At 66.7% G+C, this 55,992-nt stretch carries 54 protein-coding genes (1 of these 54 only partly in view); 36 read left to right on the top strand and 18 right to left on the bottom strand.

What is annotated here, in order from left to right:
- Positions 1 to 594, bottom strand: the 5' portion of a protein-coding gene (locus ACLD0W_RS00270) for a Bug family tripartite tricarboxylate transporter substrate binding protein (protein ID WP_410305519.1). The gene continues 372 nt to the left of window position 1, outside the view; only the first 594 of its 966 coding nucleotides appear in the window; its start codon is at positions 592 to 594; its stop codon lies beyond the left edge, outside the window.
- 335 nt (positions 595 to 929) lie between these two features.
- Here ACLD0W_RS00270 and ACLD0W_RS00265 point away from each other — a divergent pair, with 335 nt between their 5' ends.
- The 13 genes from ACLD0W_RS00265 to ACLD0W_RS00205 all read left to right on the top strand — a co-directional run bounded on the left by ACLD0W_RS00265 (position 930) and on the right by ACLD0W_RS00205 (position 14,131).
- A complete protein-coding gene (locus ACLD0W_RS00265; RefSeq protein ID WP_410305518.1) occupies positions 930 to 1,559 on the top strand; it encodes a flavin reductase family protein in 630 nt (209 codons plus the stop codon).
- Positions 1,556 to 2,404 (top strand): IclR family transcriptional regulator, encoded by an 849-nt coding sequence (locus ACLD0W_RS00260; protein ID WP_410305517.1) that lies wholly within the window; start codon positions 1,556 to 1,558, stop codon positions 2,402 to 2,404. The genes ACLD0W_RS00265 and ACLD0W_RS00260 overlap by 4 nt, the downstream gene beginning before the upstream one ends.
- 17 nt (positions 2,405 to 2,421) lie before the next feature.
- Positions 2,422 to 3,105 (top strand): fumarylacetoacetate hydrolase family protein, encoded by a 684-nt coding sequence (locus ACLD0W_RS00255; protein WP_410305516.1) that lies wholly within the window; start codon positions 2,422 to 2,424, stop codon positions 3,103 to 3,105.
- Positions 3,105 to 3,851 (top strand): fumarylacetoacetate hydrolase family protein, encoded by a 747-nt coding sequence (locus ACLD0W_RS00250; RefSeq protein ID WP_410305515.1) that lies wholly within the window; start codon positions 3,105 to 3,107, stop codon positions 3,849 to 3,851. The genes ACLD0W_RS00255 and ACLD0W_RS00250 overlap by 1 nt, the downstream gene beginning before the upstream one ends.
- Entirely contained in the window at positions 3,851 to 4,654 is an 804-nt protein-coding gene (gene hpaH, locus ACLD0W_RS00245) for a 2-oxo-hept-4-ene-1,7-dioate hydratase (RefSeq protein ID WP_410305514.1), read from the top strand. Before ACLD0W_RS00250 ends, hpaH begins: the two co-directional genes overlap by 1 nt.
- A gap of 11 nt (positions 4,655 to 4,665) precedes the next feature.
- Positions 4,666 to 5,463 carry a 4-hydroxy-2-oxoheptanedioate aldolase gene (gene hpaI, locus ACLD0W_RS00240; protein ID WP_410305513.1) on the top strand — a complete coding sequence of 266 codons (798 nt, stop codon included), beginning with the start codon at positions 4,666 to 4,668 and terminating at the stop codon, positions 5,461 to 5,463.
- A gap of 44 nt (positions 5,464 to 5,507) precedes the next feature.
- Complete coding sequence (locus ACLD0W_RS00235) at positions 5,508 to 5,954, top strand: tripartite tricarboxylate transporter TctB family protein (RefSeq protein WP_410305512.1); 447 nt, start codon at positions 5,508 to 5,510, stop codon at positions 5,952 to 5,954.
- Between the two features lie 4 nt (positions 5,955 to 5,958).
- The gene (locus tag ACLD0W_RS00230) at positions 5,959 to 7,470 is read left to right on the top strand and encodes a tripartite tricarboxylate transporter permease (protein WP_410305511.1); all 1,512 of its coding nucleotides are present in this window, start codon (positions 5,959 to 5,961) and stop codon (positions 7,468 to 7,470) included.
- Between the two features lie 6 nt (positions 7,471 to 7,476).
- Positions 7,477 to 8,907 (top strand): aldehyde dehydrogenase family protein, encoded by a 1,431-nt coding sequence (locus tag ACLD0W_RS00225; protein ID WP_410305510.1) that lies wholly within the window; start codon positions 7,477 to 7,479, stop codon positions 8,905 to 8,907.
- A 150-nt stretch (positions 8,908 to 9,057) separates the two neighbouring features.
- Entirely contained in the window at positions 9,058 to 9,684 is a 627-nt protein-coding gene (locus ACLD0W_RS00220) for a DUF2238 domain-containing protein (RefSeq protein WP_410305509.1), read from the top strand.
- A gap of 80 nt (positions 9,685 to 9,764) precedes the next feature.
- The gene (locus tag ACLD0W_RS00215; RefSeq protein WP_410305508.1) at positions 9,765 to 10,091 is read left to right on the top strand and encodes a thioredoxin family protein; all 327 of its coding nucleotides are present in this window, start codon (positions 9,765 to 9,767) and stop codon (positions 10,089 to 10,091) included.
- Positions 10,092 to 10,145: 54 nt separating this feature from the next.
- Positions 10,146 to 11,825 (top strand): VRR-NUC domain-containing protein, encoded by a 1,680-nt coding sequence (locus tag ACLD0W_RS00210; RefSeq protein ID WP_410305507.1) that lies wholly within the window; start codon positions 10,146 to 10,148, stop codon positions 11,823 to 11,825.
- 5 nt (positions 11,826 to 11,830) lie between these two features.
- Positions 11,831 to 14,131, top strand: a complete 2,301-nt coding sequence (locus tag ACLD0W_RS00205; protein ID WP_410305506.1) for a helicase C-terminal domain-containing protein — start codon at positions 11,831 to 11,833, stop codon at positions 14,129 to 14,131.
- A gap of 6 nt (positions 14,132 to 14,137) precedes the next feature.
- Here ACLD0W_RS00205 and ACLD0W_RS00200 read toward each other — a convergent pair whose 3' ends face one another.
- Together ACLD0W_RS00200 and ACLD0W_RS00195 are read right to left on the bottom strand one after the other, a co-directional pair.
- Positions 14,138 to 14,827 carry a haloacid dehalogenase type II gene (locus ACLD0W_RS00200; protein ID WP_410305505.1) on the bottom strand — a complete coding sequence of 230 codons (690 nt, stop codon included), beginning with the start codon at positions 14,825 to 14,827 and terminating at the stop codon, positions 14,138 to 14,140.
- The gene (locus tag ACLD0W_RS00195; RefSeq protein ID WP_410305504.1) at positions 14,817 to 15,656 is read right to left on the bottom strand and encodes a crotonase/enoyl-CoA hydratase family protein; all 840 of its coding nucleotides are present in this window, start codon (positions 15,654 to 15,656) and stop codon (positions 14,817 to 14,819) included. Before ACLD0W_RS00195 ends, ACLD0W_RS00200 begins: the two co-directional genes overlap by 11 nt.
- A 62-nt stretch (positions 15,657 to 15,718) precedes the next feature.
- Here ACLD0W_RS00195 and ACLD0W_RS00190 point away from each other — a divergent pair, with 62 nt between their 5' ends.
- Positions 15,719 to 16,558, top strand: a complete 840-nt coding sequence (locus ACLD0W_RS00190; protein WP_410305503.1) for a PaaX family transcriptional regulator — start codon at positions 15,719 to 15,721, stop codon at positions 16,556 to 16,558.
- Between the two features lie 31 nt (positions 16,559 to 16,589).
- Here the strand turns inward: ACLD0W_RS00190 and ACLD0W_RS00185 are convergent, their stop codons facing one another.
- On the bottom strand, positions 16,590 to 17,075 hold the full coding sequence (locus ACLD0W_RS00185) for a pirin family protein (RefSeq protein WP_410305502.1): 486 nt from the start codon (positions 17,073 to 17,075) through the stop codon (positions 16,590 to 16,592).
- A gap of 147 nt (positions 17,076 to 17,222) precedes the next feature.
- On the opposite strand from ACLD0W_RS00185, the gene ACLD0W_RS00180 reads away from it, so the two are divergent.
- Positions 17,223 to 17,720, top strand: a complete 498-nt coding sequence (locus ACLD0W_RS00180) for a DUF3237 domain-containing protein (RefSeq protein ID WP_410305501.1) — start codon at positions 17,223 to 17,225, stop codon at positions 17,718 to 17,720.
- A gap of 7 nt (positions 17,721 to 17,727) precedes the next feature.
- On the opposite strand, the gene ACLD0W_RS00175 is transcribed toward ACLD0W_RS00180, so the two are convergent.
- Genes ACLD0W_RS00175 through ACLD0W_RS00155 form a run of 5 tightly spaced genes read right to left on the bottom strand, consistent with a single transcriptional unit; the run spans position 17,728 to position 22,610 of the window.
- A complete protein-coding gene (locus tag ACLD0W_RS00175) occupies positions 17,728 to 19,014 on the bottom strand; it encodes an MFS transporter (protein ID WP_410305500.1) in 1,287 nt (428 codons plus the stop codon).
- On the bottom strand, positions 19,015 to 20,148 hold the full coding sequence (locus ACLD0W_RS00170; protein WP_410305499.1) for a thiolase family protein: 1,134 nt from the start codon (positions 20,146 to 20,148) through the stop codon (positions 19,015 to 19,017).
- 16 nt (positions 20,149 to 20,164) lie between these two features.
- The gene (locus ACLD0W_RS00165; protein ID WP_410305498.1) at positions 20,165 to 21,562 is read right to left on the bottom strand and encodes an MATE family efflux transporter; all 1,398 of its coding nucleotides are present in this window, start codon (positions 21,560 to 21,562) and stop codon (positions 20,165 to 20,167) included.
- Positions 21,563 to 21,572: 10 nt separating this feature from the next.
- Entirely contained in the window at positions 21,573 to 22,004 is a 432-nt protein-coding gene (locus tag ACLD0W_RS00160; RefSeq protein WP_410305497.1) for a PaaI family thioesterase, read from the bottom strand.
- Positions 22,005 to 22,025: 21 nt separating this feature from the next.
- A complete protein-coding gene (locus ACLD0W_RS00155; protein ID WP_410305496.1) occupies positions 22,026 to 22,610 on the bottom strand; it encodes a TetR/AcrR family transcriptional regulator in 585 nt (194 codons plus the stop codon).
- Between the two features lie 236 nt (positions 22,611 to 22,846).
- On the opposite strand from ACLD0W_RS00155, the gene ACLD0W_RS00150 reads away from it, so the two are divergent.
- Positions 22,847 to 23,230, top strand: coding sequence for a DoxX family protein (locus ACLD0W_RS00150; protein ID WP_204427263.1), 384 nt, complete (start codon positions 22,847 to 22,849; stop codon positions 23,228 to 23,230).
- Between the two features lie 70 nt (positions 23,231 to 23,300).
- Here the strand turns inward: ACLD0W_RS00150 and ACLD0W_RS00145 are convergent, their stop codons facing one another.
- A complete protein-coding gene (locus ACLD0W_RS00145) occupies positions 23,301 to 23,702 on the bottom strand; it encodes an NINE protein (protein ID WP_410305495.1) in 402 nt (133 codons plus the stop codon).
- Positions 23,703 to 23,765: 63 nt separating this feature from the next.
- Complete coding sequence (gene purT / locus ACLD0W_RS00140; RefSeq protein ID WP_410305494.1) at positions 23,766 to 24,947, bottom strand: formate-dependent phosphoribosylglycinamide formyltransferase; 1,182 nt, start codon at positions 24,945 to 24,947, stop codon at positions 23,766 to 23,768.
- A 270-nt stretch (positions 24,948 to 25,217) separates the two neighbouring features.
- Between purT and tadA the strand changes: the two genes are divergently transcribed.
- Positions 25,218 to 25,670: a tRNA adenosine(34) deaminase TadA gene (tadA, locus tag ACLD0W_RS00135; RefSeq protein ID WP_410305493.1), complete on the top strand. Its 453-nt coding sequence runs from the start codon at positions 25,218 to 25,220 to the stop codon at positions 25,668 to 25,670.
- A gap of 52 nt (positions 25,671 to 25,722) precedes the next feature.
- On the opposite strand, the gene mltF is transcribed toward tadA, so the two are convergent.
- Positions 25,723 to 27,159, bottom strand: coding sequence for a membrane-bound lytic murein transglycosylase MltF (gene mltF / locus ACLD0W_RS00130; RefSeq protein ID WP_410305492.1), 1,437 nt, complete (start codon positions 27,157 to 27,159; stop codon positions 25,723 to 25,725).
- Positions 27,160 to 27,426: 267 nt separating this feature from the next.
- On the opposite strand from mltF, the gene purL reads away from it, so the two are divergent.
- The 3 genes from purL to ACLD0W_RS00115 are packed head-to-tail and all read left to right on the top strand — an operon-like array spanning position 27,427 to position 32,393.
- A complete protein-coding gene (purL, locus tag ACLD0W_RS00125; RefSeq protein WP_410305491.1) occupies positions 27,427 to 31,329 on the top strand; it encodes a phosphoribosylformylglycinamidine synthase in 3,903 nt (1,300 codons plus the stop codon).
- Positions 31,329 to 32,036, top strand: a complete 708-nt coding sequence (locus ACLD0W_RS00120; protein WP_410305490.1) for a PaaI family thioesterase — start codon at positions 31,329 to 31,331, stop codon at positions 32,034 to 32,036. The genes purL and ACLD0W_RS00120 overlap by 1 nt, the downstream gene beginning before the upstream one ends.
- Before the next feature lie 33 nt (positions 32,037 to 32,069).
- Positions 32,070 to 32,393 carry an NGG1p interacting factor NIF3 gene (locus ACLD0W_RS00115; RefSeq protein WP_410305489.1) on the top strand — a complete coding sequence of 108 codons (324 nt, stop codon included), beginning with the start codon at positions 32,070 to 32,072 and terminating at the stop codon, positions 32,391 to 32,393.
- A 67-nt stretch (positions 32,394 to 32,460) separates the two neighbouring features.
- Here ACLD0W_RS00115 and ACLD0W_RS00110 read toward each other — a convergent pair whose 3' ends face one another.
- Positions 32,461 to 36,678, bottom strand: a complete 4,218-nt coding sequence (locus tag ACLD0W_RS00110; RefSeq protein ID WP_410305488.1) for an InlB B-repeat-containing protein — start codon at positions 36,676 to 36,678, stop codon at positions 32,461 to 32,463.
- 193 nt (positions 36,679 to 36,871) lie between these two features.
- The gene (locus ACLD0W_RS00105) at positions 36,872 to 37,438 is read right to left on the bottom strand and encodes an NUDIX hydrolase (protein WP_410305487.1); all 567 of its coding nucleotides are present in this window, start codon (positions 37,436 to 37,438) and stop codon (positions 36,872 to 36,874) included.
- A gap of 172 nt (positions 37,439 to 37,610) precedes the next feature.
- Between ACLD0W_RS00105 and ACLD0W_RS00100 the strand changes: the two genes are divergently transcribed.
- From ACLD0W_RS00100 to rssA, 4 genes are read left to right on the top strand one after another with little or no spacing between them, the layout of a single operon-like run.
- On the top strand, positions 37,611 to 38,192 hold the full coding sequence (locus tag ACLD0W_RS00100; RefSeq protein ID WP_410305486.1) for a CoA pyrophosphatase: 582 nt from the start codon (positions 37,611 to 37,613) through the stop codon (positions 38,190 to 38,192).
- Complete coding sequence (locus ACLD0W_RS00095; protein WP_410305485.1) at positions 38,189 to 38,725, top strand: gamma carbonic anhydrase family protein; 537 nt, start codon at positions 38,189 to 38,191, stop codon at positions 38,723 to 38,725. Before ACLD0W_RS00100 ends, ACLD0W_RS00095 begins: the two co-directional genes overlap by 4 nt.
- Positions 38,706 to 38,927, top strand: coding sequence for a DUF1289 domain-containing protein (locus ACLD0W_RS00090; RefSeq protein ID WP_410305484.1), 222 nt, complete (start codon positions 38,706 to 38,708; stop codon positions 38,925 to 38,927). Before ACLD0W_RS00095 ends, ACLD0W_RS00090 begins: the two co-directional genes overlap by 20 nt.
- On the top strand, positions 38,924 to 39,934 hold the full coding sequence (gene rssA, locus ACLD0W_RS00085) for a patatin-like phospholipase RssA (RefSeq protein ID WP_410305483.1): 1,011 nt from the start codon (positions 38,924 to 38,926) through the stop codon (positions 39,932 to 39,934). Before ACLD0W_RS00090 ends, rssA begins: the two co-directional genes overlap by 4 nt.
- Here the strand turns inward: rssA and ACLD0W_RS00080 are convergent.
- The 3 genes from ACLD0W_RS00080 to ACLD0W_RS00070 form a co-directional block, all read right to left on the bottom strand.
- Complete coding sequence (locus ACLD0W_RS00080) at positions 39,931 to 41,190, bottom strand: HlyC/CorC family transporter (protein WP_410305482.1); 1,260 nt, start codon at positions 41,188 to 41,190, stop codon at positions 39,931 to 39,933. The two genes, rssA and ACLD0W_RS00080, sit on opposite strands and share 4 nt — an antisense overlap.
- A gap of 75 nt (positions 41,191 to 41,265) precedes the next feature.
- The gene (locus ACLD0W_RS00075) at positions 41,266 to 42,048 is read right to left on the bottom strand and encodes a response regulator transcription factor (RefSeq protein WP_410305481.1); all 783 of its coding nucleotides are present in this window, start codon (positions 42,046 to 42,048) and stop codon (positions 41,266 to 41,268) included.
- Between the two features lie 49 nt (positions 42,049 to 42,097).
- Entirely contained in the window at positions 42,098 to 42,898 is an 801-nt protein-coding gene (locus ACLD0W_RS00070) for an inner membrane protein YpjD (RefSeq protein ID WP_410305480.1), read from the bottom strand.
- Positions 42,899 to 43,063: 165 nt separating this feature from the next.
- Between ACLD0W_RS00070 and ffh the strand changes: the two genes are divergently transcribed.
- The 5 genes from ffh (at position 43,064) to rplS (ending at position 46,623) form a co-directional block, all read left to right on the top strand.
- Positions 43,064 to 44,524 carry a signal recognition particle protein gene (ffh, locus tag ACLD0W_RS00065; RefSeq protein ID WP_410305479.1) on the top strand — a complete coding sequence of 487 codons (1,461 nt, stop codon included), beginning with the start codon at positions 43,064 to 43,066 and terminating at the stop codon, positions 44,522 to 44,524.
- A gap of 146 nt (positions 44,525 to 44,670) precedes the next feature.
- Positions 44,671 to 44,931 carry a 30S ribosomal protein S16 gene (gene rpsP, locus ACLD0W_RS00060; protein WP_161383670.1) on the top strand — a complete coding sequence of 87 codons (261 nt, stop codon included), beginning with the start codon at positions 44,671 to 44,673 and terminating at the stop codon, positions 44,929 to 44,931.
- A 2-nt stretch (positions 44,932 to 44,933) separates the two neighbouring features.
- On the top strand, positions 44,934 to 45,464 hold the full coding sequence (rimM, locus tag ACLD0W_RS00055) for a ribosome maturation factor RimM (protein ID WP_410305478.1): 531 nt from the start codon (positions 44,934 to 44,936) through the stop codon (positions 45,462 to 45,464).
- 2 nt (positions 45,465 to 45,466) lie between these two features.
- Positions 45,467 to 46,234, top strand: a complete 768-nt coding sequence (trmD, locus tag ACLD0W_RS00050; protein WP_410305477.1) for a tRNA (guanosine(37)-N1)-methyltransferase TrmD — start codon at positions 45,467 to 45,469, stop codon at positions 46,232 to 46,234.
- Between the two features lie 32 nt (positions 46,235 to 46,266).
- Positions 46,267 to 46,623: a 50S ribosomal protein L19 gene (gene rplS / locus ACLD0W_RS00045; RefSeq protein WP_204427281.1), complete on the top strand. Its 357-nt coding sequence runs from the start codon at positions 46,267 to 46,269 to the stop codon at positions 46,621 to 46,623.
- Between the two features lie 173 nt (positions 46,624 to 46,796).
- Here the strand turns inward: rplS and ACLD0W_RS00040 are convergent, their stop codons facing one another.
- Positions 46,797 to 47,048, bottom strand: a complete 252-nt coding sequence (locus tag ACLD0W_RS00040; protein ID WP_138771088.1) for a GlsB/YeaQ/YmgE family stress response membrane protein — start codon at positions 47,046 to 47,048, stop codon at positions 46,797 to 46,799.
- 169 nt (positions 47,049 to 47,217) lie between these two features.
- On the opposite strand from ACLD0W_RS00040, the gene xerD reads away from it, so the two are divergent.
- The 7 genes from xerD (at position 47,218) to ACLD0W_RS00005 (ending at position 55,768) form a co-directional block, all read left to right on the top strand.
- Positions 47,218 to 48,111 carry a site-specific tyrosine recombinase XerD gene (xerD, locus tag ACLD0W_RS00035; RefSeq protein WP_410306791.1) on the top strand — a complete coding sequence of 298 codons (894 nt, stop codon included), beginning with the start codon at positions 47,218 to 47,220 and terminating at the stop codon, positions 48,109 to 48,111.
- Positions 48,112 to 48,178: 67 nt separating this feature from the next.
- Complete coding sequence (locus tag ACLD0W_RS00030; RefSeq protein WP_410305476.1) at positions 48,179 to 48,916, top strand: DsbC family protein; 738 nt, start codon at positions 48,179 to 48,181, stop codon at positions 48,914 to 48,916.
- Between the two features lie 130 nt (positions 48,917 to 49,046).
- Positions 49,047 to 50,237, top strand: coding sequence for an alanine transaminase (alaC, locus tag ACLD0W_RS00025; protein ID WP_410305475.1), 1,191 nt, complete (start codon positions 49,047 to 49,049; stop codon positions 50,235 to 50,237).
- Positions 50,238 to 50,252: 15 nt separating this feature from the next.
- On the top strand, positions 50,253 to 51,554 hold the full coding sequence (locus tag ACLD0W_RS00020; protein ID WP_410305474.1) for a homoserine dehydrogenase: 1,302 nt from the start codon (positions 50,253 to 50,255) through the stop codon (positions 51,552 to 51,554).
- Between the two features lie 21 nt (positions 51,555 to 51,575).
- Positions 51,576 to 52,670, top strand: coding sequence for a threonine synthase (gene thrC, locus ACLD0W_RS00015; protein WP_410305473.1), 1,095 nt, complete (start codon positions 51,576 to 51,578; stop codon positions 52,668 to 52,670).
- Positions 52,671 to 52,940: 270 nt separating this feature from the next.
- On the top strand, positions 52,941 to 54,089 hold the full coding sequence (locus ACLD0W_RS00010; protein WP_410305472.1) for a hypothetical protein: 1,149 nt from the start codon (positions 52,941 to 52,943) through the stop codon (positions 54,087 to 54,089).
- A 110-nt stretch (positions 54,090 to 54,199) separates the two neighbouring features.
- Entirely contained in the window at positions 54,200 to 55,768 is a 1,569-nt protein-coding gene (locus ACLD0W_RS00005; protein WP_410305471.1) for a BCCT family transporter, read from the top strand.
- Positions 55,769 to 55,992: the final 224 nt, after the last annotated feature.

Below are 55,992 nucleotides of genomic sequence, written 5' to 3'. Positions count from 1 at the left end.
CACGCGGCCGCCCAGCAGGTCGGTGGTGGCCGGGGCATTGCCCTTGTAGTGCACGGTCAGCCACTCGGTCTTCAGCAGGCGCTGCATCATTTCGCTGATCAGGTGGTTCTGGGTGCCGGCGCCGGGGGAAGCCATGGCCAGCTCACCCGGATGTTCCTGGGCGTACTTGAACAGTTGCTCGGCGCTGTCCATGCCCAGTTCCGGGTTGGCCTGCAGCACCAGCGGTACGAACGAGATTGAGCCGATCGGCGCGAAATCGTCCTTCCAGTAGTAGTTGTCCTTGCGGAACAGCATCGGGCTGAACAGCACCGGGCCGTTGGGGGCCACGAACAGGGTGTAGCCGTCCGGGTCGGACTTGACCACATAGGAGGCGGCGATCATGCCGCCGGCGCCGGGCCGGTTTTCCACCACGAACGGCTGGCCAAATTCCTTTTCCAGGCCGTCGGCCACGATGCGCGCGGCCAGATCCACGTTGCCGCCGGGCGGGTAGGGCACCACCAGGTGAACGGGCTTGGAGGGCCAGTCCGCGGCCTGGGCGCCCACGCCCAGACAAAGCAGCATCAACAGCGTGGTCAAACGTTGGAATAAACGCATGGTTTTTATTCTCCTTCCTGTGCTCGGCGTCCAAAGGCGGCGCCGGCTTCAAGTGGTTGTGCGGGTGAACAGGTACTTTCCTGAATCCGGCGCCGGGGCGGCAACCGTTAAATCCCGGGAAGGTCCACATAATGGACGCTGGCGTTCATCACCCGATGGCTGTGCTACGCAGGATACTCGGAAATGCGCGTATACCGGGTTATCGGGAAGACCGGTTATGATTGAAACGTCCACATGGTGGACACTATGGTCCGCGCCGTGTTGATTCCCCACAGGCACCCTCTTAGCTTTCCTGCTACCCCATCGAGCGGCCGGTCGACTGCCAGGAGAATAATATGCAAATCGACACCGATTCCCTGTCGCCGCAGGAATGCTATCGCCTGATCAGCGGCATCGTGGTTCCCAGGCCGATCGCCTGGATCACCACCCAGTCCCCGGAAGGCGTGGTCAATCTGGCGCCTTTCAGTTGCTTTACCTTCGTGTCCAACAGCCCGCTGATGGTGGGCATCAACATCGGCCGCAAGGCCGGTCGCGAAAAGGACACCGCCCGTAATATCCGTGCCCTGGACCAGTTCGTGGTCAACATCGCCGACTGGAGCATGGTCGAGGACGTGCACGCCAGCGCGGTGGAATACGACGCCCATGAAAGCGAGGTGGAAAACCTCGGTCTGACGGCGCTGCCTTCGGTGACGGTGACGCCGCCCCGTCTGGAAAAAGCGCCCATCAGCCTGGAATGCAAGCTGCACAGCGTTACCGGCTACGGCAACACCGGCGCCGAGTTCTTCGTCGGCCAGGTCACCCGCATCCACGTCAGCGACCGGCTCTATGAGGACGGCCGCATCGACACCCGTGCCCTGCAGCCGGTGTGCCGCATCGCCGGCGCCAACTACGCCACCCTGGGCGAGATCCGTCAGCTCAAGCCGGTGGCGCAGACCCCCAAAAGCATTATCGAGCCAGGATCATGAAACGCGACGACGGGCTGCCGCCGGACACCGGGTTGGTGGAGCCGCCCCGCGGCGAAGCCGGCGAGGGCGGTAAGACCCTGGGCGCGCGCAGCATCCGCCGGGCGGTGGCGATCCTGCGCATCCTCGCCACCGGCCAGGAGCACGGTGTGCGGATCACCGACATCGTCCACCAGACCGGCCTCAACCGGCCCACGGTGCACCGCATTCTGCGTGTGCTGATCGAGGAAGAGGCGGTGGAGCAGGACCCCAACACCCGCCGCTACATGGTGGGGCCGGAAGTGTCCCTGCTGGGCCTGTCGCGGGCCGCCCGGGTACCGGTGAAGTCGGTGGCCGAGCCCTACCTGCGGCACATCGCCGAGCAGTGTGGCGACAGCGTGTTCCTGACCATTCGCAGCGGCTTCGACTCCATCTGTGTGGACCGCAAGACCGGCAATTACCCGGTCAAGGTGCTGTCCATCGAGGTGGGCGCGCGCCGGCCGCTGGGTGTCAGCGTGTCCGGTCTGGTGCTGCTGGCCTTCGCCGAGCCGGACGACAGCGAAGAGGTGCTGCAGGGCAACGAGCAACGCCTGGTCAGCCACGGCCTGAAGCTGGACGAAGTGCGCCGCCGCATTACCGAAACCCGATCCCTGGGCTACGCCTACAGCGAAGTGGGCGTGGTGCCCGGCACCCGCGCCCTGGCGCTGCCGGTGTTCGACGCCGACCAGCAGCTGGTGGCGTCGGTGGCGGTGTCGGCCATGGCCGACCGCCTGAGCCCGGAGCGCCTGGCGATTCTGGTCCCGTTGATTCGCCGCCAGACCGAACTGATTGCCCAGCGGCTCAGTGAAATCCACACCCGCCGCCGTTAACGACTTCAGGAGAAACCATGACATCCGTGACCCTGCGCCCCGGAGGGCGCCTGCTGAGCGGCGCCGTTTACGGCTGCCTGCTTAACGTCCAGGACGAACTGGACCGGCTCGGTGACGCCATCAATGAGGCGCCCTACAACGGCGCGCCCACCGGCCCGGTGATGTACGTGAAAACCCCGAACACCCAGGTGGCCGACGGCACCCCGGTGGTGTTGCCCGCCGACGTGGACCAGGTGCGCGTCGGTGCCACCCTGGGCGTGGTGATCAAGGACACCCTGACCCGCGCCAGCGCCGACCAGGCCCGCGCCGCCATCGCCGGCTATACGCTGGTCAACGACCTCACCGTGCCCCACGACAGCCTGTTCCGGCAGCCGCTCAAGCAGAAATGCCGGGACGGCTTCTGCCCGATCGGCCCGTGCCTGGTGGACGCCGCCGACCTTGCGGACCCGGACGGCCTTACCGTGCGCGCCCTGGTCAACGGCGAATGCCGTCAGCAATGGAGCCTGGCCGAACTGGTACGCCCGGTGGCCACGTTGCTCGCCGACATCTCTGATTTCACCAGCCTCTATCCCGGCGACCTGATCCTGGTGGGCATGTCCCCGGACGCGCCGCTGGCCGGCGCCGGTGACACCGTGGCGGTGGAAATCGACGGCATTGGCCGTCTGCAAAACACGCTGGTGGCCGAAGGGGAGAGCGCCTGATGAAACAAGCCCGTATCGCATTCGAAGGCCGCGTTCAGCAGGCCTGGGAAGACAACGGCAAGGTGCGGCTGGCGGACGGCCGCCGCCTGGACGAAAGCGAAGTGACCTGGCTGCCGCCGGTGACCCCGGGCACGATTCTGGCGCTGGGCCTGAACTACGCCGACCACGCCGCCGAGATCGCCTCCAAGCCGCCGGAAGAACCCATGGTGTTCCTCAAGGGCGCCAATACGCTGGTGGGCCACCGCGCCTTCACGCCGCGCCCCACCGATGCCACCAATATGCACTACGAGTGCGAATTGGCCATCGTCATCGGCAAGCCGGCGCGCAACGTGGCCAAGGCGGATGCCTACGACTACATCGCCGGCTACACCGTGGCCAACGACTACGCCGTGCGCAATTATCTGGAAGGGTTCTACCGGCCCAACTTCCGCATCAAGAGCCGCGACAACTGCACCCCCATCGGCCCCTGGCTGGTGGACGCGGCGGACATCGCCGACCCGATGAACCTGCGGCTGACCACCCGCGTCAACGGCGAAACCACCCAGGAAGGTTCCACCAAGGACATGATCTTCGACGTGCCCTTCCTGATCGAATATTTCAGCGCCTTCATGACCCTGCAGCCCGGCGATGTGATTCTCACCGGCACCCCCAAGGGCACCGTCAATGTGATGCCCGGCGACGAGGTGGTCACCGAAATCGAAGGCGTGGGCGCGCTGCACAACACCATTATCGAGAGGAAGGCCTGATGCTGGATGATGCCGCCATTCGTGACGCGGCGGAGCGGCTCGACCGCGCCGAACGCGAACGTACCCAGATTGACCATCTGACCCTGCAATACCCGGACATCGGCTTCCCCGAGGCCTACGCCATCCAGCGCCAGTGGGTGGACATGAAGGTGGCCCGCGGTCGCCGGGTGATGGGCCACAAGATCGGCCTCACCTCCCGGGCCATGCAGATGTCCGCGCGCATTGATGAGCCGGACTACGGCGTGCTGCTCGACGACATGTTCTTCGAGGACAACGCCGAAATCGAAGTGGACCGCTTTATCGTGCCGCGTCTGGAAGTGGAACTGGCGTTCGTGCTGAAACAGGACCTCAGCGGTCCTGACTGCACCGTGCTGGACGTGATGCGCGCCACCGAATACGTGATCCCGGCGCTGGAGATCATCGACGCCCGGGTGCGTCAGGTGGACCCGGCCAGCGGCGCGCCGCGCAAGGTGTTCGACACCATCTCCGACAACGCCGCCAACGCCGGCGTGGTGCTGGGCGGGCGCACCATCCGCCCGTTCGACATCGACCTGCGCTGGAGCGCGGCGGTGTGCAGCCGCAACGGCCTGGTGGAAGAAACCGGCGTGGCCGCCGGCGTGCTCGGCCACCCGGCCAAGGGTATCGCCTGGCTGGCCAACAAGCTGGCCCCCCACGGTGTCACCCTGAAAGCCGGTGAAATCGTGCTGGCCGGTTCCTTCACCCGTCCGGTGGCGGCGTCCGCCGGCGATACCTTCCACGTGGACTACGGCCCGCTCGGCGCGCTGGGTCTGCGCTTCGTCTGACAGGAGGCGTCATGGATCTTCCGGTCAATTCCTTCAAACAGGCGCTGCTCGAAGGCCGTGCTCAGATCGGTCTGTGGTGCGCCCTGGCCGATGCCTACGGCACCGAGATCGGCGCCGCCGCCGGTTTCGACTGGCTGCTGATCGACGGTGAACACGGCCCCAACGATGTGCGCTCGATTCTGGCGCAATTGCAGGCGGTGGCGCCGTATCCGACCCACCCGGTGGTGCGCCCGGTGAACGGCGACGCGGATACCCTTAAGCCGCTGCTGGACGCCGGTGTGCAGACCTTCCTGGTGCCGATGGTGGAAAGCGCCGAGCAGGCCCGCGCCATCGTCGAGGCCACCCGCTACCCGCCCCATGGGCGCCGGGGCGTGGGCGCCGGCCTGGCGCGGGCCTCGCGCTGGGGCCGGGTGGCGGACTACGTGCACCGCTGCCACGAACAACTGTGCGTGCTGCTGCAGGTGGAAAGCCGCGCCGGCCTGGACAACCTGGATGAAATCGCCGCCGTGGACGGCGTCGACGGCGTGTTCATCGGCGCCGCCGACCTGGGCGCCGACCTGGGTTATCTGGGCCAGCCCGGTCACCCGGAGGTGAACGCGGCGGTGCTGGATGCGTTCCGGCGCATTCAGGCGGCGGGCAAGCCCGCCGGCGCGCTCACCGTCAACGAGGACCTGGCCCGGGAGCATCTCGCCGCCGGTTGCCGGTTTCTCGCCGTGGGCGCGGATGCCGCCCTGCTGGCGCGGGCCACGGACGCCCTGTCGCGCCGTTTCAAGGACCATTTGTCGCCGTCCCAGGCCGGCGGTTACTGACTCTATTCTCACAACGCGCGTTGCGCCTCGGAGGAGAATAATAAATGGCACGTTCCATTAACTGGTTGCAGGTGTGCGCGGCGCTGCTGCTCGGCCTGCTTGGTCTCTATGTGATTGTCCAGGGCAGCGGCTACGACATGGGTTCGTTGCGGCGCATGGGCCCCGGTTTCTTCCCGGTGATGATCGGCTCGGTGCTGATGCTGTTCGCCGTGCTGCTGGTGCTGGAAGTGTGGCATTCGGAAAGAAGCGAAGAGCAATTCTGGATTCCGCGCCCCATTCTCACCATCTGCGCCGGCTTCGTGGCGTTCGCCGCCTTGCTGGAGCGGGCCGGGCTGGTGCCCGCCACGGTGGCGCTGGTGCTGTTGGTGTCGCTGGCGGAAAAGCCGGTGCGGCCGGTGGCGGCGGTGGCCACCGCGGTGGGGCTGAGCGTGCTCGGCGTCCTGGTGTTCATTTACGGCTTCGGCATTCCGGTGGCCCCGTTCGAGTGGTGATTTGATGGATATCCTTCACAATCTGGCGCTCGGCGCCGAGGTCGCGTTTTCCTGGCAGGGCCTGCTGTTCTGTTTCGTCGGCGTGCTGGTCGGCACCTTCGTGGGCGTGCTGCCCGGTATCGGTCCGCTGGCGGCGATTTCCCTGGCGCTGCCGATGACCTATTACCTGTCTCCGCCGATCGCGCTGATCATGCTGGCCGGTATTTTCTACGGGGCCCAGTACGGCGGCTCCATCGCCGCCATTCTGCTTAACCTGCCCGGCACGGCATCGGCGGCGGTCACTTGTATCGACGGCAACCAGATGACCAAGCAGGGCCGCGCCGGCGTGGCCCTGTTCACCGCCGCCATCTCTTCGTTCTGCGGTGGCATCGTGGCGATTTTCATGGTGCTGGGGTTTACGCCCATGATCGCGTCCTTCGCCACGGATTTCGGCGCGGTGGACTATTTCTCGATCATGCTGCTGGGCCTGGTGGCGGCGTCCACCCTGTCCGTGGGCTCGCCGCTCAAGGGCATGACCATGGTGATGCTGGGCATCGCCCTGGGGCTGGTGGGCACCGACGACACCTCCGGCACCGAGCGCTTCACCTTCGGCGTGCTGGCGCTGTCCGACGGCATCAGTCTGGTGGCCCTGGCCATGGGGCTGTTCGGGGTGGGCGAGATCCTCGCCAACCTGGGCCAGGAAAAGCGCTCCCCGCTCAAGGCCAGTGGCCTGACCTTCAAATCCATGCTGCCCAAACGGCACGAATGGAACGGCCTGTGGAAGACCATCCTGCGTGGTTCCGGCATTGGCGCCTTCGTCGGCGCGCTGCCCGGCTCCGGCCCGGCGATTGCCGCCTTCATGGCCTATGCGGCGGAGAAGAAACTGGCCAGGAATCCGGAGAATTTCGGTAAGGGTGAGCTGCGCGGCGTGGCCTCCCCGGAATCCGCCAACAACGCGGCGGTGCAGGCGGCGTTCATTCCCACCCTGAGTCTGGGCATTCCCGGCGACGCGGTGATGGCGGTGCTGCTCGGCGCCATGATCCTGCACGGCATCAGCCCCGGGCCGGAACTGGTAACCAGCAATCCGGAGATGTTCTGGGGTCTGGTGGTGAGCTTCGGCGTCGGCAACATCATGCTGCTGGTGCTGAACCTGCCGCTGATCCGGGTGTGGGTGCGCATGTTGTCGATTCCCTACCATGTGCTGTACCCGGCCATGCTGTTCTTTATCTGCATCGGCGTGTTCTCGGTGCGCTCCAGCGTGTTCGATATCTACACCGCGCTGTTCTTCGGGGTGATCGGCTACTTCCTGATCCGCTTGAAATTCCCGGCGGCGCCGTTGCTGCTCGGCTTTATTCTCGGGCCGATGATGGAAGTGCATTTCCGCCGTGGTTTGCTGTTGGCCCGGGGTGACTACATGGCCTTCGTTAACAGCGTGCCCAGCACCATTTTCCTGATTCTTACCGCGCTGTTCCTGGTGCTGCCGCTGTGGGCCGCGTTCCGCAAGCGCACCGCGCGCACGGCCAACCTGGGAGATTGATCGACCATGCGTAACAATTTTATCGCCGGCGCCTGGACCCGGGGCGCCGGCGCCCGGCCCGACATCAATCCGTCCGATACCACGGACGTGATCGATGAGTACGCCCAGGCCGACGCCGAGCAGACCCGCCAGGCCATCGCCGCCGCCCGGGCCGCCTTTCCGGCCTGGCGCCGGGGCGGCATTCAGGCCCGCGCCGAGGCGCTGGATTTCATCGGTCTGGAACTGGCCGCCCGCAAGGAAGAACTGGGCCGGTTGCTGTCCCGGGAAGAGGGCAAAACCCTCCCGGAAGGCATTGCCGAGGTGAACCGGGCGGCGCAGATCTTCCGCTTCTTCGCCGGTGAAGTGCTGCGCCCCGGCGGCGAGACCCTGCCGTCGGTGCGCCCCGGCATGGACGTGCACATCACCCGCGAACCGGTGGGCGTGGTGGGCATTATCACGCCCTGGAATTTCCCCATCGCGATCCCCGCCTGGAAGATCGCGCCGGCCCTGGCGTACGGCAACTGCGTGGTGTTCAAGCCCGCCGACCTGGTGCCCGGCTCGGCCTGGGCGCTGGCCGAGATCATCAGCCGCAGCGGCCTGCCGGAAGGCGTGTTCAACCTGACCATGGGGCGCGGCAGCGTGGTCGGCCAGACCCTGCTGGAAAGCCCGGACGTCAACGCCATCACCTTCACCGGCTCCGGCACCACCGGTGCCCGGGTAATGGCCACCGCCGGTGCCCGCTTCGCCAAGCTGCAGCTGGAAATGGGCGGCAAGAACCCGCTGGTGGTGCTCGACGACGCGGACCTGGACCGGGCCGTGGAAGTGGCGGTGCAGGGGGCCTATTTCTCCACCGGCCAGCGCTGCACCGCCTCGTCCCGGTTTATTGTCGAGAAGGGCATCCACGACCGCTTCGTGGAGGGCGTTAAGCAGCGGCTGGCCGGTTTGACCGTGGATCACGCGCTGGGTGAAGGCACCGACATCGGCCCGGTGGTGGACCAGAGCCAGCTCGACCAGGACCTGGGTTACGTGGACATCGGCCGCGAGGAGGGCGCACGCCTGGTGTGCGGCGGTGAGCGTCTGCAGCGCGGCAGCGACGGTTTCTACATGGCGCCGGCCCTGTTCGCCGACACCGACCCGACCATGCGCATCGCCCGGGAAGAGATCTTCGGCCCGGTGGCCTGCGTGCTGGCGGCGGACGATTACGAGCACGCCCTGGCCCTGGCCAATGACACCGAGTTCGGCCTGTCCGCCGGCATCTGCACCACGTCCCTGAAACACGCCAGTCATTTCCGCCACCACGCGGAGGCCGGCATGGTGATGGTCAACACCCCCACCGCCGGCGTCGATTACCATGTGCCGTTCGGTGGCCGTAAGGGCTCCAGCTACGGCTCCCGGGAACAGGGTCGCTACGCCGCCGAGTTCTTCACCACGGTGAAAACCGCCTACGTGGCGCCTTAGTGCATCGCGGCTGAAGCCGCTCCTACGGTTGAAGATCCGCTAGGAGCGACTTCAGTCGCGACGCTTTTGGGCCGCGCGATGCTTCGGCGTCCTCCCCTCCAGTGGTAAGCTCCGGACACCAAAAACGTTGAACCGGGTGCCGGCAAAAACATGGACGAACGCAAAACCTTCGCGGTGTGCTCCGCGATTCTGCTGGTGGTGATGGCGGCGCTGGCGGTGGCGCCGGTGGAACGGGAAACCTGGCTGATGGAAAACGCCGTGGTGGCCCTGTTCCTGGCCGCCCTGTGGGGCACGCGCCGCTGGTTCCGATTCTCCGCCGGCAGCTATGCGCTGATCACCCTGTTCCTGGTGCTCCACGAAATCGGCGCCCACTACACCTACTCACAGGTGCCCTATGACGCCTGGGCCCGGCACCTGGCCGGCGTCAGCATCGACGAAGTGTTGGGCTGGCAGCGCAATCAGTACGACCGCGTGCTGCATTGTCTGTACGGGGTGCTGCTGGTGCTGCCGCTGCGGGAGCTGTGCCGGAACGGTATCGGGATGCGCGGCGCCTGGGCCGGCTTCTTCGCGTTCTCCCTGATTCTGGCCAGCTCGATGATCTATGAACTGATCGAATGGGGCGCGGCGGTGGCCTTCGGCGACGGCAGCGACGCCTTTCTGGGCACCCAGGGGGACCCCTGGGACGCCCAGAAGGACATGGCCCTGGCGCTGCTCGGCGGCCTGATCGCCCTGGCGCTGGCCGCGCCCCTGCGTGCCCTGCGGGCGCGCCGCCACTGACCGGTCATCACCCACTTGAAGGGCGCCGGCCCGGTCGGTGTATGCTTGCCGACCCGAGCCCCCAATGCGGAGCAACGCCCATGGCCTACCAATCCCATTACCAGCCGGAAACCCTGGACCGCGCCGCCGTGGACGCGCACCCCGGCGCCCGGGTGCTGGAGTTCGGCACCAATTGGTGCGGCCATTGCCACGCCGCCCAGCCATTGATCCAGGCGGCCCTGGCCGAGCACCCGGACCTGGAACACATCAAGGTGGAAGACGGCAAGGGCCGGCCCCTGGGGCGTTCGTATCGGGTCAGGCTGTGGCCGACGCTGATCTTTCTGCGCGACGGTGAGGAGGTGGCGCGGCTGGTAAGGCCCCGGGACGACGCCGAAATCCGTGAGGCCCTGGCGCGCCTCACCGCCTGATCGCGCGGTGCCTGACACTCGCATCCCGGCGACGGGCTCCCTTATACTAGCCAAATGGACAGTATTGCCGCCCCCGCCACCCTGGATGATCCGCTCTACTACCTGCGCAACTTCGAGGCTGTGCTGGACTGGGTGGTGGCCTGCCATGGGGACCTGCTGAACGCCGACGAAAATGCCTTCCTGAACGGCTTCGAGGCGCTGCCGGTGGCGCCCCGGGCGCTGCTGACGCGCATGGTGATGCGCAGCGGCGAGCTGTTCCGCGCCGACAAACTCCGTTATCCGGAGATCGGTCCGGCCACGCCGGCGCTGACGGCGCTGGAAGCGGCCGGCTGGGTTCGCCGGGACGGCGATCTGACCCTGGAAGAACTGTTCCGCCTCTACACCAAAGCGGAGCTGGGGCGCGCTCTGGCTCCCCGCCTGGCCGCCGCTGGCCTCGACCCTCGCGGGCGCAAGGCGGACTGGCTGGCGGCCCTGGCGGAACCGGCGCCGGCGCCCCGCCCGCTGCCGGCCTGGGACCCGGACGGCCACCTGCCGGCGGCCTGGCGGCTCACCGTGATGCCGGTGTGCGAGCGCCTGCGGCTGATGTTCTTCGGCAACCTGTACCAGGACTGGCGCGAATTCGTGCTCACCGAGCTGGGCACCTTCCGCTACGAGCGCGTGCGCCTGGACGCCACCACGCGGCCCTACCGTCACCGCGCCGACCTGGACGCCTGGCTGGCGGTGCACGCCTGCCGCGAGCGGTTCGAGGCCGGCGAACCGGTGGCGGCGGTGGTCACCGATCTGCCCGCCGGCGACACCGGCAACCCCTGGGTGGAGGAGCGCCGCCACAAGCTGCGCTACCAGCTGGCCCGGCAGTGGGAACGGGAGGATCAGCTGGAACGGGCCGAAGCCCTGTATGCGCAATGCCAGCACCCGGACGCCCGCGCCCGGCGGCTGCGGGTGCTGGAGCGGCGCGGCGAATACCAGGCCGCTCTGGCCCTGGCCGGCGAGGCCGCCGCCCGCCCGGAAAGCGAAGCGGAGCGCCAGTCCCTGGGCCGGTTGCTGCCCCGCCTGCACCGCAAGCTGGGGCTGCCCCGGCCGGCCCGGGCGGCGCCGCTGGCCACCCGGGAGTGGTCGCTGACCTTGCCGCTATTGAATCTGATGCGCGCCGGTCGCGTGGAGGGAGCGGTGGCCGAGCATTTCCATGACGACCGGGCGCCGGTGTTCTACGTGGAGAACACCCTGCTCACCGGCCTGTTCGGCCTGTTGTGCTGGGAGGCCCTGTTCGCGCCCCTGCCCGGGGCTTTCTTCCACCCGTTCCAGAGCGGCCCGGCGGACCTGCACCGGCCGGACTTCGTGGCCCGGCGCCGGGACCTGTTCGCCGCCGCCTTCGCCGATCTGGAAAGCGGCCGCCACCGGCGGCGTATTCTCGATACCTTCCAGCGCAAGCAGGGCGTGCAATCGCCGCTGGTGCAGTGGGGCACGCTGTCCGAGCCGCTGCTGGAGCTGGCCCTGGACTGCATTCCCGCCGCTCATCTGGCCCGCCATGGCGAACGCCTGCTGCGTGACATCAAGGCCAACCGTGCCGGCCTGCCGGACCTGATTCAGTTTTTTCCGGAGCGCGGCGACTATCGGATGATCGAGGTGAAGGGCCCCGGTGACCGGCTGCAGGACAACCAGCGCCGCTGGCTGAGCTACTTCGCCGAGCAGGGCATGCCGGCGGTGGTCTGCAAGGTGGCCTGGGAGGCGGGGTGAGTACCGTGAGCGAAGCAACCACCTACACCGTGGCGGTGCGCGCCCTATGCGAGTTCACCGCCAAGGCCGGTGATCTGGACCTGCGTTTCACGCCGTCGCCCACCGCCCAGGAGGGCATCGCCGGCCACGCCACCGTCACCGGCCGGCGCGGCCAGGGCTATCAAAGCGAAGTGGCGCTGAGCGGCGAGCACCGCCATCTCAAGGTGCGCGGCCGCGCCGATGGCTACGATCCGGCGCGCCGGCGATTGGAAGAGATCAAAACCTTTCGTGGCGATCTGGCGCGGCAGCCCGCCAATCATCGCGCCCTGCACTGGGCGCAGCTGAAAATTTACGGCGCCCTGCTGTGCCGGGAAAAAGGGCTTGAGGAGATCGAGCTGGCGCTGGTTTATTTCGACGTGGTCAAGCAGAAGGAAACGCCCCTGCGCGAGACCCACGCCGCCGCCGATCTGCAGGCGTTTTTTCAGGATCAGTGCGAACGGTTTCTGCAATGGGCGGACCGGGAACTGGCCCATCGCCGGGACCGGGATGCCTGGCTGGCCACGCTGTCGTTTCCCCATGCGGACTTTCGTCCGGGCCAGCGGGTGCTGGCGGAGTCGGTGTATCAGACCGCCTGCACCGGCCGCGCGCTGCTGGCCCAGGCGCCCACCGGCATCGGCAAGACCCTGGGCACCCTGTTTCCGCTGCTCAAGGCGGCCCCCGGCCAGGGCCTGGATAAGCTGTTCTTTCTCAGTGCCAAGACCCCGGGCCGGCGCCTGGCCCTGGACGCGGTGCGCACCCTCACCGCCGGCCCGGCGGACCCGGGCCCGGATGACCCGCCCCTGCGTACCCTGGAACTGATCGCCCGGGAAAAAAGCTGCGAGCATCCGGACCGGGCCTGCCACGGTGAATCCTGTCCGCTGGCGGCGGGCTTCTATGACCGGCTGCCGGCGGCCCGCGCCGCCGCCGCCGGCGAGGCCATGCTGGACCGGGCGCGGCTGCGCGAGCTGGCCCTGGACCATCAGGTTTGCCCCTACTATCTGAGCCAGGAAATGGCCCGCTGGAGCGACCTGGTGGTGGGCGACTACAACTATTTCTTCGACCTGTCGGCGCTGCTGCACGGCCTGGCCACCGAAAACCAATGGCGGGTGGCGGTGCTGGCGGACGAAGCCCATAACCTGGTGGACCGGGCCCGGGGCATGTACTCCGCCGAGCTGGATCAGATCGCTTTCCGCCGTGTGAAGCGCGCGGTGCCCAAGGCGCTCAAGGGCGCCTTCGACCGGCTCAACCGCCAGTGGAACGCCCTCAACCAGGACATCGACGCCGCCTGGCCGGAGCAGGATTACCGGGTCCACGACGACCCGCCCCAGGCGTTTTTGTTGGCCCTGCAGCAGATGCTGGCCGCCATCAACGACCACATGGCCGAGCACCCGGAACCCCTGGACGGCGACCTCACCCGCTTCTACTTTGATGCGCTGCATTTCAACCGGGTGGCGGAGCTTTACGACGGCGACGCCTTCCTGTTCGACAGCGAGCGGCTGACCCCGGCCCGGGGCCGGCCCGGCTCCCGGCTGTGCCTGCGCAACGTGGTGCCGGCGGCGCTGCTGGCGCCGCGCTTTGAAAGCGCGGCGGCGGCGGTGCTGTTCTCCGCCACGCTCAGCCCGGCCCGTTATTACGGGGACCTGCTCGGTCTGCCGGACAGCACCGCCTGGGTGGATGTGCCGTCGCCGTTCCGCGCCGAGCAGCTGCAGGTGCGCATCGCCCGGCGCATCTCCACACGCTACCGGGACCGGCAGGCGTCCCTGGCGCCCATCGCCACCCTGATCGGCGAGCAGTACCGGCAACGGCCCGGCAACTACCTGGCGTTTTTCAGCAGCTACGACTATCTGGACCGGACGCTGGAGGTGTTTCGCCGGCAGTGGCCGGACATTCCGGTGTGGGCCCAGGAACGGCGCATGGACGAAACCGCCCGCCAGGCGTTTCTGGACCGCTTCCACGAGGGTGGCGAAGGGGTCGGGTTCGCGGTGCTGGGCGGCGCGTTCTCCGAGGGCATCGATCTGCCCGGCCGGCGACTGATCGGCGCCTTCGTGGCGACCCTGGGGCTGCCCCAGGTGAACCCGGTGAACGAACAGTTCAAGGAACGGCTGGCGGCCCTGTTCGGCGACGGCTACGACTACACCTATTTGTACCCCGGCCTGCGCAAGGTGGTGCAGGCCGCCGGCCGGGTGATCCGCACCGGCGACGACCAGGGTGTGGTGCATCTGATCGACGACCGCTTCGGCCGCCGTCAGGTGCGCGCCCTGCTGCCCATGTGGTGGCGGGTGGAGTAGCGCGGATTAACAGCCGAGCTGTTCCGCCAAGTCCAGCATATCCTCGGCCAGCAAATCGTGGTCCTCGGAAAATTGCTTGGCGGGCCCGGTGGGTCCGTATTCCAGCGGGCGTTTGATGTAGGCGGTGCGCAGGCCGGCGTCCCGGGCGGCTTCCAGATCATCCTGGTGGGTGGCCACCATCAGAACCTCTTGCGGCTCGACCTGGAACGTTTCGGCCACGCCCAGGTACATGCGAGGGTCCGGTTTGAAGGTGCCGAAGGTCTCGGCGGAGAGAATCCGGCTCCAGGGCAGGTCGCCGTGGGCGGCCAGATCTTCCAGCAGCGACAGGTTGCCGTTGGACAGGGTGCAGGTGGTAAAGCGCTGTTTCAGCCGGTGCAACGCCGGCGAACTGTCCGGCCAGGGATCCAGGCGATGCCAGGCCAGGTTCAAATGCCGTTTCTGATCGTTGTCGAGATCATCGATGCCGAACCGTTGCAGTATCTGTTCGAGAATCGAGAAGTGGATGTCGTCGATCAGCGCCCAGGGCGCCTCTCCGGAGACGATGCGGGCCATGGCCGGCTTGTAGCCCTCGCGCCAGGCGAGCGCGAACTGATCGGCGGGCACTGGAAGATTCAGTGCCCGCGCTTCCCGTTCGATGGTGCCGAACCAATCGACCACCGTGCCGAACACATCGAAGGACATCACTTTAATGTTCATCGTCTCGTTCCATGGTTGACCCGGTACTATCGTACCCCTGGTCCAGGTCGCTGTCCTCGAACTTGCCGTGGCGACCGGCGCCTTTGGCGAAACGGTCGGCACCGGCCAGCGCTTCTTCAAATACGATGGGAAAACCGCCGGCGCCCTCGCGCCGCAGCGCCTCGTCCAGCGGGTAGTCCCACTGGGCGTGGACGGAGGCCCGGTCCGCGTTCATGCATTGTTGCGGGAAGCCGGCGATGCGGCGGGCCAGGGCACGGGCGTCGTGCAGCGCATCGCCCTCGGACAGGCGATTGGCCAGGCCGATCCGCAGGGCCTCGTCGGCGTCCACCGGGCGACCGGTAAGAATCATATCCAGAGCGTGGCTCTGACCAATCAAACGTGGCAGCCGGACCGTGCCGCCGTCGATCAGCGGCACCCCCCAGCGCCGACAGAACACCCCGAACACCGCGCTGCGGTCCACCACTCTCAGGTCGCACAGCAGCGCCAGTTCCAGCCCGCCGGCCACCGCGTAGCCGGACACGGCGGCGATCACCGGCTTGCTCAGCCGCAGTCGGGTGGGGCCCATGGGGCCCGGCCCCGTGCCTTCCGCTTCGACCCGGTTGCGTCGCTGCGGATCACCCAGGGCGGTCAGGTCGGCGCCGGCGCAAAAATGCGCGCCGGCACCGGTGAGCACCGCCACGCGGACGCTGTCGTCCGCGTCGAACGCCAGGAAGGCGGCGCGTAGCGCTTCGGCGGTGGGGGCATCGACGGCATTGCGTTTTCCCGGGCGGTTGATGATGATCGTGCGGATTGCACCGTCGGTTTCGGTAACCACAGAAGACGTTGGCACGGGCGTGCTCCAGGCTCTCGTTGTCGTTATGCGTCGGTCCAAAGTAGGGTGCATTTCATAATATGTCCAACAATGACAAGAACAGTAATAGCGACCTCGAGGACGGTCCGCTCGGCGGCGCGCTCAGCGCCACCGAACTGGTGCTGGATCTGCTGGCCACCCATGACCACCGCCAGCTTTCGGTGGCGGCGCTCTGTTACGCCGGCCAGTTGTTCGGCATGCGCGCGCAGAACGTGCGCGTGGCCTTGAACCGACTGCAGCGAAAAGGGCGTGTCACCAATCCGGAACGCGGCCTGTATCGTCTCGACACCGCCACCCGCGGTCTGTTCGGCGAGGTGGAAAACTGGCTGCGCCGGGAGCAGCGCGTGCGGGACTGGAACGGTGGCTGGGTGGCGGTGCTCGACACCGCCGTGCCGCGCCGCGACAAAACCGCCTGGCGCCACCATGAACGGGCCCTGGCGCTGCGCGGCTTTCGATTGCTCGGCGACACCGGCCTGCGGCTGCGTCCGGACAACCTGAGCGGCGGCGTGGACGGCCTGCGCAAGGACCTGGCGCGCCTGGGACTGGCCGAGGAGGCACGGGTGTTCGCGGTCGGCGAGCTGTCCAGCGCGGACGAAAAGCGGGCCCGGCGCCTCTGGGACTGCCCCGCGCTCAAGCAGCAATACCGGCAGATGACCCGGCAGCTGGCCGCCAGCCACAAAACCCTGTCGCGCCGCCCGGAAACGGACGCCGCCACCGAAAGTCTGCAGCTCGGCCGCGCCGCCATCCGCCTGATTCTGCTCGACCCGTTATTGCCCGATACTCTGATCGACAACCGCCCCCGCCATCGGCTGATTGAACGCATGGGCGCCTACCAGCGGGAGGCCAAGGTGATCTGGATGCGGTTGCTGGATCAGGTTTGAGCGGGCCGGTCCTTTATCGGAAGTGATTCAATTATCGGAAGTGATTCAGAGCATCCGTGGACGGCAGCGGAATGAACTCCTGGTCGTCCGCGTCCGGCAGCTTCATGCGGCCCGCTTGCCAGTCTTCCGCCGCCTGCCGCAGGCGGTCCTTGGACGAGGACACGAAATTCCAGAACAGGAACCGTTCGCCCAGCGGTTCGCCGCCCAGCACCATCACCGTGGCGGGCACCACCGCGCGTACCGACGACGCCTTGGGACTGAGCACGGCCATGCCGCCGGTGGTCACCGGTTGGCCGCCCACTTCCACCGTGCCGTCGGCCACGTAGAGGGCGCGCTCGCGGAAGTCGGCGGGAATCTCGGCGGTGGCGCCTTTGTTCATTTGCAGGTGGGCATAGAACAAGGGTGAGTGGGTGCGCACGCCCGCCGTCAGGCCGTAGGCACTGCCGGCGATCAGCTGGCCGGCGACGCCGGCGTCCCGCCAGGCCGGCAGATCGTCGCCGCCCCGGTCGGCGATCACACTGGTTTGCTGGACGGGCTCACCGAACGGCTGATCGAGTATTTCCAGCAGCAGCAGCCGGACTTCACCGCCGTGGCCGGCTGAAGCGTTCGCCCGGCGTCGTGCTATTGTCCAGGGTTCTTCGCCCGGACTGAACAGGAGTGCTCCATGCCCGCTTTGCTCGACGCCGCGCCGGCGGCCCTTGGCCGTATCGACACCCGTCCGTTGTTCGCCATCAAAATGACCGTGGCGCCGCCCCAGGAGCTGGGCGAGACGCCGTTCGGGCGCCGTCGGGTGGCGGTGGTCACCGGCGGGGAATTTGAAAGCGAACGGCCGGCACTGAACGGCCGGGTGCTGAGCGGCGGCAGCGACTGGCTGACCTTCCGCGACAACGGCGTGGTCACCCTGGATGTGCGGCTGGTGCTGGAAACCGTCGACGGCCTGACCATCGGTATGCATTACAACGGTTACCGGCACGGGCCGGAGGCGGTGATGACGCGGCTGGCCGCCGGCGAGGCGGTGGACCCCGCCGAGTATTACTTCCGCGCCGCGGTGCGCTTTGAAACCGCCGCGCCGACCCTGGACGGGCTGAATCACACGGTGGCGGTGGCCACCGGCCACCGCTATCCGGACGGCCCGCTGTACAGCGTATTCGAGGTGCTGTGAGCCGCGCTCAGGCGGTGGCCGGCCCGGCCGGCTTGCGGATCAGGAACACCGCCACGGCGGCCAGCAGGCAGGCGGCGCCGGCGGCCACGAACGCCGGCGTGTAGGTGAGCAGCAGGGTGCGCGACAGGCCGGCGCCGTAGGCGGCCAGGGCGCCGCCGAGCTGATGGCCGGCGAAGATCCAGCCGAACAGCATGCCCGCCCGCTGCGGCCCGAAGGCGCGCCCGGCCAGCTTCACCGTGGGCGGCACCGTGGCGATCCAGTCCAGCCCGTAGAACAGGGCGAACAGCGACAGGCCGTACAGGCTGAAATCCGAGAACGGCAGCCAGAACAGGCTGAGCCCGCGCAGGCCGTAGTACCAGCACAGCAGCTTGCGGTTGTCGAAACGATCGGAAAGCCAGCCGGACAGAATGGTGCCGACCAGATCGAAGGCGCCCATCAGCGCCAGCACCGAGGCGGCGGGCAGCGGCGACAGGCCGAAGTCGCCACAGAAGGCGATAAAGTGGGTCTGGATCAGTCCGTTGGTGCTCAGCCCGCAGATAAAGAAGGTGCCGAACAGCACCCAGAACACCCGGTTGCGCAGGGCGCCGCGCAGCAGCCGCAGCGGTTCCAGAAACGACATGGGGGCGGTGGCCGGCGGCGCGCTGACCGGGCTGCCGTCGTCCACGGCGCCGAACGGCCGCAGTTGCAGCTGGTGCGGATGATCGCGCACCAGCAGCGCCACCAGCACCGCCACGCCGGCGCAGCACAGCGCCACCGGCATCAGCGCCCAGCGCCAGCCGGCCTGCTCGATCAGCCAGGTGGCCAGCGGCAGGAACAGTAACTGCCCGGTGGCGACACTGGCGGTGAGCATGCCGATCACCAGGCCGCGGTGCCGTTCGAACCAGCGGTTGGCCACCACCGCGCCCAGCACCAGAGCGATCAGCCCGGAGCCCAGCCCCAGTACCACGCCCCACAGCAGCACCAGATGCCAGAGCCGGGTCATTTGCGTGGACAGCGCCAGGCCGGCGGCCACCAGCAGCAGCGCGCTGGTCATGATGCGGCGCAGGCCGAAGCGCTCGATCAGCATGGCGGAAAACGGTGCCATCAGGCCGAACAGCACGAAGCGCAGGGCCAGTGCCGAGGAAATCTGTTCCGTATTCCAGCCGAATTCGTCGCCCAGCGGGCGTAAAAAAGCCCCCGGCATGCCCAGCGCCGCCGATGCGGAGAGCATGGTGAGAAAGGTGACGCCGGCGATCACCCAGGCGTAGTGAACGCCCCGGTGTCGCAAGCGGGCAGCCAGGGGGGAAGAGAACATTTACAGGGCTTCCAGAAGAGTGGCCACGCCTTGCCCGCCGCCGATGCACTGGGTGGCCAGGGCGTAGCGGCCGTGGTGGCGTTGCAGCAGGGCGGCGGCCTTGCCGGTGATGCGCGCGCCGGTGGCGCCCAGCGGGTGGCCGATGGCCATGCCGCCGCCATCCAGGTTGACGGTGGCCGGGTTCAGGCGCAGCTCGCCGATGCAGGCCAGCGCCTGGGAGGCAAAGGCTTCGTTGATTTCCACCACGTCCAGGTGGTCGGCGCTGAGGCCGGCGCGGGCCAGGGCTTTTTGCGTGGCCGGGATCGGGCCCAGGCCCATCACCGCCGGATCACAGCCGGCGCTGGCCATGGCGAGGATGCGCGCGCTGGGCGCCAGCCGGTAACGGGCGGCGAATGCCTCGCTGGTGACCAGCACCGCCGAGGCGCCGTCGGTGAGCGGTGAGGAGGTGCCGGCGGTGACCACCCCGCTTTCGTCGAAGGCCGGCGGCAGCTTGGCCAGGGCCTCCAGGGAGGTGGTGGGGCGGATGCAGCCGTCCTCGGTGATGCGGTTTCCATCGCCGCTGTCGATGGCCACGATTTCGTCGCTCAACCGGCCCTGTTCCCGGGCGGCGGCGGCTTTGTGGTGGGATTCCAGGGCCATTTGCTCCTGGTCGGCGCGGGGGATCGAATAGCGTTTCGCCACGTTCTCGGCGGTGAGGCCCATGGAAATGTAGGCGTCGGTATGCTCCCGCAGCCAGGGGTTGGGAGAAAAGTTGAAACCGCCCTGGGGCACCATGGTCATGGATTCCACGCCCACGCACAGATAGGCGTCGCCCAGGCCGGCCTCGATCTGCGCGGCGGCGATGTGGATGGCGGACATGGACGAGCCGCAGAAGCGATTCACGGTCATGCCGCCGACCTGCTCGGGCAGGCCGCTGAGCAGGCCGACGATGCGCGCCAGGTTGTTGCCCTGGGCGGCCTCCGGATAGGCGCAGCCGAGGATCACATCCTCCAGCAGCGCCGGGTCCAGGTCGGTGCGTGCCAGCAGACCGCGCACCACCTGGCTGGCCAGGTCGTCCGGGCGCACGCCGGCGAGCAAACCCTTGTTGGCGAAATGGAACGGAGAGCGGGCGTAAGCAGCAATCACGGCTTTCATGGTGTGTCTCCCGGTTTCAAGGGACCAGTTTCAGTAAGGGGCCGCCGGGCAACTGGCGCAGCCAGGGCAGGCCATTGACCAGGGCGATGCCGACCAGCGCCGCCACCATCACCGCGCACAGCGCGGCCAGGTCACCGGGGCGCAGCCACGCCATCAAGGTGCCGCCGGCGATCAGAATACCCAAACGCACGGCGCTGCCCAGCAGCGGCCAGGTCATGCGTCCGGCGCCCTGGCTGGCGAAGTACAGGGCCAGGCCCACGCCCAGGAAGCCGTAGGCCGGGGCCACGGTGCGCAGATAGAGGGCGCCGGTGGCGATCGCTTCGGCGTCGTCGGTGAACAGCCGCAGCCAGGGCTCGGGGAAGACGGCGGCGGTCAGCCCCACCGCCTCGGTGGCGATAAAGGCCACCGCCGCGCCGGTCCAGGCGATGCGCCGGGCGCGGTGGGCCTGGCCGGCGCCCAGGTTCATGCCGACCATGGCCACCAGGGCGGTGCCGAAGCCGAACACGATGGGGATCTGCAGGTACTCGATGCGGATGCCCAGCCCGAAGCCGGCCAGCGCCTCCATGCTGGTGCGCGCCACGAAGAAGGTGGCGGCCATCACGCACAGGTTGGAGAGCACCGTGTTCAGCGACGACCACAGGCCGACGCCGAGAATGGCGGCGAACAGATCACGGCGCAGGGCGAGACCCCGCCGCAGACGCACGCCGCCGTGGCCGCGCACCAGCACGACCAGCAGAATCAGGGTGGCGACCAGGTAGTAAATGGCCAGGGCCAGGCCGGCGCCGACGATGCCCAGCGCCGGCAACGGCCCGACACCGAAGATCAGCGCCGGCGACAGCACCAGCAGCCCGGGCACGCCACCGGTGAGTACCCAGGCCGGGGCGCGCATATTGCCGGCGCCGCGCAGCACCGCCGACAGGCCGTTCATCAGCCACAGAAAGGTGACACCGCAGAACAGCGCGGTGGAATAGGCCACCGCCGCGTCCAGGGCGGCGCCTTCGCCACCGAGCAGGGCGTACAGCGGCCGCGCGAACAGAATCACCAGTGCCGAGCAGAGCAGGCCGAGGACGGTGGCGATCACCGTCGCGTGCAGCGCCAGGGCGTCGGCGCGCTCGGTGTCGCCGGCGCCCAGGGCGCGGGCGATGGCCGAGGAGATGCCGCCGCCGATGCCACCGGCGGACATCATCATCATCAACATCACCAGCGGGAACACCAGCGCGGCGCCGGCCAGGGCGTCCACGCCCAGCAGGCCCACGTAGTAGCTTTCCAGAAAGTTGGCGGTGGCCTGGGCCAGCATCACCACCAGGTTGGGGGCGGCCAGGGCCAGCAGCGTCGGCAGCACCGGGCCGTGCAGAATGCGCTGGGTGCGTGCCGGCGCGCGGGCGCTGGCCGGGGCGGTGGCGACCTGGCTCATGGCGTGGGCCTCAGAGAAGGATCAGGGTGGAGGTGGCGCTGGCGTAGAGCGTGCCGGCGGCGTCGGTGAGCCGGGCTTCGGCGAACGCCAGCCGCCGGCCCTTGGTGACCACCTTGCCTTCGGCGCGCACCGGGCCGGTGTCCTTGGTCATGGCCCGGTGGTAGGCCACTTTCAGTTCGGCGGTGCTGTAGCCCTGGCCGGCGTCGAGGGTGGAATGCACCGCGCAGCCGCAGGCGGAATCCAGCAGCGTGGCGGCGTAGCCGCCGTGCACGGTGCCGATCGGGTTATAGACCTTTTCCGTGGGCTGGCCTTCGAACACCACCCGGCCTTCTTCCAGCTCCACCAGGGCGAATTCCATGGTGTGGCCGATGCCCCGGTGGGTGTCGTTCTGGAGGGCGTGTTGCAGAACCTGCAGGCCGGTCATGTCGGAGAGCGTGGTCATGAAGTATTCCTTGAAGTCGGTTCAGGGTTTGGGCGCGGTGGTGCCGGGCAGTTCGGCGTGCACCGCGTCGAGGATTTCCCGGGACAGGGCGTCGTCGTCCACCGCCCGGGCCAGAATCAGGCCGCCCACCATGGCGGCGGTGGCGGCCACCGCCTTGCGACGGCGCAGGGCCGCCCGGCGGCCGGGCAGGGCGCCGTCGATCAGATCGATAAAGCGGCGCACGCTGCGGGTGAAAGCGCCACGCACCGGCGGGCTCTGGCGGGTTGCCTCGCCGGCCAGGGCGGCCAGCACGCAGCCATCGCCCGCGTGGTCCCGGTGGCGCCGGGACAGGTAGCGACCGGCGAGGGCGTCCATGGACGGCCCTTCGTCGCCGGCGAGCAGCTTGCGCCAGCGCTTCCCGGTAATGCCGATGGCGTGTTCGCAGGCCTCCGCCATCAGCTGTTCCTTGGAGTCGAAGTGGCCGTAGAAACCGCCATGGGTGAGGCCGGCGCTGTTCATCAGTTCCGCCACGCCGATGCCGTCGAAGCCCCGTTCGCGGAACAGACGGGCGGCCTGTTCGACGATGCGTTCGCGGTTGGCGGCGGCCTGTTCCTTGCTAACGCGCATGATGGGCTCCTGGTTAGATGATGATCGTCATTTATCTATTGATGATGATCATCATCTAAAAAGAGGGCATGGGCAAGGGGCGATTCGGACATGCACCGGGGTGGGAAGCGACGGGCGAGGGCCAGGGAATCATGCATAAAAAGGCGCAAGCGCCGGCCCGTGTCTTTCCTTTTTTACAGGAAAGCCGTTCAATAGAGCGCGATCAGCCTTCGGTTGGGAACCTTAAAGGAGAGACCATGCAAAACGCGGACGTGGGCAAACTGGTATTGCGCCTTGCCCTGGGGATCATGATTCTGCTGCACGGCATTTTTAAGTTGCAGCATGGCGTCGGCGGCATCGCCGGCATGTTGCAGGGGGTGGGCCTGCCCGGTTTTCTCGCCTATGGCGTGTTTATCGGGGAAGTGATCGCGCCGATCATGGTGATCATCGGCTACCAGACCCGCATCGGCGCGGCGATCATCGTCGGCAATATGCTGGTGGCCATTGCCCTGGCGCACATGGGGCAGGTGTTCGCCCTGGGCGGCAACGGCGGCTGGGCCATCGAGCTGCAGGGCATGTACCTGTTTACCGCGGTGGCGCTGTGCTTCCTGGGCGCCGGCCGGTATGCGATGAAGAACTAGCTACAAGCTACAAGCTACAAGCGAGCGGGCTCCTGCTTGGAGCTTGCAGCTTGCAGCTTGTAGCCGATTTTCAAAGCGATCCCTGCATCATGTTCTTGGTGCTGACCTGCCCGTTCAGGGTCCAGAAATCATACAGAATCCCCAGGCCGAACAGACCGGCGGTGAACAGGTAGAGGATGCCGGTGATCCACTTGCCCAGGTAAAAGCGGTGCAGGCCGAAGATGCCCAGGAAGGTGAGCAGGATCCAGGCGATGTTGTAGTCGGTGGGGCCGGAGCGGTAACGCAGGTCCGCGTCCCGGTCCATGCCCGGGATCAGGAACAGGTCGATGATCCAGCCGATAAAGAACAGCCCCAGGGTGAAGAACCAGATGGTGCCGGTAATCTGGCGACCGTAGTAGAAACGGTGCGCGCCCATGAAGCCGAAGATCCAGAGGCAATAGCCGATCACCTTGCTGTGGGTGTCCCGATACATGAATAACCTCTCCTTGCGTTAAACCGTGGGGCCTTGAGTTAAACCGTGGGCCGGGCGTGGGGCTCAGAGCTCCACGTTGATGGCCGCGATCACTTTGTTCGCTTTGACGCGCGCTTGTTCCACGCTGTCGGCCCGGGCCAGGCCCACGCCCAGCCGGCGGCTGCCGCTCACTTCCGGTTTGCCGAACAGGCGCAGGTCGGTGTCCGGCTGCGCCAGGGCGTTCTCCAGGCCGCCGTAGCGCATGTCCCTGGAGTCGCCCTTGACCAGCAACACCGACGACGCGCTGGGACCGCGCTGCTCAATCAGCGGCACCGGCAGGCCCAGGATCGCCCGGGCGTGCAGCGCGAACTCGGACAGGTCCTGTGACATCAGCGTCACCAGGCCGGTGTCGTGGGGGCGCGGCGACACTTCGCTGAACCACACCTGGTCGCCCTTGATGAACAGCTCCACGCCGAACAGGCCACGCCCGCCCAGGGCGTCGGTAATCGCCCGTGCCTGGCGCTCGGCTTCCACCAGGGCGGCGTCGTTCATCGGCTGCGGCTGCCAGGACTCCCGGTAGTCGCCGTCTTCCTGGCGGTGGCCGATGGGCGCGCAGAAGCTGGTGCCGCCCACGTGGCGCACCGTCAGCAGGGTGATTTCGTACTCGAATTCCACGAACCCTTCCACGATCACCCGGCCCTGGCCGGCGCGGCCACCGGACTGGGCGTAGTCCCAGGCGGCGTCGATGTCGTGCTCTGTTTTCACCAGGCTCTGGCCCTTGCCGGAGGAGGACATCACCGGCTTGATCACGCACGGCAGGCCCACTTCCTTCACCGCCGCCAGGTACTCCTCCTTGTCGCCGGCGAAGCGATAGGGCGAGGTGGGCAGGCCCAGCTCCTCGGCGGCCAGCCGGCGGATGCCTTCCCGGTTCATGGTCAGGCGGGCGGCGCGGGCGGTGGGCACCACGTTGAAGCCTTCCTCTTCGAGCTTGATCAGCTCGTCGGTGGCGATGGCTTCGATCTCGGGCACGATGTAATGGGGTTTTTCCTGCTCCACCACGGCGCGCACCGCCTCGGCGTCGAGCATGTTGATCACGTGGTGGCGGTGGGCCACCTGCATGGCCGGGGCATTCTCGTAACGGTCCACGGCGATCACCTCGCAGCCCAGTCGGGTCAGCTCGATGGTGACTTCCTTGCCCAGTTCCCCGGAGCCCAGCAGCAATACACGGGTGGCGCCGGCGGCGTAGGGGGTGCCCAGAGTCGTCATGGTGGCGGCTCCTCAATGTCGCGAAGGGTCGCCGCGGGTGCGCGGCGGGTGAGCGACGATTGTAGCGGAAAGCGGCAGGCACGCCACAAGCTGCAAGCCGCAAGCTGGGGGGCGAAGGCGGTGTGCCGGTCGATGGCCAGTTGAAAGTTCAAAGTTAAAAGTTGAAAGGTCCGGGCTGCCGGGCTTTCCCGCGGCCTTCGGCCGGCGTCGGCTTGCAGCTTGCAGCTTGCAGCCGTCTACTATGCCGCACGCAGAACAAGGTGGCGGGTTATGCAAGACGACGAGTATTGGATGGATCGGGCGCTGGCGCTGGCGGAACGGGCCGGGGCCGAGGGCGAGGTGCCGGTGGGGGCGCTGGTGGTGCGCGATGGCGAGGTGCTGGGGGAGGGCTGGAACCGGCCCATCGGCGCCCACGACCCCACCGGCCACGCCGAGGTCAACGCGCTGCGCGACGCCGCCGCCCGCCAGGGCAACTACCGGCTGCCCGGCGCCACCCTGTACGTGACCATCGAGCCTTGCACCATGTGCTTCGGTGCCCTGATGCACGCCCGCATCGCGCGGCTGGTGTACGGCGCCCGGGAGCCCCGCGCCGGCGTCTGCGAGAGCCAGCTGGGCCTGCCGGAGCGGACCTTCTACAACCATCGGGTGGAAGTGGTGAGCGGCGTGGCGGCGGAACGGGCCGCCGAACTGTTGCGGACGTTCTTTCGGCGGCGTCGCGGCTGAGGGCGTCGCGGTCGTTCGACCGCGATCCCCGGCGGATCGCCCGTCCGGAGGGTTATTCGCTGGCCGCCACCAGGGTCTGACCGTGGCGCTCGGAATTGTCCGCGCGCACAAGCAGGTCGTAGTAGTGGCGGATATGGCGCACATAGACCGCCGCCTGGCCGCCGGGGGCGGCGCCGTAACGCAACTGGTTCACATAGGCCGGGTGATCGAGCAGGGTCAGGCGGGTTTTCACGTCCGCCCAGCGGTCCGGGTCGCCGCCCTGGCGCTGGGTCAGCACACGGGCGTCTTCCAGGTGCCCCATGCCCATGTTGTAGGCGGCCAGGGCCATCCAGGTGCGGTCCGGTTCCTGGATGCGGTCCGGCACCCGGTCGTGCAGCTGGCGCAGGTAACCGGCGCCGGCGCGGATGCTCTGGGCCGGATCGGTGCGGTCGCTGACGCCCATTTCCCGGGCGGTGCGGGTGGTCAGCATCATCAGGCCCTCGACCCCGGTGGGGGAGATGGCCTGGGCGTCCCACAGGGATTCCTGGTAGGCCATGGCGGCCAGCAGGCGCCAGTCGAAACCGGCGCTGTCGGCGGCCTGCCGGAAGTCCGCGGTGTAGTTGGGCAGGCGATCGTCCAGATGGCGGATAAAGCTGCGCGCGGAATACAGATCCATCTGTTCCATCTGCCCGTAGAAGCGCTGGGCCAGACGCTCGGCGGTGCCGTCGGCCTTTACCTGGGTCAGGTAGCGCTGGGCGGCCAGGTAGAGGGTGCGGTCGCCGCCGTCGTTGAACGCCCAGGCCAGGCCCTGGTCCCGGTTCAGGGTGAAGCCGGAGGCCAGGTCCGGAAACAGGGCCCGGTGCATGGCATAGGCGTTGGAGTTGACCAGGCCGTAGTCCGCCTCGCCCTGTTCCAGCAGCGTCAGCACCTGCTCGGCGGAGCCTTTTTCCACCACCTTGAAGTCCAGATCCGGGTGTTCGGCGCGGGCCAGGGCCAGCATCTCACCGTGGCGGCTGCCGGCGCGCAGCACCACGGTCTTGCCGGCCAGATCGGTGAGCGCGGTGGGGCGCGGGCTGCCCAGCCGGTACATCACCAGGGTGTCGACGATTTGATAGGGGGTGCTGTAGCGCAGGCCCTGGCTGCCGTCCTCGCCGGCCAGCAGGGCGGCGGCGGCCAGGTCGGCGCGGCCGCCGCGCACCGCCTTGCGCAGGGCGGCGGTGCTGTCCACCTTGAGCAGGGTCAGTTCCACGCCCAGGCGCTCGGCGAAGCCCTTGGCCAGTTCGTACTCCATGCCGGTGAGGCCGTTGGAGTCCCGATAGACGGTGGTCAGGGAGGGGCGCGTGGCCACCACGAGCTCGCCCCGCGCCTGGATCCGTTCCAGGGCGGTGGGGGCGGGGCGCAGAGCCATGGTGGCCGCCACGATCACCAACAGGGCGAGCGGGGCCAGCAAATGCCTGGCCAGACTGTGGCGACCCCCTTGGAAAAAAGAGGGTTTAAGCAGTGTGGTCATGCCGTGCAGGGTCTCCGGTTGTGATCCCAATCACGTAATGCGGGCGGAATTTTGCACGGCAAGTGCTTAAAAATCCAGCAAATCCACCCCGCCGAGGGGTAACCAAAGATGTATTGGCCCCATTGGCGCACCCTATGACCACCTCCAGGACCGGTGGTTCGGCGAATAGGAATTCCGCCTTCCATCCCTTATCATTGCGGGCCTTGGAGCCCATGGCTCCGTCGTCTCCCCGTTTACCCACAGTCATCGATGGAAAAAGCCGATCCTATGCTGATCCTCCCAGGTAGCCCGGCGCTGTCCGCCTTTCGTAAGGAAAAACTGCTGGAAGCCCTGCCCCAGGTGGTGGCGCTGTCCGCCCGCTATGTGCACTTCGTGGAAGTGAACGCCGATCTCGACGAACGGGAACGGCGGGTGCTGGACAGTCTGCTGCACTACGGGCCGAGCCTGGAAGAGACGGAGGTGGACGGGGACGTCTTCGTGGTGGTGCCACGGCCGGGCACGGTGTCGCCGTGGTCGTCCAAGGCCACCGACATCTGCCACAACGCCGGCCTGGAGAAGGTGGCGCGGGTGGAGCGCGGCATTGAGTACCGGCTGCGGCTGGACGGCGAGGTACCGCGCCGGGAGCTGGCCGCCGCCCTGCACGACCGCATGGTGGAAGCGGTGCTGGACCGGGTGGAGGACGCCGACCGGCTGTTCACCCACCACCAGCCCCGGCCCCTGACCACGGTGGATGTGATCGGCGGCGGCCGCGAGGCCCTGGCCGAGGCCAACGGCGCCCTGGGCCTGGCCCTGGCCGACGACGAGATCGACTATCTGGTGTCGCGCTTCACCGCCCTGGGCCGCAATCCCTCGGACGCCGAGCTGATGATGTTCGCCCAGGCCAACTCCGAGCATTGCCGCCATAAGATCTTCAACGCCGACTGGACCATCGACGGCGAGGCCCAGCCGCTGAGCCTGTTCGCGATGATCCGCAACACCCACAAACACGCCCCGGACGGCGTGCTCAGCGCCTACAGCGACAACGCGGCGGTGGTGGAAGGGCCGGTGGCGGACCGCTTCTTCCCGGTGGACCGGAACGGCGAGCAGGAATACCGCTACGTCAACGAGCCGGTGCACATGCTGATGAAGGTGGAGACCCACAACCACCCCACCGCCATCGCCCCGCACCCGGGCGCGGCCACCGGCGCCGGCGGCGAGATCCGTGACGAGGGCGCCACCGGTCGCGGCGGCAAGCCCAAGGCCGGCCTCACCGGTTTCTCGGTGTCCAACCTGCGCATCCCCGGCTTCGAGCAGCCCTGGGAAGACGACTACGGCCGCCCGGACCGCATCGCCTCTCCGCTGGACATCATGATCGACGGCCCCCTGGGGGGGGCCGCCTTCAACAACGAATTCGGCCGGCCCAACCTGTGCGGCTACTTCCGCACCCTGGAACTGCAGGCGCCGGGCATCAACGGTGACGAGCGCCGTGGCTACCACAAACCGATCATGATCGCCGGTGGCCTGGGCAACGTACGGGACGGCCATGTGCACAAGAACGAGATTCCCGACGGCGCCAAGGTGATCGTGCTGGGCGGCCCGGCCATGCTGATCGGCCTGGGCGGCGGCGCCGCCAGTTCCATGGCCAGCGGCGAGTCCGATGAGACCCTGGACTTCGCCTCGGTGCAGCGCGGTAACCCGGAGATCGAGCGCCGGGTGCAGGAAGTGATCGACCGCTGCTGGGCCCTGGGTGACGACAACCCGATCGTGTCGGTGCACGACGTGGGCGCCGGCGGCCTGTCCAACGCGCTGCCCGAGCTGGTCCACGACCACGACCGGGGCGCGCGGCTGGAGCTGCGCAGGATCCCCAGCGCCGAGCCGGGCATGAGCCCGGTGGAAATCTGGTGCAACGAAGCCCAGGAACGCTACGTGCTGGCGGTGCTGCCCGAGGATCTGGAGCGCTTCAGCGCCCTGTGCGAGCGCGAGCGCGCCCCGTTCGCGGTGCTCGGCGAGGCCACCAGCGAGGAGCACCTGCGGGTGGGCGACGAGCACTTCGGCGACGCGCCGGTGGATCTGCCCATGGACGTGCTGTTCGGCAAGCCGCCGAAAATGCAGCGCGCCTTTGATCGGGAGGACTTCGAACGCCGCCCGTTCAGCACCGACGGCATCGAACTCAAGGACGCCATCGAGCGGGTCATGCGCCTGCCCACGGTGGCCTCCAAGAGTTTTCTGATCACCATCGGCGACCGCTCGGTGACCGGCCTGGTGCACCGTGATCAGATGGTCGGGCCCTGGCAGGTGCCGGTGGCCGATTGCGCGGTCACCGCCACTGGCTACAACCCCAATCAAGACAACATCAGCACCGGTGAAGCCATGGCCATGGGTGAGCGTACCCCGGCGGCCCTGGTCAACGCCCCCGCCGCCGGCCGCATGGCGGTGGCCGAGACGCTCACCAATCTGGCCGCCGCCCACATCGGTTCGCTGGCCAATATCCGCCTGTCCGCCAACTGGATGGCCGCCGCCGGCCACCCCGGCGAGGACCAGGCCCTGTTCGACACCGTCGAGGCGGTGGGCATGGAACTGTGCCCGGCGCTGGGTATCGCCATCCCGGTGGGCAAGGACTCCCTGTCCATGCGCACCCTGTGGCAGGAGCGCGGCATCGAGAAAAGCGTCACCGCGCCGCTGTCGCTGATCGTGTCCGGCTTCGCCACCGTCACCGACATCGGCCTGACCGCCACGCCGCAAATCCGCACCGGTATGGACAGCGAGCTGCTGCTCATCGACCTGGGCCGTGGCCAGGACCGGCTGGGCGGTTCCGCCCTGGCCCAGGTGTACGGGCAGGTGGGTGACGAGGCGCCGGACCTGGACGACCCCCAGGATCTGATCGCTTTCTTCGACACCACCCAGGCGCTGCTCGCCGAAGGCCGTCTGCTGGCCTACCACGACCGCTCCGACGGCGGCCTGTTCACCACCCTGGCGGAGATGGCCTTCGCCGGTCGCGTGGGCATCGACATCGTGCTCGACAATATCGCCGGTGACGGCCCGGAGGCGGTGGCCGCCCTGTTCGCCGAGGAAGCCGGCGCGGTGATCCAGGTGCGCAGCGAGGACGTGGACGCGGTGCGCCAGCGCTACGAGGACGCCGGCCTGACCGGCTGCGTGCATCACGTGGGTACCCCCAACGACGACGACGTGATGCGTCTGCGCCTGGGCGGCGCGGTGCTGCGCGAGCGCCCGCGCTGGGGCCTGCAGCGGCTGTGGTCGGAAACCAGCTATCGGATCCAGGCGCTGCGCGACAACCCGGATTGCGCCCGCCAGGAATTCGACGCCGTGCCCGATTCCAATGACCCGGGCCTGAATGTGCGGCTCACCTTCGACATGAGCGAGGATGTGGCGGCGCCTTACATCAACACGGGCGCGCGACCGGCCATCGCCGTGCTCCGCGAGCAGGGCGTCAACGGCCATATGGAAATGGCCGCCGCCTTCGACCGCGCCGGCTTCCGCGCCGTGGACGTGCACATGAGCGACCTGCTGGCCGGCCGCGTGGACCTGGCCGACATGAAGGGCCTGGTGGCCTGCGGCGGCTTCTCCTACGGCGACGTGCTGGGCGCCGGCGAGGGTTGGGCCAAGACGGTGCTCTACAACGAGCAGCTGCGTGACGCCTTCAACCGCTTCTTCTTCCGCGAGGACACCTTCGCCCTGGGCGTTTGCAACGGCTGTCAGATGCTCTCCAATCTCAAGGACCTGATCCCCGGCGCCGAGCACTGGCCGCGCTTCGTGCGCAACCTGAGCGAACAGTTCGAGGCGCGCACGTCGCTGGTGGAAGTGCAGGATTCACCGTCCATTCTGCTGCGCGACATGGCTGGCACCCGCCTGCCCATCGCCGTGGCCCACGGCGAAGGCCGGGTGGAAATCAGCGATGACGCCCTCAACCGCAACGAGGAAAACCGCCTGCTGGCGATGCGCTTCGTGGACACCCTGGGCAACCCGGCGGAACAGTACCCGGCCAACCCCAACGGCTCCGCCCGTGGCGCCACCGGCTTCACCACCCGCGATGGCCGCGTGACCATCATGATGCCGCACCCGGAGCGGGTGTTCCGGGTGCTGCAGAACAGCTGGATACCGGACGACTGGCGCCGCTTCGAGAACGGCCCCTGGTTCCGGATGTTCGCCAACGCGCGTAAGTGGGTGGGCTGATGAGCAACGAAACCTACAACTATTTTGATCTGCCCATCGGAGAGTCCCCGGAGCCGACGCCGGTGTCCGAGCAGCGTCGGGCGCTGGCCCGGGAGTTGCTGGCGATCAGCGAGCAGCTGGTGCGCCTGGACGCGGACGAATCGGCGCTGGCCGATTACACCGCCCAGGCGCGGGCGCTGCGAGAGCAACTGGAAAGCCACGGTCACCGCGGCATGCGCGATATTCTGGGCCGGCTGATCACCGGCCAGGGCAGCCGCCAGGACGCCCTGGACATGGCCGAGTTCGAGATCCTGTCCGGGCCGGCCAGCCCGCTGTCGCCGCCCATGACCCTGTGGGTGGACGGTGACACCGTGCGTGGCAGCGCCACCTTCGGGCGGGTGTTCATGGGCCCGCCGGGCAAGGTGCACGGCGGCGTGCTGGCCCTGGCCCTGGACATGCTGATGGCCAAGACCCAGGATTTCGTCACCGGCCTGGGCATGACCGGCACCCTCAATATTCGTTACCTGGCGCCCACGCCGCTGAATACGGAGATCCGCTTCGAGGCCCGGCTGAATCGGCTGGAAGGGCGTAAGCTGTTCGTCGAAGCCAAGGTGTTCGCCGGCGACACCCAGACCGTGGAAGCCACTGGCATCTGGATTTCCGCCCGGGGCGATTACCGCCTGCGCGACCGCTTCGTGCACCTGGCGGAGGCCGACCAGCCGGCCTGACGCCGCGGGCAACCGTAACGACAGGAGGCCACCATGACCGTCTACAAGCTCTGCTTCTACGTACCGGAAGACCACGCCGAGGCGGTCAAGACCGCCGTCTTCGAGGCCGGTGCAGGCCGCATTGGCAACTATGATTGCTGCAGTTTTCAGGTGCGCGGCCAGGGCCAGTTCCGGCCCCTGGAAGGCAGCCACCCCCACCTTGGCGAGCACGGCAAGGTGGAGACCGTGGACGAGTTCCGCGTCGAGATGATCTGCACCGACGACCACCTCAAGGCGGCCCTCAGCGCGCTGCGTCTTGCCCATCCCTACGAAGAACCCGCCATCGACCTGTGGCGGCTCGAGGACCTGCCCGGCTGATCGCGGCTAAAGCCGCTCCTGCGGAGCTTCCGTAGGAGCGGCTTTAGCCGCGATCAAACCTTCCGTTTCACGCGGCGCCCACCCGCCGGCGCCGTAGCGCCAGCAGGCCCAGCAGACCCACCATCAGTCCACCGGCGGCGCCACCGCCGCCCCACAGATCCTCGGGGCGGCCTTTGTCGTCGGCGCGCTTCACCGCCAGCGTACCCGGATCCCGGATCACGCCGTCGGCGAGACCGTCCGCGTCGTTGGGGCCGCCGTCCTGGATCAGCAGCCGCACGCAGGCGTCGCCCTCGGTGAGGCCCGGCGTCCAGCTGTCCGCCGATACCACCGGGCACAGGCCCAGGCCGTTCTTCGGCGCGCTGTGCAGCTGGTTGAATTCATCCTCCAGGAACAGATGCCAGCCGCCGTTCAGGTACTTGCGCCATACCGCGCCGGCCGGGATCACGGCCTCGCCCACCAGCGGAATCGCCACCGGCACCGTTTCGCCGGGCTGGTTGAGCGCCTGGATCTCGAAGTCGACCGCCACGCCCTGGTGCAGGTAGGCGCTGTCTCCGGGCAGGGAGGCATCGCTGACGCCCAGGCCGAACTCGCCGCTGGCCCAGGACTGATTGCTGCTGGTGGCGCCCAGGGCCAGGCGGAACGGGCCGGCGGTTTCCAGATAGGGGTTGTCCTCGCCGTCGCACAGTGACACCCGGCTGCCCGGGCACAACGCCAGGCGGTGCGCCTCATCGGCGAACGGGTTGGCGGACGGGGGCACGCGCTGCGCCAGGGCATAGCAGCCTTCCGTCGGGCAGGTTTCCACCACCTGCAGGGTGGCCAGCGCCACGCCCTGGGTATCGGCGGTGGTGGCGGTCACCTTGACCTCGTAGCTGCCGGGTTCCAGCGTTTCCAGATTGAAGGCGGCCTGGTTGCCATTGCTGTCCAGCGGCAGGCCCTCCGCCTGCCAGTCGTACTGCTCGACCTGCGCGTTGCCGGCATCCAGGCTCAGGATAACGGTGCCTCTGTCGAGACCCACCACCCGGGTGTCGGTGAGCAGCCCCTGGGTCACTGTGAGCTGCAACGACAGCGGCAGCGGGTCGCTTTGCAGGGTCAGCGCCTGCTGGACCGGGTTGCCGGCCAGGGCGCCGTCCAGATCGCTGAGTTCCAGAGCGGCGGTGTCGCCGGCGCCGGTGGGCACGGCCAGTTCCAGGCGCCGCGCATCGTTCTCGAACAGGCTCACCGCCTGGCTCTCGAAGCCCATGCCGCTGCCGCTCAGGGTGGCGGTGACCGGGTATTCGATGGGCTCATCACTCAGCCACAGGGTCAGACCGCTGACGTCGTCGCGCAGGGCGCGGCGGTGGCTGCTGGCGAACGCCAGGTAGGGCAGCACATCGATGGTCACCTCGGTGATTTCACCGGAGACCGCGTCGCTGAACAGCAGGGTATAACGACCGGTCCGTTCGGCGACGAAGGTGTAGCTGCCGTCCTCGTTGAGGGTCAGCAGGGTATCCGCGTCGTCGCCGAACAGGGGCTCGTCAACGCCGGCGCGCATGCGGTAGACGGACGAGAGAGCTTTGTCGCCCGCACCGCCTTGCAAACGGAAGCTGACGCCTTCGGCACTGGCCAGCGGGGCCTCGCTGTCCTTCTCCGCTTCGGTGGACGGATAGATGGCGATGGTCAGGGTGCAGTCGGCGGTCAGTGGTTGAGTGGTCACCGTGTTGCCGTTTCGCACCGCGCCGCAATCGCCGCCCACCACCACATAGTCGGACGGGTTGGTCAGGCTCAGCTCGAAGCTGGCGGCTTCATTGATATACCGGGTCTGGCTGGCGGGCGTGATCTGGCCCTGCCCCTGGACTGTGGCGGTGGCGGTGTATTCCGGCAGCGCCTGCCATTGAGCGGTGACGCTGAGGTCGTTGGCGGGCATGGTTTCCGGCAGGGCTGGCTGCCAGCCGAGGAAGGTGTAACCGGCACGGGTCGGCGTGGGCGCGGCAATGGTGTCCCCGAAATCCACCGCCAGATCATTCAGGGCCTCGCCGCCGTTGGTATCGAAGCTGACCGTGTACGAGTTGGTCTGCCACTGAGCGTACAGCGTGGCGGCCAATTGCCCCACGGTCAGGGTGTCGGTATAGCCGATGCCGGTGCCGTCGACTTGCGTGTTCCAGCCGGTGAAGGTGTGGCCTTCGCGGGTGGGCGCGGCGGGCAGACCGACGGTGGTGTCGGCGAAGTAGAAAACGGTGTCGCTCTGACCGGTTTGCGTGTCGAAGGTGATGCCTATGTTGGGGCTCAAGATTGCCAGGTTTTGGGTCGGCTGGTTACCCACCGCGTTGAACGCGCCACCCACATAGAGCTGGTCGCCGCCGACGCCCAGGGCGTTGACCGCCTCGGTAATGCCTGGCTCCGGCCGTTGCCAGTCGTCGCCGTCGTACACGTACAAACCGGTGTCGCCGGCGGCGAACAACAGATCCTTGAACTCGACGGCGGAGGAAATGGCGGGGGTGGTTGCATCCGGCAGCGGTTCTTCCCAGTCCGTGCCATTAAAGACATAGGCGTGGCTGGCGGTGGCGTTGGCGTCTGGAGCGAACACCATCAGCTGGTCCTGGTAGAGCGCCAGGGCGGTGAAGCGGTCAACTTCCGGAATGCCGGGAAAGGAACCATAGCTGCCGGTGCCAGGGTACGCGACCAGATTCATGTCGCTGCCATAGAACTGAATATCCCCGGCAAGAAACAGGACGTCCTGATGCACTTCCAGGTCAAGCAACTCACCGGACAGCCCGGTGAGATTGAGACCCGCCCAGGTGCTTCCGGTCCAAGCGGCGAGCAGGGTGGTGGGAGCGCCGCCGGCCTCGGTGAAGTCGCCGCCCACGTAGAGCTGGTCGCGCCACACTTGGAAAGTACGCACGGTATCGTTGACGCCGCTACCCAGGGGCTGCCATTGCTGGCCGTCCCAGCGGGCGACACCGGCGGCGGGATTGCCATCCGCTTCGCTGAAATCGCCGCCGGCGTAGAGTTCATTGTTGAAGGTTGCCAGCGCCCGCACCGTGCCGTTGAATCCTCCGCCCAGGGCCTGCCACGTGCTGCCATCCCAACGCGCGATCCGGTTGACCGATACCCCGGCAATATGAGTGAAAGCCCCGGCGACGATCAGATCGTTGTCCTGGCGATGGATCGCATGGACCGGGCCGTCCAGGAACGCGGACTCGAAGCCTCGCCACTCGGCACCATTGTTCAGGCGCACCAGATTGACGGTGCCGTTCTTATCGAGCAGGCCCCCCACCACGATTTCGTTGTTGAACTTGATGATGCGATAGAGACGAAGCACCGACCCGGCGTAGAGGCCGAGGCCGTCGCCCACGGTGCTCCATTGGCTGCCGTCCCAGGCGGCGACGCCCAGGGAACTGACGCCGCCGGCGACTTCGAAGGAACCGCCGACGTAGAGTTTGTCGTTGTCCGCGTACAGCGAGTAACCGGCATCGGACAGGCCGCCGCCGACCGCGGACCAGGTGCTGCCATCCCAGACCGCCATGTAATTGGCCGCAGTGCCCCCGGCGGCGGTAAACGAGCCGGTGGCATAGAGCTTGCCCTGGAACACCACGGCATCGTTCACCGTGGTGTTCGTGCCGTCGCCGAAACCGGACCATTCGCTGCCGTTCCAGCGCACGATGTAGTTGTAGTTCTGGCCGTTGACCATATAAAAAGAGCCCGCCACGACCAGATCGCCGTTGTATTCCGACAGCGAGTTAACGGTGCCGTGGTCCGGGCCACCCATGCCGTGCCACTGGCTGCCGTCCCAGCGGGCGATGCGGTTGGCGGTCTGGCCCCCGGCATGGGTGAAAATACCACCCACGATCAGCTCGCCGTTGTAGACGGTCAGGTCCACCACGCTGGAATTGAGCCCGTCGCCCAATGGCGCCCATTGCGCGCCGTCCCAACTGGCGATGCGGGAGGCGCTGACGCCACTGGCGTCGGTGAAGGAGCCGCCGACGATCAGTTTGCCGTCGTACACGGTCATGGCGTAGACCGCGTTGTTGACCCCGTCGCCCAGCTTCTCCCACTGGTAGCCGTTCCAGCGGGCCACGTAGTAGACCTGCTGGCCGCCGACCTGGGCGAAGGTACCGCCGATGTACAGCTCGCCCTGATACTCGGCCATGGCCCGCACCTGGTTATTGGGCGAGCCGGTATCCAGGGCGGCGAAGGCTTCCCAGTTGGCGGCACTGAAGGTCTGGGCGGTGGCGGCCTGGGCGATCAGGCAGGCAGCGGCCACCAGCAACGCGGACAGGCCGCGTCGGGCAAAGGACAGGACGGTCACGAAGAATTTCCCCCGGAATTGGCGTTCCCACGCCACTGGCTATTGGATCGAGAACCTGGCGGCTCCCGGTTGTTAAGTCGTTATCGACGTTATTGGGGACAGATTAAGCGGCTTTTGTGACGAAGTGTATCTGCCATTTATTGCGAATGTTAACAGATACGACTTTGTTCGTAGGTCCTGGGTGCGCCGGAGGCTATAGGGCGTCGTCCAGGGAGGGCTTGCGCCGCAGCGGCTGGATATCCTGGGTGCGCACCGGGAAGTCGCCGGCGCCGGCCCGGTCCTGGAAATAGAACTTCAGGGTACGACCGATGGTGGGGAAGGCCAGCTCGTCCCAGGGAATCTGGTCTTCCGTGAACAGGGCGGCGTCGGCGCTTTCTTCACCGACGCCGTAGTCGCCGTTGACCATCTCGCTGAGGAAGAACATGTAGACCTGATTGATGTGCGGCAGATTGAACACCGTGTACAGGTCGCCGATGGCCACGGTGGCGCAGGCCTCTTCCCAGGTTTCCCGGGCGGCCCCTTCCTGCAGGGTTTCGCCGTTCTCCATATAGCCGGCGGGCAGGGTCCAGTAGCCGATGCGCGGCTCGATGGCCCGCTTGCAAAGCAGAATGCGGCCCTCCCACACGGGGATGGCGCCGACCACGATCTTGGGGTTCTGGTAATGGATGGTGCCGCACTGGTCGCACCAGTAGCGCGGACGATTGTCGCCTTCGGGAACGGAAAACAGGATCTCATTGCCACAATGGCTGCAGTATTTCATCGAAAGGCTCGGCGGCTCCGGGTCGGCGAACGGCCAGACTACTGGCTTGCCGGGGCGTCGGCAATCGTCCATGACGTGAACGGGGCGGGCCGGTTCGGCTTGCCCGATGGCTGGCCTCTGTTCAAACTGTTGTTTGAAAAGCAGCGTGTGAATCGATCTCGGGAGCGTGGAAGTGTTGGATCTGTTGCGGCAGCGCATGGCGGCCTACCCCTATAACGACCTGCCGGTGACATTGCCGGAGGCGGCCGTGCTGATGCCGTTCGTGGATCAGCCGGAGCCGGAACTGATCCTGACGGTGCGCGCCCAGGGCCTGTCCACCCATGCCGGCCAGGTGGCGTTTCCCGGCGGCAAGCGCGATCCGGAGGACCTGGACCTGAAGGCCACCGCCCTGCGCGAAAGCATGGAAGAGGTGGGTCTGCCCGACGACCAGGTGGAGGTGGTCGGCAATCTTTCGCCGGTGCCGTCGCGCTTCGGCATCAAGGTGACCCCGTTCGTGGGCCTGGTGCGTCCCGGGGTGTCGCTGGTCCCCGAGCCCGGCGAGATCGAGACCATCTTCCAGGTACCGCTGAGCTTCTTCCTGGACCAGCCGCCCAGGCTGTCGGCGCCGGTGGAGTTCTACGGCCGCCGCCTGCGCATGCCCAGCTATCATTACGAGGACAAGCACATCTGGGGTCTGACCGCGTTCATGATCCTGGACCTGATCAACCATGTGTACGACGCCGATGTGCGTTTCGACCTGACAGGTGAACAATGATCTATAAATTGGGAGATCGCCGCGTGGAACTGCGCGGCGAGGGGCAGTGGATCGCGCCCGATGCCACCGTGATCGGCTCGGTGGTGCTGGGCGAGAACGTGAGCGTCTGGTTCGGCGTGGTGATCCGGGGCGACAACGACCTGATCGAAATCGGCGACAACTCCAATATTCAGGAAAATTCCGTGCTGCATGTGGACCCGGGCGTGCCGATGAAGATCGGCAAGGGCGTCACCGTGGGCCACAAGGTGATGCTGCACGGCTGCACCATCGGCGACAACAGCCTGATCGGCATCAACGCGGTGGTGCTCAACAAGGCGCGGATCGGCAACAACTGCATCATCGGCGCCCACGCCCTGGTGCCGGAGGGCATGGAGATTCCCGATAACTCCCTGGTGATGGGGGCGCCGGCCAAGGTGGTGAAGGAGATTTCCGAAGGCCACAAAGCCATGCTCACCATGAGCAGCCAGCATTACGCCGCCCATGCCCGTCACTTCGAGGAGCATCTGGAGATCGATGAGCGCTTCCAGGACTGAGCCCCGGGTGGTGTCGCCGTGCGTGTCGATTTGCGCCCTGGACGGCGACGATGTCTGCGTGGGCTGCTTCCGTACCGGCCGGGAAATCAGCTACTGGGGCCGGTTGCCCACCGATTGGCAGCGGGAGGTGCTGGCGCGCAGCCAGCGACGTCAGGCCGGTGAGAATGCGCCCTGCGTGATGGAGGAGGTGACTCTTCCATGAAAGCCCCTCTGAGCCTGCCCGGACTGAAGAAAAGCGACGGCAAGGACGACAAGAGCGGGCCACCGCCGGTGCCGCCCCGGCCCCGGGTGGGGCTGGCCCTGGGCAGCGGCTCGGCGCGGGGCTGGGCGCACATCGGCATTATCCAGGGCCTGGAGGAAATGGGCGTGGACATCGATGTGGTGGCCGGTACTTCCATCGGCGCCCTGGTGGGCGGCGCCTATGTCAGCGGCGCGCTCGGCGACTTCGGCGACTGGGTCAAGACCCTGACCACCCGCGACGTGTTCAGCCTGATGGATTTCACCTTTTCCGGCGGGGTGGTCAAGGGCGAAAAGCTGTTCGGCTTCTTCGAGCAGATGCACAGCAACCCGGACATCGAGGACCTGGATAAGCGCTTCGTCACCGTGGCCACCGATATGAAAAGCGGCCGTGAGGTGTGGATCAGCAAGGGCCCGGTGCTGGACGCCGCCCGTGCCTCCTGCGCGCTGCCGGGGCTGTTCTCCCCGTTCCAGCATCAGACCCGCTGGATGCTCGACGGCGGCCTGGTGAACCCGGTGCCGGTGTCCGCCGCCCGCGCCTTCGGCGCCGACGTGGTGATCGCCGTCAACCTGAACGCCCAGTTGGTGGGCGCCCATCTGAGTCGCCAGCGGCCCCCGGACGACGAACACCAGAGCGAGGAAGACCGCAGCCTGTGGCAGAAGATGACCGGCTATTTCGCCGCCGGGGAAGGGCAGAGCCCGGGGTTCTTCGATGTGGTGGCGTCCAGCGTCAACATCATGCAGGACCGCATCACCCGGTCACGGATGGCCGGCGATCCACCGGAGATTACCCTGATCCCGCTGCTGGAGGACTTCGCCCTGATGGATTTCCACCGCGCCGGCGAGGCCATCGACGAGGGCCGGCGCCTGGTGGATCGCCACGAGGGCGACATCCGCGCCTGGATCGGGTCGCCCCACGCGGTGGTGGATGCCTCCGCCGACCGGGATGACCCGGATGAAGAGGGCGGCTAGCTCGACGCCAGCCTGACCCGGGCGGTTTTCACCATATTGTCCTTCACCTGCACGATCTCGATCAGGTAGTCGCCGATACGAATCGAGATATTGGCGTCCGGAATGTCTTCCAGATGCTCCAGGATCAGACCGTTGAGTGTGCGTGGGCCGCCGGTGGGCAGGTCCCATTCCAGGGAGCGGTTGATGTCGCGCAGGTGGGTGGCGCCGTCGATCACGAAGCTGCCGTCCTCCTGGGGGTGAATATCCTGGCTGCTGGCGGCCAGGTCGGTAGTGAACTCGCCGACGATCTCCTCGAGAATGTCCTCCAGGGTCACCAGACCCAGCACGTCCCCGTACTCATCCACCACGATGCCGATGCGCCGCTTGGCGTTCTGGAAATTGATCAGCTGGCGGTTCAGGGAGGTGCCCTCGGGCACGAAGTAGGGCTCCACCGTGTACTGCATCAGCTCGGCCTTGTTGATGTCTTCCTTGAGCAGCAGACGGCTGAGCTTGCGCAGGTGCAGGGTGCCGAGCATGTTGTTCGGGTCGCCCCGGTACACCGGCAGGCGGGTGTGCTGGCTGGCGCGCAGGGTGCCCATGATCTCGTCCATATCCTCATCGATGTCCACGCCCACCATTTCATTGCGCGGAATCATGATGTCTTCCACGGTGACGCTTTCCAGGTCGAGGATATTGAGCAGCATCTTCTGGTGCTTTTCCGGAATCAGGCCGCCGGCCTCGTTGACCACGGTGCGCAGCTCCTCCGGGCTGAGATGATCGTCCTCGCCCTGGCCGGTGGCGCTGCCGGCCAGCCGCAGGAACACCATGCTGACGCCGTTGACCAGCCACACCAGCGGCGCCAGCAGCCACTGCAGCGGTTTCAGCACGAAGCTGGCCGGGAAGGCCACCCGCTCCGGCTTCATGGCGGCGTAGGTTTTCGGGGTGATCTCGGCGAACACCAGCATCACCAGGGTGATCACCACCGGCGCCACCGCCGCCCCGGAGTCGCCCAGCCAGCGGATCGCCAGAATCGCCGCCACCGTGGCGGCGAAGTTGTTGACGAAATTGTTGCCGATCAGGATCACCGACAGCAGTCGGTCGGTGCGGCGCAGCAGCTCCTCCACCCGCCGGGCGGCGCGGTGCCCCTGCCGGGCCAGGTGGCGCAGCCGGTAGCGGTTGATCGCCACCATGCCGGTTTCACTGCTGGAGAAGAACGCGGACGCGAGAATCAGGATGACCAGGGCGGTGAGTAGCCACCCGTCGGAGAAGCTGTCCAAGAGGGAGTCGTTTGGTTGCTTATTGGAGGGCCATTGTTTGGGGGGCGGGCGGGGCTGTCAAGCGGCGGGCCCGGGTCAGTCGTGGCCCAGCCAGAGGGCGGTCAGCTCCGCGCGGCTGCGTACATTGAACTTGCGAAACAGGGTTTTCACGTATTGATGGGTGGTGTGGGGGCTTTGCGCCATGGCGTCGGCGATGCTCTTTTCCGGGCTGCCGGTGAGCAGGTGGTTGAGGATGCGGCGCTCGGTGGGGGTGAGCGGCGCCTCGGCCACCAGCTGGCCGTAGCTGAGGTGCACCTGGCGATTGAACCAGCCCATGCTGCGCAGGGCGTAGCGGACGATGTCCAGATCAGCAGGGGTGAACGGCGGCTCGCCGCTCAGGCGGTCGAACACGAAGTAACTCTCCACGTCCTCGTTCACCGGCATCACCACGAACAGCCGGTCGGTGATGCCGCGGGCCAGATAATGGTGGAGGTAGTGATCGCCGGAATAAAACGCCTCGGACACATGGTCCCGTAGCAGCACGGCACGGAAACGGCCGGCGTTGCGCACATGGTTGGTGGTGGATTCGTCGGGGCTGCCTTTGTCGAGCCGCTTCACGGTCTCGATATAGACGCCCTGATCCGGCGGCAGCTCGCCGTGAAAGCAAATCGAACGGGCACGCCAGCCCAGCAGCGGGTCATTGGGGACGTCCACGGCCAGGCGCAGGCTGGCCAGCCAGTAGCCGTGGCGGGAGTCGATCAGGGTGCCGATACGCTCGAACAGCAGGCGCAGGTTGCACTCCGGGTTCGACGCCGGCAGCTCGGCCATTTCGTCCCACAGTTGGTGAATGCGGGTGAGGGTCGCTTGATCCAGGGTCATGGAAGGAGCCTGCCCGTTGCGCGCCCGGCAGGCAAGGCGCGGGCGCCGCTCAGGTGCGGTGCAGGATCACTTCCAGCACCAGCTGGGAGCCGAAGAAGGCCACCAGCAGCACCAGGAAGCCGCTCAGGGTGAAGCGGATCGCGGTGCGCCCGCGCCAGCCCTTGAGATGGCGCCCGCCCAGCAGCACCGCGAAGATCACCCAGGACACCAGCGTCAGCACGGTCTTGTGCACCAGGTGCTGGGCGAACAAATCGTCCACATAGAGGAAGCCGAACAGAATCGCCACGGTGAGCAGCGCCTCGCCCAGCCAGATGGTGTCGAACAGCATCGACTCCATCACCTGGATCGGCGGGAACACCCGCATCACGCCACGGATGTGGCCATCCTTGAGCTGGCGGTGCTGGATCAGCAGCAGGATCGCCTGGCAGGCGGAAATCACCAGCACCGAATAGGCCAGAATCGACAGCAGCACATGCAGCCCGATGCCGTGTTCCATGGGGCGCACATAGCCGGTGTGAATCCACAGGCTGGCGGGCACGATCAGCGCCGAAAACGGAAACACCAGGGCGCCGATCCACTGGAACGGCCGGTACAGGCTGGACACCACCACCATGCCGGTGACCGCCGCCGCCATGCAGGACGCCACCGGCAGCAGGCCCAGCATCAGCCCCCGGTCGGTGACCAGCAGGAAATACAGCGACACCGCATGGGCCGCCACCGCCACCGTGGCGGGCGCCAGCAGCAGCAGGCGCGAGGGGGCCGACTGGCTGCGAAATTGCCGGTAAACCAGCAGCGCGGCCAGGGCGTAAAAGAAAGTGGCGATCAGGCCAAAGGCCTCGGCAGGACTCATAGGTCGCGTTTTCTCCGCAAAAGCCGCCGAAGTCTGGCATAGGTCAGGGACCATTTGAAGCGCCCGCCATGACGGGCGGGGGGCGGGTGCCCTATAATCGGCCCCCTGTCGCGCCGCGCCGAGCAATCCGGCCCCGCGCGCCCGCAATTCTGGAGGTCGATGATCATGTTCGAGAATCTCACGGACCGTCTCGGTCAGTCGCTGAAGAGCCTGGCCGGTCAGGGGCAACTCACCGAGGACAACATCCGCGATACCCTGCGCGAGGTGCGCAAGGCGCTGCTGGAGGCCGACGTGGCCCTGCCGGTGGTCAAGGAGTTCGTCGAGCAGGTCAAGGAGAAGGCGCTGGGCCAGGAGGTGCTGAAGAGCCTCAATCCCGGTCAGGCCTTCGTCAAGATCGTCAACGACGAACTGATCCACACCATGGGCGACGAGAACGACGCCCTCAACCTGTCCGTGAAACCGCCGGCGATCATCCTGATGGCCGGTCTGCAGGGTGCCGGTAAGACCACTTCCGTGGCCAAGCTCGCCCGCTTCCTGCAGGAACGGGAGAAGAAGAAGGTGATGGTGGTGTCCGCCGACGTCTACCGGCCGGCGGCCATCGACCAGCTGGAGACCCTGGCCGGCGAGGTCAAGGCCGAGTTCTTCCCGTCGCGCAGCGACCAGGACCCGGTGGAGATCGCCAACGGCGCCCTGCAGGCGGCGCGCAACAAATACATGGACGTGCTGATCGTCGACACCGCCGGCCGGCTGCACGTCGATGAGGACATGATGGCCGAGATCAAGCGTCTCAACAGCGCCATCAGCCCCACCGAAACCCTGTTCGTGGTCGATGCCATGACCGGCCAGGACGCCGCCAACACGGCGCGCGCCTTCAACGAGGCGCTGCCGCTCACCGGGGTGATCCTGACCAAGGCCGACGGTGACTCCCGGGGCGGCGCGGCGCTGTCCGTGCGCCACCTCACCGGCAAGCCGATCAAGTTCATCGGCATGGGCGAGAAGACCGACGCCCTGGAGCCGTTCTACCCGGATCGGATCGCCAGCCGCATTCTCGGCATGGGCGACGTGCTGTCCCTGGTGGAGCAGGCCGAGCGCACCATCGACAAGAAGAAAGCGGACAAAATCGCCAAGAAGTTCAAGAAAGGCAAGGCGATGGACTTCGAGGACCTCAAGGACCAGTTCCAGCAGATGCGGAACATGGGCGGTCTGACCAGTCTGCTCGACAAGCTGCCCGGCATGGGCGGCATGATGCAGGCGGCCCAGGACCCGGCGGCCCTCAAGCAGATGAAGCACATGGAAGCGCTGATCGACTCCATGACGCCCAAGGAACGCCGCAACCCGGACCTGATCAAGGGCTCCCGCAAGAAGCGCATCTGCAGCGGCGCCGGCCTGGAGGTGCAGGACCTCAATCGCCTGATGAAGCAGCAGAAGATGATGGCGAAGATGATGAAGAAGATGCGCACCAAGGGCGGCATGAAGAACATGATGCGCGGCATGGAAGGCATGATGGGCGGCGGTGGCGCCGGTGGCATGGGCGGTGGCGGCATGGGTGGCGGTGGCATGCCGCCGGGCGGCGGCCTGCCCCCCATGGGCGGCGGCGGTGGCCTGCCGCCCACCGGTGGCCGCTAACCCTTTATCTCCCGGGCGGATGCCCGTATAATCCGCCCCCTTCGCGACCCGTCCGGCCCTGATGCCGGCGGGGTTTCAAGCGGATACGATGGCCCGGCGACAGCGCGCGGGCCGGGAAACCGGATTGAAAACAAGGTATTGCAATTATGGTAGTTCTTCGTCTTGCCCGTGGTGGCTCCAAAAAACGCCCCTTCTACCGCATCGTCGCCGCCAACAGCCGTGACGCCCGCGACGGCCGTTTCATCGATAACCTGGGTTTCTTCAACCCCATCGCCCGTGGCGGTGAGATCCGGCTGAAGCTGGACGTGGACGCGGTGGACGCCTGGGTTGCCAAGGGTGCCCAGCCTTCCGAGCGCGTCAAGGCGCTGGTCAAGGAAGCCCGCCGGGAAGCCCAGCAGAGCGCCTGATCATGCTGACACCCGACGAGGTGTTGGTGGTGGGCCGCATTGTGTCGGTCCACGGCGTGAAAGGGTGGGTAAAGGTCTATTCCGATACCGATCCGATGGAAAACATCTTCGATTACCAGCCCTGGCATCTGCTCGAGGGCGGCGTCTGGAAACCGGTGAAACTCACCGGCAAGCGCCGCCAGGGTAAAGGTCTGGTGGCCGGTTTCGAGGGTTACGAGGACCGCGACCGCGCCGCCCGCGAACTGGTGGGCCGCGACATCGCGGTGCCCCGTTCGCAGCTGCCGGTGTCCGGCGACGGCGAGTATTACTGGCGGGACCTGATCGGCCTGCGCGTGAAACTCGACGACGGCCGCGACCTGGGCCGGGTGCACGGTCTGATGGAAACCGGCGCCAACGACGTGCTGGTGGTGCGCGGCGACGCGGACAGCCTGGACCGTCAGGAGCGCCTGCTGCCCTGGACCCCCGGTCAGGTGGTGATCGCCGTGGACCTGGAGGCCGGCGAGCTGCGGGTGGACTGGGACCCGGATTTTTGACCATGCACATCACGCTGGTCAGCCTGTTTCCGGAGATGGCCCGCGCCGTCACCGATTTCGGCGTCACCCGGCGGGCGGTGGAAAACGGCCTGCTGACGCTGGACACGGTGAATCCCCGGGACTTCACCGAGGACCGGCACCGCACCGTGGACGACCGGCCCTTCGGCGGCGGCCCCGGCATGGTGATGAAGGTGGCGCCGCTGGAGAAGGCACTGGCGGCGGCCCGGCAGGGCAATCCCGGCGCCCGGGTGGTCTATCTGTCGCCCCAGGGGCGGCCGCTGACCCAGGCCCGGGCGGCGCAACTGGCCGCCACGCCGGGGCTGATTCTGCTCGCCGGACGCTATGAAGGCGTGGACGAGCGGCTGATCGAGACCGAGGTGGACGAGCTGGTGTCGATCGGCGATTACGTGCTCAGCGGCGGCGAGTTGCCGGCGCTGGTGTTGATCGACGCGGTCACGCGTCTGTTGCCCGGAGTGCTCGGGCATCAGGACTCGGCGGCCCAGGATTCGTTCTCCGGGGAACTGGAGGACCTGCTGGACTGCCCGCATTACACGCGGCCCGAGACCTATCGGGATCGCAGCGTGCCTGAGGTGTTGCTCAGCGGCGATCACGAGCGGATCCGCCGCTGGCGGCTGAAGCAGGCACTGGGGCGCACCTGGCGGTGCCGTCCCGAATTGCTCGAGGCCCGCAAGGCGCGGGGCTTGAGCCAGGAAGAGAGCGAGTTGCTCGACGAATACATCCGCGAACATCCGGCGGACGGCGACGAGTAGCGATACAGCGACAATGAACCGAGGAGCGCGCCATGAGCGGCAAGAAACCCCTGATTCAGGAAATCGAACAGGCACAACTGAAAGCCGATGTGCCTGAGTTCGGCGCCGGTGACACCGTCACCGTGCAAGTGAAAGTAAAGGAAGGCAACCGTGAGCGTCTGCAGGCGTTCCAGGGCGTGGTCATCGCCCGCCGCAACCGCGGCCTGAACTCCGCCTTCACGGTCCGTAAAGTATCCCACGGCGTGGGCGTTGAGCGGGTGTTCCAGCTGCACAGCCCGATCATCGACTCCATCGAAGTGAACCGTCGCGGTGACGTGCGTCGCGCCAAGCTGTACTACCTGCGCGAGCGCTCCGGTAAATCCGCGCGGATCAAGGAAAAAATCCGCTAGGATCCGGTCGCGCGACGACCGCGTCCGCGAGCCATGTCGCTTCAGCCTTTGCTGTAGGGCAATTCGGAAGCGACCTCTGGTCCGGCACGGTCACGCCAACGCGCGGACCAAAAAGAAGGGCCGCCCCTCACGGGGGCGGCCCTTCTTTTTTTGCGGTCGGCGCCGCGCGGGGATCAGCGCGCCACCGCCCGGAACACCGCCAGTACCACCAGCGCGCCGACGATGGCGGTGAACAGGCTGCCCAGGCTGAATGAACTCACCGGACCACCGATGCCCGCCATGGCGCCCAGCCAGCCGCCGACAATGGCACCGATAATGCCCAGCAAGGTGGTCACGATAAAGCCCCCGCCGTCGCGGCCGGGAATGATCCACTTGGCGATGATGCCGGCCAGCAGGCCCAGAATAATCCACGACAAAATACCCATGGGTTGTCTCCTCGCTCGGTAAATGGCTCCCGCTCCAGTATGCCAACGGCCCCCGCCGTACCCCGGTAACAAATGGTAAAACCTCGCCCCCGTTGAGTTTTCGCCGACCTTCGCCAATACTCCCGCCATGCCCCCCTCCACCGCCAACCCGTCGCCCAATCCGCCGCCGCTGCCGGACACCGAACAGGCTCTGATCGACGCCTGGCTGGACGGCCAGTGGCTGGAGCGGGGCCTCAGCCGCCACACCCTGGAAAGCTACGGTCGCGACCTGCGCCAGTTCGGCCAGTGGCTGGTGGCCCGTGGCACCGGGCTGGCCCGTTGCCAGCGCCTGGACGTGCTCGAATACCTGGCCGAGCGGGTCGGTATCAGCGCCCGCTCCCTGGCCCGGCAGCTGTCGGCCATGAAGAGCTTCTTCCGCTGGATGAAGCGCGAGAATCGCATCGCCGAGGACCCGACCCTGAACGTGGCGCGCCCCCGGCTGGGGCGCCCGCTGCCGAAAACCCTGTCGGAAGAGGAAGTGGAGGCGCTGCTCGCCGCCCCGGACCTGGACGACCCCCTGGGCCTGCGCGACCGGGCCATGCTGGAGGTGCTCTATGCCGCCGGCCTGCGGGTGTCGGAACTGGTGGGGCTCACCCTCAGCCAGGTGAACACCCGCCAGGGCCTCGTGCGGGTGGTCGGCAAGGGCGACAAGGAACGACTGGTGCCGCTGGGGGAAGAGGCCCTGCATTGGCTGGAGCGCTACCTGCGCGACGGCCGCCCGGCGCTGCTCGGCGACGACCGGGAGGTACTGTTTCCCAGCCGCCGGGGCACGCGCATGACGCGCCAGACGTTCTGGCACCGGATCAAGCAGCTGGCGGTGCGCGCGGGAGTGCAAAAGCCTCTTTCGCCCCATACACTGAGACACGCCTTCGCCACGCACCTGCTCAACCATGGTGCCGATCTGCGGGTGGTGCAGCTGTTGCTGGGGCACAGCGATCTGTCCACCACCCAGATCTATACCCATGTGGCCCAGCACCGCCTGCGGGAGGTCTACGAAGCCCATCATCCCCGCTCGGGAACCTGACCCCCGGCGGCGAAGTCGTACATCATGGGCCGCCCCGACAGGCGGACAACACGGAAGGAGAACGATAATGAAAGCACTGACCGCTACCGCCCTCGGCCTGTTACTGGCCGTCGCGGCGATTGCCCGTGCCGACGGGGGGATCGACGAAAAAGCATTTCGCGCCGAATTCAAGCAGGCGTTTCCGCGCGCCACCATCACCGCCATCGACTCGTCCCCGGCGGACGGTCTGGTGGAAGTGGAGATCAACGGCCGCGACATCGTCTACGCGTCCACCGACGGTAAGCTGATCTTCACCGGCGACGTGATCCAGATGCGCGACGCCGGCCCGGTGAATCTGAAGGAAGAGCGCTACGAGAAGGTGCGCCGCGACGGCCTGGCCGGGCTCGACAAGTCGCGCATGATCACCTATCCCGCCAAAGGGAAGGAGAAGACCGAGATCTTCGCCTTCACCGACATCACCTGCGGCTACTGCCGCAAGCTGCACCGCCATATCGAGGAATACACCGAGCAGGGCATCACCGTGCACTATCTGGCGTTCCCCCGTGGCGGGCTGTCTTCCCAGGCCGCCGAGGACATGCGCCATATCTGGTGCGACGCCAAACCGACCCAGGCGCTCACCGCCGCCAAAATGGACGACAAGATCTCCAAGGCGGACCTGGGCGACTGCGCCGACTCGGTCAATCTGGACTACCAGATGGGCCTGGAGTTCGGCGTGCGCGGCACCCCGGCGATCTACACCGCCGAGGGCCAGCAGCTGGGCGGCTACGTGACCCCGGAGCAGCTCCAGGAGCGCCTCGACCTGTAACCGGTCGGGCGGCCCGCAGGCCCCGCCACACGGCGCTTTGCGCCGTCCCTGGCGGGGCCTTTTACATTGACGGCGAGGGGCTGCGCCGTTAATGTGTCCGGCTTCCGATTCCCCCCGCCAAGGTGATGCCGTGGAAGCTGATTTTCAGCGCATCAAGCGCCTGCCCCCCTATGTTTTCAACATCGTCGGCGAGTTGAAAATGGCGGCCCGTGCGCGCGGGGAGGACATCATCGATTTCGGCATGGGCAATCCGGACCAGCCGACCCCCAAGCACATCGTCGACAAGCTCACCGAAGCGGCCCAGCGCGGCGACACCCACCGGTACTCCCAGTCCAAGGGCATCCCGCGGCTGCGCCGGGCGATCACCGACTGGTACCGGCGCCGCTATCAGGTGGAGCTGGACCCGGCCTCCGAGGCGATCGTCACCATCGGCTCCAAGGAGGGCCTGGCCCATCTGGCCCTGGCCACCATGGGCCCCGGCGACACCGTGCTGGTGCCCAATCCCAGCTACCCGATCCACCCCTATGGCTTTGTCATCGCCAACGCGGACATCCGCCATGTGCCGCTGGTGGAGGGCGTGGATTTCTTCGAGGAGCTGGTGCGCGCCATCAAGGAATCCTGGCCCAAGCCGAAACTGCTGGTGCTGAATTTCCCCGGCAACCCCACCGCCCAGTGCGTGGAGTTGGATTTCTTCGAGAAGGTGGTGGCCATCGCCCGGGAATACGGTATCTGGGTGGTGCACGACATCGCCTACGCGGACATCGTGTTCGACGGCTATCAGGCGCCGTCGATCCTGCAGGTGGATGGGGCCCGGGACGTGGCGGTGGAGTTTTTCTCCCTGTCCAAGAGCTACAATATGCCCGGCTGGCGGGTCGGTTTCTGCTGCGGCAACAAGGATCTGATTCAGGCCCTGGCGCGCATCAAATCCTACCTGGACTACGGCACTTTCACGCCGATCCAGGTGGCCGCCATCGCCGCCCTGGAAGGCGACCAGACCTGCGTCGGAGAGATCCGCGATCTCTACCAGCGGCGCCGGGACGTGCTCTGCGACGGCCTCAACGAGCTGGGCTGGACGGTGGAAAAGCCCCGCGCCACCATGTTCGTATGGGCGCCGCTGCCGGCCCCCTACCGGGCCATGGGCTCCCTGGAATTTTCCAAGAAACTGCTGCGGGAGGCCGGCGTGGCCGTCTCCCCCGGCATCGGCTTCGGCGAATACGGCGACGACCATGTGCGCTTCGCCCTGATTGAAAACGAACAACGCACCCGGCAGGCCCTGCGCGGCATCAAGAAGATGTTCCGCGCCGACGGCCTGCTGGACTGACTGAGAGGACAGCGTGTGAACCCGGTAAAGGTCGGTATCGCGGGCCTGGGCACCGTGGGCTCAGGGACCGTCAACGTACTGCAACGTAACGCCCTGGAAATCGCCCGGCGGGTGGGCCGCCCCATCGAGATCGCCCATATTGGCGCGCGCCGGGACAACCCGGACTGCGACATCACCGGGGTGCGCGTTTCCCGGGATATCTTCGCGGTGGCCACCGACCCCGAGGTGGACATCCTGGTGGAACTGATCGGTGGCACCGACACCGCCCGGGAACTGGTGCTCACGGCGATTCGCGCCGGCAAGCACATCGTCACCGCCAACAAGGCGCTGATCGCCGAGCACGGCAACGAGATCTTCCACGCCGCCCATGAAAACGGCGTGGACGTGGCGTTCGAAGCGGCGGTGGCCGGCGGCATCCCGATTCTCAAATCCCTGGGCGAGGGTCTGGCCGCCAACCACATCAACTGGGTGGCGGGCATCATCAACGGCACCGGCAACTACATCCTCACCGAGATGGAGCAGGGCGGTCGCGCCTTCGTGGACGTGCTCAAGGAAGCCCAGGAACTGGGCTACGCCGAGGCCGACCCGACCTTTGACGTGGAAGGCGTGGACGCCGCCCACAAGCTGACCATCATCGCCTCCATCGCCTTCGGCATTCCGCTGCAGTTTTCCAAGGTCTACATGGAAGGCATCGGCCGCATCACCATCGAGGACGTGAAGAGCGCCGCCCAGTTCGGCTACCGCATCAAGCACCTGGGCATCGCCCGGGACACCGGCAACGGCATCGAACTGCGCGTGCACCCGACCCTGATCCCCATCGAGACCATGCTGTCGGCGGTCAACGGGGTAATGAACGCGATCATGATCGACGGCGACGCCGTGGGTCCGACCATGTTCTACGGCGCCGGTGCCGGCGCCGAACCCACCGCCTCGGCGGTGGTGGCGGACATCATCGAAATGGGCCGCGCCCTGACCGTGGACCACGAAGAGCGAGTGCCGTACCTGGGCTTCCACGCCGACCAGATGTCCGACGAGCGCATTCTCACCATCGATGATGTGTCCTGCGGCTTCTATCTGCGTCTGCATGTGCAGGACAAGCCCGGCGTGCTGGCGGACGTCACCCGCATCCTCAGCGACAACCGCATCAGCATCGAAGCGATGGTGCAGAAGGAAACCGAGGAAGGGCTGGTGCCCATCGTGATGATGACCCACAAGGTGCTGGAGGGCGACATGAACACCGCCCTGGCGAAGATCGCCGCCCTGGACACCGTGGACAAGGATATAATGCGCATCCGCGTGGAAACGCTGGACGCCTGAGACGCTTAGAGAGACCAAGCCATGCCATTCCGTGAACGTTACACCGGCCTGATCAACCGCTACCGCGACCACCTGCCGGTCAACGACGACACCCCCGTGATCAGCCTGGGCGAGGGCAATACGCCTCTGATCCGCCTCAAGAACATCCCGCGCCTGCTCGGCAAGGACGTGGACATCTACGTCAAATACGAAGGTCTCAACCCCACCGGCTCGTTCAAGGACCGTGGCATGACCATGGCCGTGACCAAGGCGGTGGAAGAGGGCAGCAACGCCATCATCTGTGCCTCCACCGGCAACACCTCGGCGGCGGCGGCGGCCTACGCGGCGCGCGCCGGCATCACCGCCTTCGTGATCATCCCGGAAGGCAAGATCGCCATGGGCAAGCTGGCCCAGGCGATGATGTACGGCGCCGTGATCATGCAGATCCGCGGCAACTTCGACCAGGGCATGCAGCTGGTCAAGGAAGTGGCCTCCCAGGCGCCGGTGACCGTGGTCAACTCGGTGAACCCCTATCGTTTGCAGGGTCAGAAAACCGCTTCCTTCGAGATCGTCGAGGAGCTGGGCCGGGCACCGGACTACCACTGCCTGCCGGTGGGCAACGCCGGTAACATCACCGCTCACTGGATGGGCTACAGCGAGTATCGCAAGAGCGGCGTGGTCAACGCCGCGCCGGTGATGGTGGGCTACCAGGCCAACGGCGCCGCGCCGTTCCTGCGCGGCGCGCCGGTGGAAGACCCGGAAACCGTGGCCACCGCCATCCGTATCGGTAACCCGCAATCCTGGGACAAGGCCTGGAACGTGCGGAAGGAATCCGGCGGCTGGTTCGACGAACTGACCGACCAGGAGATCCTGGCCGCGCAGAAACTGCTGGCGGAAAAAGAAGGCGTGTTCTGCGAACCGGCCTCGGCCGCGTCCATCGGTGGCGCCATGCGCGACATCAAGGCCGGCAAGATCGCCGAAGGCTCCACCGTGGTGTGCACCCTCACCGGCAACGGCCTCAAGGACCCGGACACCGCCATCGACCAGTGCCGGGACGACCTGAACAAAGGCTCGCGCATGGTCACCATCGACGCGAACCTGGACGCGGTGCGCGGCGCCATCGTCAATAATATGTGAAGCCCCCGACGCCTCCGACGGCGACCCAAAAAAACGCGGCGAATCGCCGCGTTTTTTTGGGCTTCTTGTTGCACTATTTTTGGCAGAAGTGCGCCGGATTATTATGCATTGCGCGCAAAGTTCCTGCATTTTGCAATTTTTTTATAACACGCCAAGACCCTGCATTAGCAGGGTTTTTTCCATTATGAAGGGTGTGAACAAGCGCCCGCTCGTTTGACATCGGCACGCTGATCCTTAGGCTTTCCCCTACCTGATGCTGGGGAGAAAATAATGAAGACTTTTATCAAGACGCCCGCGATGGGCTTGCTCGCGGCGTCGGCCGCCGCCGTGTCCATGACCGTGGCGACGCCGGCCCGGGCCGGCGCGGAACTGAGCGCCGGCGTCTGGTGGGTTTACCAGAACGTCACCAAATCCGACTTCAACTCACCGGCCTTCAGCGAAGATCTGGACAACGAAACCGGTGGTAACTTCGCCGACCCCGCCCTGATCATCTACGCCGACGACGACGGCAGCTACGGCCCCTGGCACTTCAGCGCCGAAACCCGTTTCGGCACCGGTTCCTTCACCGATCCCGCCAGCAACAACAGCGGCGACAACCTGACCGTCCACAAAGCCTGGATCGGTTACGACGTCACCGACAACAGCAGCCTGAAAATCGGTAAGAGCCAGGTGCCCTTCGGCTGGAAGACCGCCAACTTCTGGCCCGGCGACGGCCTGCAGGGCGGCTACGGGGACCAGATGGACGTGGGCCTTAAATACAGCGGCGACGCCGGCGCCTTCCACTACGACGTGGCCTATTACCATCAGGATGATTGGGGTGAGGACTCCACCGATACGGTGGACGACAACGGTCACTGGGGCTCCAGCGACAGCTACCGGAAAATCAAAACCGGCGTGGTGAATCTGGACTGGAATTTCCTGGAGCATCACACCGTGGGCGTGTCCGCTCAATACGGTCGCATGCAGGATCTGGTGCCGGTGGCGGCGGGCAATCCGTCCGCCAGCAACGATGACGGCAGCCATCAGGCTTACGACCTGCACTATGTGTTCGAGAAGGACAACTGGACCGCCAAGTACCGCTTTATCAGCGTGGAACGCGACTTCGGTGGCATGGACGCGCTGCTGGCTTCCGCCAGCGCACCGGTGGACGACAAGATCGAGAACCAGCGTCACGTGGTGGAACTGGGCTACAACCACGACGACTGGTTCTATTACATCGATGCCGGCATCGCCAGCACCGACACCACCGGTAACGACGCCGACGACGTGGAATTCTTCGCGCCGGGCGTGCGTTATCAGTACGGTCCCGGCTGGATCTACGTCGAGTATCTGCAGTCCGACGGCGACATCAACGCCTACGGCGACGTCTACGAATCCGACTTCAACGCCTTTTACGTCGCCTTCGACTTCTACTTCTGATCCGTCGTTCGCCGACCCTCCGCAAGCCGGCCCCCGCGCCGGCTCCCGTCCCCGTGTGGAATCGTCGCTCGCCGCCACGGTTCCGCGCATGACACAACAGGAGTCATGCCATGAGCGTGGAATACGAAACCGACTATGAAGTAGGACAGGATAATGTGCAGGTCCTGGGCATGGACATGCACAATCCGGTGTTCTTCATCAGCGCGGCGCTTATCCTGGCTTTCGTGATCGGTACGCTGATCTTTCCGGAAGCCGCCAACACCGCCCTGGGCGGTGCCAAAACCTGGACCATCGAACACTTTGACTGGTTGTTCATGGTCGGCGCGAACGTGTTCGTGCTGTTCTGTCTGTTTCTGATCGTGATGCCGGTGGGCAAGATCCGCCTGGGCGGCAACGGCGCCAAACCGGAATTCTCGACCCTCTCCTGGTTCGCCATGCTGTTCGCGGCGGGCATGGGCATCGGCCTGATGTTCTGGAGCGTGGCGGAGCCGGTGGGCTACTACACCGACTGGTTCGGCACGCCGCTGAACGTGGCGCCGAACACGCCGGAGGCCAAGGACGCGGCGCTCGGCGCGGTGATGTACCACTGGGGTCTGCATCCCTGGGCGATCTACGGCGTGGTGGCGCTGTCGCTGGCGTTCTTCGCCTATAACAAGGGCATGCCGCTGACCATCCGCTCCGCGTTTTACCCGATCCTGGGCGAGCGCTGCTGGGGCTGGGCCGGCCACATCATCGACGTGCTGGCGGTGCTGGCCACCATCTTCGGCCTGGCCACCTCCCTGGGTCTGGGCGCCAAGCAGGCCGCCGGCGGCCTGCACTTTCTGTTCGATACGCCCAACGCGCTCAATGTGCAGGTGGGCATCATCGTCGGTGTCACCGCGGTGGCGACCATCTCGGTGATCCGCGGCCTGGACGGCGGCGTCAAGCTGCTCAGCAACATCAACATGGCGATAGCGGCGCTGCTGCTGCTGTTCGTGATGATCGCCGGGCCGACCCTGCTGATCTTCACCTCCATGGGTCAGACGGCGGTGGACTACGCCGCCAACCTGATTCCGCTGAGCAGCTGGTTCGGTCGTGAAGACCAGGACTTCCTGCACAACTGGACCGTGTTCTACTGGGCCTGGTGGATTTCCTGGTCCCCGTTCGTGGGCATGTTCGTGGCGCGGGTGTCCTACGGTCGCACCGTGCGCGAGTTCCTGACCGCCGTGCTGATCGTCCCCACCGTGGTGACCATCATCTGGATGGCGACCTTCGGCGGCTCCGGTCTCGATCAGGTGATCAACGGCGTCGGCAAACTGTCCAATGGCATCGGCGAGTCTTCCCTGGCCCTGTTCCAGATGCTGGAGCAGCTGCCGCTGGCGGGCATCACCTCGTTCCTGGCGATTCTGCTGGTGCTGGTGTTCTTCATCACCTCGTCGGACTCCGGCTCCCTGGTGATCGATTCCATCACCGCCGGCGGCAAGCTCGACGCGCCGGTACCCCAGCGGGTGTTCTGGGCGGTGATGGAAGGTCTGATCGCCGGCGCGCTGCTGTACGGTGGCGGTGAGCAGGCGCTCAACGCGCTGCAGGCCGGCGCGGTGACCACCGGCCTGCCGTTCACGGTGGTGCTGCTGGTGATGTGCCTGAGCCTGTACCGGGGCCTGAGCGCGGAACGGGCGGCCATGAAAACCGCCGGCTGACGCCGGCGCTTCCAGCCGCAACAAAGAAGGGCGCGTAATCACGCGCCCTTTTTTTTAGGTTCATCGCGCTTTGGCGGGAAATCGATGCGGGAGATCTCTATCCGGGACGCGGAGCTGTGTGGGGGCCTTCCGGGAACGCCGCGAGTACCCGCAAGCGGGCCCGGCCACCCATCACAGATGGGCGGCGTTCGGCGGCGCGCGAAGCAGTGCTTCGCAACACGCTT

It is taken from the genome of Alloalcanivorax sp. C16-1 (genome assembly GCF_046507805.1).
Lineage (GTDB): Bacteria > Pseudomonadota > Gammaproteobacteria > Pseudomonadales > Alcanivoracaceae > Alloalcanivorax.
The sequence above is the reverse complement of the archived record's forward strand: the minus strand, read 5'-3'. Positions and strand labels throughout refer to the sequence as shown.

Bases quoted from the DNA above. Each gene is read 5' to 3' on its own strand.
- ACLD0W_RS00265 (WP_410305518.1), top strand. From the start codon at position 930: ATGCAAATCGACACCGATTCCCTGTCGCCGCAGGAATGCTATCGCCTG.
- ACLD0W_RS00260 (WP_410305517.1), top strand. From the start codon at position 1,556: ATGAAACGCGACGACGGGCTGCCGCCGGACACCGGGTTGGTGGAGCCG.
- ACLD0W_RS00255 (WP_410305516.1), top strand. From the start codon at position 2,422: ATGACATCCGTGACCCTGCGCCCCGGAGGGCGCCTGCTGAGCGGCGCC.
- ACLD0W_RS00250 (WP_410305515.1), top strand. From the start codon at position 3,105: ATGAAACAAGCCCGTATCGCATTCGAAGGCCGCGTTCAGCAGGCCTGG.
- hpaH (WP_410305514.1), top strand. From the start codon at position 3,851: ATGCTGGATGATGCCGCCATTCGTGACGCGGCGGAGCGGCTCGACCGC.
- hpaI (WP_410305513.1), top strand. From the start codon at position 4,666: ATGGATCTTCCGGTCAATTCCTTCAAACAGGCGCTGCTCGAAGGCCGT.
- ACLD0W_RS00235 (WP_410305512.1), top strand. From the start codon at position 5,508: ATGGCACGTTCCATTAACTGGTTGCAGGTGTGCGCGGCGCTGCTGCTC.
- ACLD0W_RS00230 (WP_410305511.1), top strand. From the start codon at position 5,959: ATGGATATCCTTCACAATCTGGCGCTCGGCGCCGAGGTCGCGTTTTCC.
- ACLD0W_RS00225 (WP_410305510.1), top strand. From the start codon at position 7,477: ATGCGTAACAATTTTATCGCCGGCGCCTGGACCCGGGGCGCCGGCGCC.
- ACLD0W_RS00220 (WP_410305509.1), top strand. From the start codon at position 9,058: ATGGACGAACGCAAAACCTTCGCGGTGTGCTCCGCGATTCTGCTGGTG.
- ACLD0W_RS00215 (WP_410305508.1), top strand. From the start codon at position 9,765: ATGGCCTACCAATCCCATTACCAGCCGGAAACCCTGGACCGCGCCGCC.
- ACLD0W_RS00210 (WP_410305507.1), top strand. From the start codon at position 10,146: ATGGACAGTATTGCCGCCCCCGCCACCCTGGATGATCCGCTCTACTAC.
- ACLD0W_RS00200 (WP_410305505.1), bottom strand. From the start codon at position 14,827: ATGAACATTAAAGTGATGTCCTTCGATGTGTTCGGCACGGTGGTCGAT.
- ACLD0W_RS00190 (WP_410305503.1), top strand. From the start codon at position 15,719: ATGTCCAACAATGACAAGAACAGTAATAGCGACCTCGAGGACGGTCCG.
- ACLD0W_RS00180 (WP_410305501.1), top strand. From the start codon at position 17,223: ATGCCCGCTTTGCTCGACGCCGCGCCGGCGGCCCTTGGCCGTATCGAC.
- ACLD0W_RS00175 (WP_410305500.1), bottom strand. From the start codon at position 19,014: ATGTTCTCTTCCCCCCTGGCTGCCCGCTTGCGACACCGGGGCGTTCAC.
- ACLD0W_RS00170 (WP_410305499.1), bottom strand. From the start codon at position 20,148: ATGAAAGCCGTGATTGCTGCTTACGCCCGCTCTCCGTTCCATTTCGCC.
- ACLD0W_RS00165 (WP_410305498.1), bottom strand. From the start codon at position 21,562: ATGAGCCAGGTCGCCACCGCCCCGGCCAGCGCCCGCGCGCCGGCACGC.
- ACLD0W_RS00160 (WP_410305497.1), bottom strand. From the start codon at position 22,004: ATGACCACGCTCTCCGACATGACCGGCCTGCAGGTTCTGCAACACGCC.
- ACLD0W_RS00155 (WP_410305496.1), bottom strand. From the start codon at position 22,610: ATGCGCGTTAGCAAGGAACAGGCCGCCGCCAACCGCGAACGCATCGTC.
- ACLD0W_RS00150 (WP_204427263.1), top strand. From the start codon at position 22,847: ATGCAAAACGCGGACGTGGGCAAACTGGTATTGCGCCTTGCCCTGGGG.
- ACLD0W_RS00145 (WP_410305495.1), bottom strand. From the start codon at position 23,702: ATGTATCGGGACACCCACAGCAAGGTGATCGGCTATTGCCTCTGGATC.
- purT (WP_410305494.1), bottom strand. From the start codon at position 24,947: ATGACGACTCTGGGCACCCCCTACGCCGCCGGCGCCACCCGTGTATTG.
- tadA (WP_410305493.1), top strand. From the start codon at position 25,218: ATGCAAGACGACGAGTATTGGATGGATCGGGCGCTGGCGCTGGCGGAA.
- mltF (WP_410305492.1), bottom strand. From the start codon at position 27,159: ATGACCACACTGCTTAAACCCTCTTTTTTCCAAGGGGGTCGCCACAGT.
- purL (WP_410305491.1), top strand. From the start codon at position 27,427: ATGCTGATCCTCCCAGGTAGCCCGGCGCTGTCCGCCTTTCGTAAGGAA.
- ACLD0W_RS00120 (WP_410305490.1), top strand. From the start codon at position 31,329: ATGAGCAACGAAACCTACAACTATTTTGATCTGCCCATCGGAGAGTCC.
- ACLD0W_RS00115 (WP_410305489.1), top strand. From the start codon at position 32,070: ATGACCGTCTACAAGCTCTGCTTCTACGTACCGGAAGACCACGCCGAG.
- ACLD0W_RS00105 (WP_410305487.1), bottom strand. From the start codon at position 37,438: ATGAAATACTGCAGCCATTGTGGCAATGAGATCCTGTTTTCCGTTCCC.
- ACLD0W_RS00095 (WP_410305485.1), top strand. From the start codon at position 38,189: ATGATCTATAAATTGGGAGATCGCCGCGTGGAACTGCGCGGCGAGGGG.
- ACLD0W_RS00090 (WP_410305484.1), top strand. From the start codon at position 38,706: ATGAGCGCTTCCAGGACTGAGCCCCGGGTGGTGTCGCCGTGCGTGTCG.
- rssA (WP_410305483.1), top strand. From the start codon at position 38,924: ATGAAAGCCCCTCTGAGCCTGCCCGGACTGAAGAAAAGCGACGGCAAG.
- ACLD0W_RS00075 (WP_410305481.1), bottom strand. From the start codon at position 42,048: ATGACCCTGGATCAAGCGACCCTCACCCGCATTCACCAACTGTGGGAC.
- ACLD0W_RS00070 (WP_410305480.1), bottom strand. From the start codon at position 42,898: ATGAGTCCTGCCGAGGCCTTTGGCCTGATCGCCACTTTCTTTTACGCC.
- ffh (WP_410305479.1), top strand. From the start codon at position 43,064: ATGTTCGAGAATCTCACGGACCGTCTCGGTCAGTCGCTGAAGAGCCTG.
- rpsP (WP_161383670.1), top strand. From the start codon at position 44,671: ATGGTAGTTCTTCGTCTTGCCCGTGGTGGCTCCAAAAAACGCCCCTTC.
- rimM (WP_410305478.1), top strand. From the start codon at position 44,934: ATGCTGACACCCGACGAGGTGTTGGTGGTGGGCCGCATTGTGTCGGTC.
- trmD (WP_410305477.1), top strand. From the start codon at position 45,467: ATGCACATCACGCTGGTCAGCCTGTTTCCGGAGATGGCCCGCGCCGTC.
- rplS (WP_204427281.1), top strand. From the start codon at position 46,267: ATGAGCGGCAAGAAACCCCTGATTCAGGAAATCGAACAGGCACAACTG.
- ACLD0W_RS00040 (WP_138771088.1), bottom strand. From the start codon at position 47,048: ATGGGTATTTTGTCGTGGATTATTCTGGGCCTGCTGGCCGGCATCATC.
- ACLD0W_RS00030 (WP_410305476.1), top strand. From the start codon at position 48,179: ATGAAAGCACTGACCGCTACCGCCCTCGGCCTGTTACTGGCCGTCGCG.
- thrC (WP_410305473.1), top strand. From the start codon at position 51,576: ATGCCATTCCGTGAACGTTACACCGGCCTGATCAACCGCTACCGCGAC.
- ACLD0W_RS00010 (WP_410305472.1), top strand. From the start codon at position 52,941: ATGAAGACTTTTATCAAGACGCCCGCGATGGGCTTGCTCGCGGCGTCG.
- ACLD0W_RS00005 (WP_410305471.1), top strand. From the start codon at position 54,200: ATGAGCGTGGAATACGAAACCGACTATGAAGTAGGACAGGATAATGTG.